The organism is Selenomonas sp. (assembly GCF_057272215.1).
Genome location: NZ_DBHIUY010000001.1, coordinates 207,944 through 265,614, shown reverse-complemented (window position 1 = coordinate 265,614; position 57,671 = coordinate 207,944). Strand labels below are relative to the sequence as shown.

Sequence of the window (57,671 nt, the reverse complement as noted above, 5' to 3'; positions counted from 1 at the left end):
CTGCAGGCGCGGCGCTTCGTCCTCTGCCGTTTCGTTGAGCGCTACGGGAGTGCCTGCCGCCTTTCTGACCTTCTTCTTCCATGCCGTATCGAACTTGAAGTTCGCGCCGAAGCGATAGATGCGCTCCTGTGTTGCACGGTCGTCGTCACGATGGTTGAAGAGGTTGTTGACGCCGAAGTAGATCATGGCGTCGGGCGAAAGCTGCTTCTGGATCATGATGTTCCAAATGCCAAAAGTCTTATTTTGATATGCGTGCTTCTGGTCGAGCGCCAATCCGCCCTTCAGATAGTCCGTCCAATAGTTTGCACCATTCGCAAGCGTATTGCTGTCGAGCATATCGATATAGTAATCGCCCCAGATCTGACCGCTCCAACCGTATTGCTTGTTTTCGTAGGCAAACGCGATGTCGATCTTATGTTTCGGGCGGTCAAGAAGCCGATCCGGCATCAAGGGATCCGTCTTATTGAGTGCATAGAGCCATGTATAGCCGAGCTTCACATTCCAGAAGGGGCTGAGCTTGTGGCTCACTTCTGCCTCAAGACCCGTGATCTCTGCCTGTCCGATGTTCTTGAAGCTGTAAATCAAATCCGGCGCACGCATCCATTTTTGATTTGGATCCTTGATATACGGTGCAAAATCAAGAATTTTTCCTGTGTAGTAAACAGACATGTAATCGCGGATGCGGTTGTGGAAAATGCCGACACGCGCATACGTATCCTTTGTTTCCCCCTCGATGCTCATGTCAATATTGAAAGATTTCTCAGGCTTGAGGTTGGGATTGCCTGCCCACCACCAGCCCATTTTCGCGTCACCGCCGCCAAAAAGTCCGGGAAGCGGTGTACTGGCATACATCTCCCAGTTATACCAAAGCTCGCCCATGCCCGGCTCCGTATAGCCCGTGCCGATGTTCGCCTTGAAGCGGCGATGCGGATTGCCCGCGATGTTGTGCGTGATGCCAAGGTTGCCCGAGATATTCGTGCCGAAGAGACTGCTGTAATCCAGACGCAGAATCGGTGAGAAGATCGTATTCTTCGACAACTGCCATGTATCGCCGACGAAGAAATTGTAGCGCTGGATCGAGCCGCTGCCCACCGTGATGCGCTGGTCACGCTCCCAATATTCTTCAAGGAACATTTTCCCGTTCAACGTGGGAGTACCTACCGCATTTTTATCGGCACGGTTAATGCCCTTCTGGAAGTATTCGCCAACAATGTTGCTTCCGGGATACGCCGCGCCATTATGTCGGCTCTTGTACTCATCCTTCAGTTTCGCTTCAAGTTCGTCATAGTCCGCTTTGAGATTCGACCGCGCAATATCCGTAATCTTACGCGTGCCTACATAGAGATCGTAGTACCAATCCTCCGTAAGCTTTCCGTCTTGGAGTCGATACTTTGTAAAGTCATTATAGGTAAGTTTCGGATTATAGCCGAGATTTTTTTCTTCATCGTAGTTGTAGTACTCAAGTTCTTCCAGCCATTTCGGATTCCCCGTATATTCTTTCGGAAACGCATAATCGTGAATATGCGACCAAATATAATTGGTCGTATCTTCGCCGCGCATCAGGCGATCCTTTTTGTCAACCAGCAGACTTTTATCATAATCCCACGGGTCGATGTGGCGCGTCGAGATGTTCGGTGAACTCTTGAGACGGCTGCCCTCTCCGGACTCCTTCGTATAGCCGAAACCGTAGCTGAGGAGATGCTTGTCATTGAGCTGCGTATTTGCCGATGCCTTGAGGTCAAACTGACTGTGATCGACGTTGTCAACGTAGCGCAGCTCGTTCTTTCCCTCATAAACCGACTTGCCCGCATAGTTGATCAGCGATACATCGTCTTCTTTGATCGTCGTATAATTGAACTCAACATTCCAATCGCTGATCTTGTTCATGCCGCGCCAGCCGAGGTTGTATGCGTCGCGTCCTGTCTTGCGTTTGAAATGCTGCTGCGGCTCAAGGTCGGAGTCCGTCCGCTTGATAACGCGGCTGAGATCTTCAGCATAGTGGTCAACGCGGAACTCAAAGGAGTTGTTCTTATTGGCATCGTAGGTGCCTACAAGACCGACCGTCGCCGTATCACCGTAGAAACGCAGCGCATTCGGCTCAAAGTCGAGATCAGAGCCGCTCAGACCAGTTTTCTTGCGCTCCCTGCTCGCGTACACAGGCATGACCTCGCGCTTGCTGCCTGAAAGGCCGATGCGGAACTTGCCCATGTCGCCCGAATCGGCGCGCAGGAAGAAGTTCGTATAGGGGATCTTGTGATCGTCGTCGGCGCGGCGCATACTCTCGACGTTGAACTGCACGCCCGGCTCATGCTGCGCCTTCTTCGTGATGATGTTGACGACGCCGCCGATGGCGTCCGAGCCGTACTTCGCGCTCGCTGCGCCTTGGATGATCTCGATGCGCTCGACGTTCTCCGTGCCGAGACGCATGACTTCGTCCGCCGCGCCCGAATATTTCGCAAGATCTCCCAAGACGGGCTGTCCGTCCACGAGGATCAGCGTGTGGCGCGGCTCTGCGCCGCGAATCGAGATGCCGACGCGCCCCATAGCGTCGACCGTGCGCGAGACGCCTGTCTCGGAGAAGATGATGTCTTCAACGGCTTTCGCCTGCTTCTTTTCGATGTCCTCCTTGGTGATGATCGTCTTCTGCTGCGACTCGTACTTCGCTTCTTCCTGCGCCGCCTGCGCTTCGACGTCAACGGCTTCCGTCTGGACGCGCTGTGTCTCCTGGGGGGGGGCATCTTCTGCGTGCGCCGCATTCAAAGGCGCCGCCAGCCAAAGCGCCACGCCCAGCGAGAGCAGCTTGTAGTCATGGAGACGGAACTTCTTCCTTGCCATTCTATTTCCTCCTTAGCGAATATGAATTGGATTGAATTGCAGGCTCAATTATAATCTAAACTGAAAATGAATACAAATACATTTTTAACCTAACGACGATTAAAAATCTATAATCTATCTCAAATAGAGGTATCCTCCGCTCTCACTTCATGACGCAAGCTCTGCTAAAATGAAGTCGTCCGAATTTGCACGGATGCGCTGCGTGCGGCCGGGGGGCTGAATTTATCAGCGCTTCCTTAACAATCCTCGTCTTTTCTGTTATAATAGGGTATCGTGACAAAAACAACCGTGCACGCTTTGGAATCTGTGCACGCGTTCAGAGAGGATGACACAATGACGATGCGACAGATCTCGCCGGCGCAGGAGCGTTGGGCGTTTCTCATCATGGCGATTCTTTTTGCGCTTGCCGCACCGTTTCTGCCGATCTTGGGCGTGTTCCTGCTTTTGGGCTGGACAGCGCCGCTGATCGTTTTGATCGTGCGCCACGGCTACGGTTACACCGTCCCCGGCGTGCTCGCTGCGGCGGGCTTTTACTATGCTGTGCTGGGCGCGATGGGAGCTATGCACACGATGCTTCTTGTCGTTCCGCTGGCTTTGCTCTTTGGCTTTGGACTGCGCCGCAAGTGGGCGGCTGTACGTCTTGTCAAATGGGGCTTGGCGGCGTCGCTCTCCGGCACGACCGTCTCTTTGTTAGCGGTGGCGCTCATCTTTGGCGTCGATCCTTTGGCGCCGTTTGTCGATGCCGTGCGCGAGTCGTACCAGGCTATCGGCTCCGCCGTGCAGTCGGGCGGCAGTCTCACACCGTCGGAAGCGCAGGCTTTTGAGAAGCAGGTGTCGTCGCTGATGGAGACGGTCTCCTTGCTTGCGCCGACAATTTTCCTCGTGGAGGCGGCGCTCGCGGTTCTGTTGAATTTTTTTGCCGCAGGGCTGCTGCTCTCGCGCGTTGGGGAGAAGATGCCGAAGCTGCCGCCGTTTTCCGAGTGGCGTTTTTCCGTCTATTTCCTCTTTCTCTTCGGTTTTTCCCTCGTCGGGCTTTATTGGGGCGGCACGCGCCGCATACCGCTTCTCTATGAAGCATCGCTCAACGGCGACATCATCGCGACGTTTGCCGGACTGATCCAAGGTTTTTCGCTCTTGTGGTATGCAGCGGATCATTGGCGCGTCGGTCGCTTTTGGCGTTGGGTTCTCGTCGCTTTTGCCGTCTTGAGCGCATTTTTAATGCAGCTCATCGCTTTCACGGGGCTTTTCGATATGTATTTCGACTATCGCCGCCGCTTCAGCCGTCGGCGGTAATGTGTCTCCGGAGAGGCGCATTCCAATTCCATAGGAGGTGGCTTTCTTGCCTCGAAATTTGTCGGCATGGGTGGACGCCTGCGTTCATCTCGCCGCTTTGCTGGCGCTCGTCCTGCTGCTGTCTTACTACAACGCTTACGTTGCGTCCATCGCTTTCGTCGTCTGGCTGCTCGTCGCGCTCTTTGCACGCGAGCGCTGCCGTGCGCGTCAGCGAGCTTTTGACGCATACTGCCGCGATGTCGTGCGCAATGTCAATGAGGTGACAAACTTTGCGATTGAGCGTCTGCCGCAGGCGGTCGTCATCGTCAATCCCGAGGGGCGTATCGCCTGGACGAATCATGTGACGCAAGAATACTTAGGAGAGCAGCCGGAGGCCGGTCTTGCGCTGAAAGATTACTGGCCCGGCATCATTTTGGAGCCGATCTGGGGTGCGTCGGGCGAGTATGTATTTTCCCATGAGTCGCGCTATTACAAGGTTCGCTACCGCCCCATCGTGACGTCGGACGACATCCAAGGGCTTATGGCTCTTTATGTGGAAGATTGGACGGAGTACGAGGAGATGCGGATTTTCTTCAAGAACAGCCGCGCCGTACTTTCTTACATCCAGATCGACAACTTCGATGAGGTCATGCAGGGGCTTTCGGAGGCGGAACGCACGGCGCTCCTCTTTGAGGCAAACCGTCGTCTTGACGAGTGGCTCAAGGGTCTCGGCGGCTTCATGCGGCGCGTGAGCGACGATCTCTATGTCGCCGTGCTTGAGCGAAAGGCTTTGGATCGCGCCATCGAGGAGCATTTCGACATCCTCGACCGCGTGCGCAACTTGCAGAGTACGAACCGCCTGCCGCTGACGCTTTCGATGGGTCTTGCCGTCGCTGAGGAGCAGTCGATGGAAGAGCTTGGCAGGGAAGCGCAGGCAGGTCTTGATCTTGCGCTCGGACGCGGCGGCGATCAGGTCGCTGTGCGCATGGGCGGCAAGAATCAATTCTTCGGCGGCAAGGCGAAGGCGGTGGAAAAGCATACGCGCGTCAAGGCGCGCGTCGTCGCCCATGCCGTGCGTGAAATCATGGAGAACGCCGACGAAGTCTTTATCATGGGACACCACAACGAGGACTTCGATTGCTTCGGCGCGGCGATCGGCGTCGCAAAGATGGCGCGGGATCTCAAAAAGCCTGTCCATATTGTCTTGAGCGATATGAACGAGGGCATTGATAAACTCATCGGGTTCTTGGGTGACGCCCCTGAATATGAGGGGCTGATCGTTCGCGCCGAGGATATGGAGAGCATTGATTCTTTGAATCCTGTCCTCTTTGTCGTCGATACGCACATCCCGCATCTCGTCGCCGCGCCCGTACTTTTAGAACGCATCGCACAGGTCATTGTCATCGACCATCATCGGCGCTCGGGCGACAGTTTCATCAAGTCGCCGCTGCTCGTCTACATCGAGCCGGCGTCCAGCTCGACGAGCGAGCTTGTCACGGAGCTTTTGATGTATTTCAGCGAAGATCTTGTGCTTTCGCGTCTCGCCGCGACGGCTCTCTATTCGGGCATCGTCGTCGATACGAAGAATTTTTCCGTGCAGACGGGCATCCGCACCTTCGAGGCGGCGGCATACCTTCGGCGAGGCGGCGCCGATCCCGTCGTCGTGCGCCACCTCTTTCGCGCCGATTTCGAGACGGAGCGGGCGCTTTCCGGCGCAAAGGCGGGCGCTCGCCTTTACCCCGGCGGGCTTATCACAGCGCGTTTCCCCGACGTCATCCCCAATGTGCAGGCGATCGCGGGACAGGTCGCCGACTCGCTCCTTCGCATCGAGGGTGTGCGCATGAGTCTCGTCTTTTTCCAGCTCGATACGGAGACGGTCGGCATCAGCGCACGCTCTACGGGCGAACTCAATATGCAGGTCATCATGGAGAGCTTCGGCGGCGGCGGACACCAAAACGTCGCCGGAGCGCAGGTCAAGGGCGAAGCGCTCGCCTCGATTGAGGAGCGCGCCGTCGCCATCAGTGAGAAACATATAGAGGAGAATGATCAAGATGAAAGTGATATTGCAGCAGGACGTCAAGAAGGTCGGAAATAAGGGCGCTGTCATCGAGGTTTCGGATGGGTACGGCAGGAACTTCCTGCTGCCGAAGAAGCTCGCCGTCGAAGCGACGGCGGCGAATCTCGAAACCGCGAAGCAGCAGGCGAACTCTGTCGCAAGGAAGAAGCAGCAGGCGACCGACGAAGCGCGTCTTTTGGCATCGCAGCTCGAAAAGGTCAGCGTCACGGTCGCCGTGCGCATCGGCGAAGGCGGCAAGCTCTTCGGCTCGGTCACGGGCAAGGACGTCGCCGATGCGCTGGCAAAAGACAACGGCATCGAGCTGGATCGTCGCAAGATCGCTTTGAAGAGCGAGGTCACAGGCCCGGGCGAATACGAAGCCGTCATCAAGGTGCATCCCGAGATTCAGAGCACAATCAAGGTTCTTGTCGTCGCTGAATGAGCAAGGAAGAGGTATCATGCTGAAATTTTTCAAGCGTCTGTTTTCCTCCGCGCCCAAGCCGGGAGAAGATGCGCCGCAGGGCAGCGGCGAGGAGCGCATAGACCGTGAGATCGATGCGCTCTATGCCATCCTTGCCGAAGAGGCAGGGTCGGACAGGCTCGTCATCAAGGCGGGCAAGATGGACGCCATGCGCCTCATGCGCTCGCCTGTTCGCGGCGAGCGCGTTCTTGCGCTTGAGCGCATCGTTTACGAGAACCCGACGATTGAGCGCGTGCCGCCGGAAGCGGAGATCCCCGCCGTCCTCGCCGATTTGTCCGAGCGCATCGCCGACATCATGGCGCGGCGCAGCATGGAGGACAAGATCGAGCAGAAGATTCAGGAAAAGCTCGAAGAGAACCATCAAGACTATGTGCAGGACATCCGTATGCAGGTCTTGAAGGATGAGAAAAGCGCCGTCGAGTCGCCGCAGGCGGCAAAGAAGCGCGAGGAGCTTGAAGCGCTCGAAAAAATCCATCTCACGCAGTCTGTCATGGAGCTTCTGCGCCCCAAGACGCTCGATGAGGTCGTCGGTCAAGAGCGCGCCGTCAAGGCGCTTGCGTCGAAGCTCGCTTCGCCCTATCCGCAGCATCTCCTGCTCTACGGGCCTCCGGGCGTCGGCAAGACGACAGCGGCGCGCATCGTCTTAGAAGCCGTCAAAAAGGAAGCGCACTCGCCCTTTGCCGAGAACGCGCCTTTCGTCGAGACGGACGGCACGACGCTTCGCTGGGACTCGCGCGACATGACGAACCCGCTCTTAGGCTCGGTGCATGACCCGATCTATCAGGGCGCACGCCGCGATCTCGCCGATGGCGGCATCCCCGAGCCGAAGCCCGGCATGGTCACAGAAGCGCACGGCGGCATCCTCTTCATCGACGAGATCGGCGAGATGGACGAAATGCTGCAAAACAAGCTCTTGAAGGTGCTTGAGGACAAGCGCGCTTATTTCGAGTCCGCCTACTACGACCATACGGACGAAAAGGTGCCGCCCTACATCCGAAAGCTCTTTGAGGAAGGCGCCCCCGCCGACTTCGTGCTGATCGGCGCGACGACGCGAGACGCTTCGCACGTCAATCCTGCGCTTCGCTCGCGCTGTGCGGAAATCTATTTCGAGCCGCTGACGCCCAAGCACATCGAGGAGATCGTGCAAAATGCGGCAAAGAAGCTCCATGTTGAGGTCGCCGACGAAGTCGTGCGCCTCATCAGCGAGTACACGACGGAAGGCAGAAAGGCGATCAACATCCTCGCCGATGCCTACAGTCTCGCGCTTTCGCGCACAAAGGACGGCGAGAGCGTCAAGATCGCCAAGAGCGACATCTACGAGGTCGCGCAGGTCAGCCGTCTCTATCAGTTCGTGACGAAGAAAGCGTCGAAGAAGCCCGAAATCGGTCACGTCTTCGGTCTCGGCGTCGCAGGCTTTTTAGGCTCCGTCATCGAGATCGAAGCTGTCGTCTTTCCCGCCGAGGAAAAGGGCAAGGGACAGGTGCGCTTCAACGAGACGGCGGGCAGCATGGCGAAGGACTCCGTCTTCAACGCGGCGTCCGTATTGCGGCATCTGACGGGCAAGAGCATCCACGACTATGACGTGCATATCAACGTCATCGGCGGCGGCAACATCGACGGTCCGAGCGCGGGCACGGCGATCCTCGCGGCGCTCGTCAGCGCCGTGACAGAGAAGCCGCTTCGTCAGGATGTCGCGGTCACGGGCGAAATCTCTCTCGCCGGCCGCGTGCGTCCCGTCGGCGGCGTCTTTGAAAAGGCGTACGGCGCGAAGCAGGCGGGCATCCGGACGCTCGTGATTCCGAAGGAGAACGACAAGGACATCCCCGAGGGACACTTGGGGCTTGACATCCATGCCGTCGAGACGGCGGAGGACGCCTTCGCCGTGCTGTTTGCTCCGGATAGAGACGGCGAACCGCTGCGCTGGCAGTTGAAAAAGCCCGAAAAAAAAGCGGTCGGCAGCGACAAAATTTCTGCCGATGAAGCATCCGGCGAAACGTCGAAGGAGGCGGTCTGATATGGAGCGTATGCCGCCCGCAAGCGTCGAAGCCGAGCAGGCCGTCCTCGGCGCGATGCTCTTAAAGCCCGATGCCGTGACGACCGCTGCCGAAGAGCTGACGGCGGACGACTTCTACCGTGAGACGCACCGCTTGATCTTCGAAGCCATGATGGATCTGAAGGAGCGCACGGAGCCGGTCGATCTCGTGACCTTGACCGAGCAGCTGAAAAAAGCGGACAAGCTCACAAAGATCGGCGGCATCCCCGCGCTCTCTCTGATTGCAAATTCCGTGCCGACGGCGGCAAACGTGCAGTACCACGCGCGTATCGTGCGCGAGAAAGCACAGCTTCGCTCGCTGATTCATGCGGCGACGGAGATCGCAGGCGCCGCCTATGAGGACGCCGAGGACGTCGAGGACATCATGGACAGCGCGGAAAAGCGCATCTTGGAAGTCGCCTCGGGCAAGCGCAGCAAGGACTTCGTGCCGCTGCAGGACATCCTTTTGAATACGCTTGAGCAGATCGAAGCGCGTTACAGCAACAAGGGCAGTATCACGGGACTGCCAACGGGCTTCACCGAGCTTGACCATTTGACGGCGGGTCTGCAAAAGTCCGACCTCATCCTCGTCGCTGCGCGCCCCTCGATGGGAAAGACGGCGTTCACCCTGAATATTGCGGCGCACGTCGTGCTGCGTGCGAAAGAGCCTGTCGCCTTTTTCTCCTTGGAGATGAGCAAGGAACAGCTCGTGCAGCGACTGATCTGCTCGGAAGGACGCATTGATTCGCAGCGCCTGCGCGTCGGCGAGCTTGAGGACAAGGAGTGGGGCGACCTCATCGACACGGCGAACCGCCTGTCCGCCGCGCCGCTCTACATCGATGATACGCCGGGCATCACTGTCATGGAACTGCGTTCAAAAGCGCGCCGCTTGAAGGCGGAGCAGGGACTTTCGCTCATCATCATCGACTATCTGCAGCTCATGCAGGGACGCACGAGCAAGAGCGGCGACAACCGCCAGCAGGAGATCTCGGAGATCTCTCGCTCCTTAAAAGCGCTCGCGCGAGAGCTGAACGTCCCCGTCGTCGCCCTCTCTCAGCTCTCAAGAAGCGTCGAATCGCGCCAGATCAAGCGCCCGATGCTCTCCGATCTCCGCGAATCCGGCTCCTTAGAGCAGGACGCCGACATCGTCATGTTTCTCTACCGCGAGGACTACTACGATCCCGAGACAGAGAACAAAAACATCACGGAAGTCATCATCGCCAAGCACAGGAACGGCCCCGTCGATACCGTCGAGCTTACGTTCCTCAAGCAGTTCACGAAGTTTGGCAATCTCTCTCGTATGCAATGAAAGTAGGATGATCTGATGGAATACGACAAGAAGGAACTTGACTCTCGTTTGAAGGACGAGCTGCACCATGCAGGTCACCGTTGGCGCAACCGCTTTCATCTTGAGCTGCCGTTCGGCTTCACGGGCAGTGTCAAAGGCCTCGTCTTCTTTCAAGGCGAGTACCATCTGTTTTGCCAATGGAATCCCTTTTCCACCAAGGATGAAAATAAAGGCTGGGTCGAATTCAAGACGCGCGACTTCGTCTACTGGACGGATCCAAAGCTCGTCTTATGGCCGACGGGCGACGACGACCGTGACGGCTGCGGCTCCGGCTCCGCTTTCATCAACGGCGGAAACCTGCGCGTCCTCTACACAGGCAAACGCGAAGAGAACGGCAAGCGTGCAAACCGCCAGATCCTCGGTACCATGACGAAGGACGGCGTCATTCAAAAGGATATGGTGCTCATCAAAAAGCAGCCCGACGGCTATACCGACCTCTTCCAAGGACCGTACTTTTTCGTGCGCAGCAGCCACGCCTATGCACTTCTCGGCGCACAGGCGCAGCCGACGGACGATGCTCGCGGCTGTATTCTGCTCTATCGTGAGGAGAAGGGGCTCTTCCGCTTTGCAGGCGAGCTTAAGACACAGCTCGGCTTCTTCGGCAAAGTCTGGGAATGCCCGTCGCTTCTTTCCTTCGGCAAACATGATGTACTCTTCTTTTCACCGCGAGGTCTCTCGGGACGCGCGTTCGATTGGCAGAACCTCTTCCAATCGGGCTATGTCACAGGACATCTGTCGCTCTCCGGGCGCGAGATGCTGCACGGCAAATTCCACGAACTCGATCGCGGCTTCGACTTCTTCGCACCGCATATAGGCGTGCACGAGGGTCGTGCCATCCTCTTCGGCTGGATGAGTATGCCGCATAACGACGCCGACTATCCGACGGGCGAGCACGGTTGGATGCACACTTTGACCATGCCGCGCATCCTATCGCTCAAGCAGGGCAAGCTCTATGCAAAGCCCGCCCCCGAGCTAAAATCTCTGCGCATAGCGAGCAGCGCACGCGAGCTTTCCGGCAGAGCCGTACCGTCCTTAAAAACGGAGCTTGCCGCCTACGGCTCGGAAATCCTTCTGAACATCGTCCTCGGCATCACCCAGCATCTCAAGATCGAACTTCGCTACGGCAGGGAAAAAGTGAAGATCCTCTACGACCGCGAAGCGGACACCATCGAGATCAGCCGCGAAGGCATGAAGCTCGGCGGCCGCGGCGTGCGCACCTTCAAGCTGTACACCTACCACTCACTCACCATGAACATCTTCATCGACCGCACCGCCATCGAGATCTTCTTCCAAAACGGCGAAGAAGTCGCTTCCTTCCTTGTATTCCCGGAAGAGGACGTCCCCCCCGTATTCTACCTCGAAGCCGATGCGCCCATAGAAAAGGTCATGGGTACAATCTGGGATCTCGACCGCCTGCGTTACGGAGAAAGCAAGCCGCAGAAACGCAAGTACAGGTTCTGAGACGATCTTTGCACCAAAGAAGCCGCAGGCAGCGCATATATGCGCTGCCTGCGGCTTCTTTTCTCGAAAGTCGATCCCCGCCGGTATACTCGGTTCATCCGGAGCCATGAAACCTTTGCCGTGCCGTCATGGAGAAGATCACGATGGCTTTTCTTCTTCGGCAATCAAGCGGTCTCGGCATCATGCGCCTTACAGCCGGCGCATTTTCCACTCGGACTTGGAATTTGTCGGAACAACTCTTCTTTTGCGTCAGCCTGTCCGATGCTTTCGGCATCGTTTCAGCGGACGCCGCGATGCACTACTCTTCGGACTCGTTGCATATCGACACCTGTGTCTTGCCTTACATCAGTTCCACAGGCACCCCTCAACCCTTCAAAATGTTTGTTCCGCTTCCTGCCGCCATGCTGCGGTCGGCTTGCCGCCCTTTGGATACTATCCGTGCGCTTGTTCATCTTGGCTACAAGGAACGCTCCCTTGCGCCTGCAAGCGTCCTCGCAAGGGTCGTCGACTTTCATCTACACGTTCATTATAGAACGCCATTCATAATTTGTCAATAATATTTTGAAAAATCTCATAGATATTTTTCGCCAGTTCTGCCAATAAAGAACAGCCCTTGCGGGCTGCTTTTATTCCACAATCTCTTTGAGCTTCTCCTGCGGAAGAAGCTGCATCAAACCTAAAATGGCAAGGATTTGACTGAATGCCGTACCGGGATCGTTCACGCTTTTTATCTTCACGACATGCGTGGCATTTTTCCAGTTGTCGAACTCGCTATTGTTCTCCGCATATTCCAAATGATACTTGATTTCATGATTCTTATGCCCCAAGCGAATCATACGTTCGACGAGCGTCACATAATCCGCCATGAGGAAGATCGTTTCAAGATTCTCTTTCAACAGGCGCGTGAGCTGCTTAATCCCATTCGATTCCAGCATCAGGAGACTGATCTTATGCTCCTGCAGCGCCGAGAGGACATCCTTTTTTAAGATGCCATAGTAATCTCCCTTATATGTGACATTTACGATATATTCCTGCTTGAAAAACTCCGCCTTGCTGACGAAACAGTAAAACCTTGCATCCGAATCGATTTTTCCCTGTACCCGCGTCGTATACAGCGGAATGTAATGAATTCCCAGCTGCATGAGCTTATCAATCAACACTGTTTTGCCCGAGGCATGCGGTCCAACCAGTGCATAAATTTTATTTGTCATAGTCCTCTCCCAAAAACAAAATGCGGCAGACGCCAAAGAAGAAGAAAAACGAGAGCGCATCTCTCGTTTCACAGCGTTTTAAGCCTTCTGTCACAACAATAAAAACCAAGGTCGTGCAGAATCCTCTCACATGCTATCATACATCATTTCACCCTCTTTGCCAACCATATTTCGCTTCGGAATTGCTTATCTTTTCTTGATTTTTCCTTAGAAATCATAACGAAGGTGTGTGAAAAGTTTCTGAAGGAAAAGGAAATGCGCTTGAAAAAGCGAATATTACCAGTAAAGAAAACTTTTCCTGCAAGGCGAAACATTGGATAGACTGCAATAAAGCCCCAAGAGATCACGCCCGAAGGGCGCAAAGCGATGGGTCAGGCTTCTGTAAGGACGTTTGTGCGTGTAGTTTACACGAAAGGCGGGATGCTCCATGTATTTTTACTGTGACAAGTGCAAGAAAAAATATCCGATCAGCTCGATGAACTATCGCTGCGAATGCGGCGGCATGTTTCATCTGAACAAATCGGCAAATGAAGAGACCGTGCATGATATCATGATCGGACACATGCACACCGATCTTCTGAGCATTGAAATTGACGGCATCGAATACCTCCTGAAAACGGAGAATCTGCTGCCGACCGGCTCTTTCAAGGATCGCGGCGCCTACACGCTGATCAACGAGATCCACCACGTCGGCGTCAGCAAGATCGCACTCGATTCGGCAGGCAACGCCGGCGCTTCCATCGCGGCGTATGCAGCGGCGGCAGGCATAGACTGCACGGTCTATGTGCCGAAGGAGACGTCGCCCGACAAACTGCGCCAGATCACAGCCTACGGCGCAAAGATCGTCAAAACCGAAGGCGGGCGCATGGGCGCATGTCAGACGGTCAAGGAGAATCTCGGCGACGCTTACTACGCCTCGCACGTTTACAATCCGCTGTTCTTCGAGGGCATGAAAGCGATGGCTTACGAGATTTACGAGCAGCTCGGCGAGAGCGTGCCCGAGTATATCTTCATGCCCGTCGGCAATGGCACGATGCTTTTGGGGCTTTACTACGGCTTCATCGAGATCGGCCGCCTGCCGCGACTCGTGCCCGTGCAGAGCAAAAACTGCGCGCCTCTTTACGAAGCGTTCAACAAGATCCCTGCAAGCCCCAAGAGGAATACGATCGCCGAGTCCATCCGCATCGAGACGCCCAAGCGGCTTAACGACATGCTTGCCGCTGTCACGAACAGCGGCGGCGACGTCCTCATCGTAGACGACGAGGACATCATCAAGTGCAAGGAGCTTCTCGGTCATCGCGGCATCTATGTAGAAACGACGAGCGCGGCGGCTCTTGCAGGCGCCATGCAGATCTTCGGCACGGCAAAGCCCGACAACTATCGCGTCGTCGTCCCGCTGACAGGCTCAGGTCTCAAGGGATAAACGACAAGCGTCACAAGGCGGCTCGAAGAGCCGCCTTGTGCTTTAGAAGCTAAACCAATGGGGGACAAGACATCATGGGCATTGAGATGCTGCTCTTTATCTGCGGCATGGGATTTTTGGCGGCGTTCATCGACGCCGTCGTCGGCGGCGGCGGGCTGATCTCGATTCCGGCACTGATGATGACGGGGCTGCCGCTCCTTGAAGTACTCGGCACGAACAAAGCGGCTGCCGTCATGGGCGCGTGTACAAGCTTCATCTCCTTCATCCGAAGCGGCAAGGTCGATCTGAAACTCATCCGTCTGCTCTTTCCGATCACGCTCGTAGGCTCCGCCGTCGGCGTGCTCGTCGTGCGGCAGGTGCCGCCCGACTTTTTGCGTCCGCTCGTCGTCGTCATGCTCGTGCTCGTGCTCCTCTACAGCATCTTTCGCCGCGACTGGGGACGCGAAAACAAGTACGGCGGCATGAGGCGGCGCATACTCCTTCTCTCTGCCGTCGTCGCTTTCACATTCGGTTTCTACGACGGCTTCTTCGGACCGGGCACAGGCTCCTTCATGCTCTTCGCTTTCTTACTCGTCGGCTTCGACTTCCTCGGCGCGGCGGCAAACGCGCGTGCGCTGAACTTTGCAAGCAACCTCGCCGCCGTCTTGCTCTTCGCGTACTTCGGGCTAGTCGATTTCACTTATGCCGTCCCTATGGGAGCCGCCATGATCGTCGGCGCATGGTGCGGCGCGCGCCTTGCGATCAAGAAGGGAACATCCTATGTGCGTCCGCTTTTCATCGCAGTGACGGCGGTACTCATCGGCAAGCAGCTCTTCGACCTCTTCAGCAAATAACGGAGGATATATGATACACGCAATCATCGACGTCAGCTCAAAGCACGGATAAATGCAGCGCTTCCCTAAAGATACGGAATTTGTAAGGAGAGGACACGGACGATGGCAAGAAAAAGCAAGGCGTCAGAGGATACCGAAAGCATCTTAGCGCGTCTTAGGCGCGAGAGCCTTTCGGACTATGATGCTCCGAAAGACATGCTGCAATCCGCGGATATAGGAGACGCAAAAAGCGCGTACGAAACGACAGCAGACGTCAGCGATACAAACGATATGGAAAGCGAAAAGGAGCCGCAGGATCCCGCATCCGCTTTAGGTGAAGAGCGTCCGCGCCAAAGCGCCGCCGAACTTCTGCAGGAACTGCTTGCAGATGAAGAGCGGCGCGGTGAAATAGCGGCATCCTTGGAAGAAAAAAAGGAACCGCCTGCACAGGGCGGCTTTTTGCAGGGCCTTTTTGAAAACTGGCTCTCGCCCGAAGGTCGCATGGGGCAGAAACTCTTCGTCTTTCACTTCATTGGCAGCATGATGAGCGCCGCCGGACTTACGGCGCTCATCATGGGCGCAGCCGCCGCTGTGCTGTCGTGGCTCGGCGCAGGACGCCCCATGCCATCGGAAAGTCTCTCGCTTGCCGCAGGATTCGCCGCGCTTCTGTGCGTCAGCGTGCCGCTCGCCCTGCTTCTGATCGTCTTTCTGCGCTCGGCGATGCGTCGCTGGCACGATCTCGGCTACGGCGACACGACGTGGCTCATCGCCGTCATCTGCCCGCTCACAGTCCTCGCACTCGCTGCCGAAGCACGCAGTCTGCTCCTCTATCTCAATCTGCCGCCGCTCTTGGGCGTCACAGCCGAGCATTTCCTCCTCCGCAGTCTTCTGCCCTATGGATGCACAGCGGGCGCTCTGCTGATCCTTTTGCACATTTTCTTACTTTTTGCCGAAGGCGAGCTTTCGAGCAATGCCTCCGGCTCCCCCGAAAGCGCCGAGCGTCTGCGCCCCCAGATCGCTGAACGACCGACGGAGAACTACCCGTTCTTCCTGCGCATGATACAGTTCAAAGGCAGAATGAACCGGAAACGCTTCCTGCTGCGACTGCTCTTCCTGCTCTTTTTCGTCTGTCTGCTGCTCTTCGTCATACTCGAAACAGCGGAGCGCCTGCCGCCGCCCCTAAGCGACGCGGTCGCACTCTACGGCACAGCAGCCGCCTGTGCGCTCGCCTCGATCCTGCCGACAGGCATCGTATTCCAACGCCTGCATGACATCGGCAGAAGCGGCTGGCTTGCGGGACTGCCGCTCATACTCACACTCGCCTTCATCGCCTGTCTTGCCTTCTTCGGCGGCGACTTGCGCATACTCGCACACGAGCCTTTCGGCATTGAGATCATCGCCGCCGCCTTCCTCCTTGAAGTCTACGAAGTGTTCCTGTTTGCTGCTCTCGTCTTTATCAAAGGATCGGTTCTCAGCAACGACTATGGAGAAGCGCCGCTCAAACGGCAGTAGAAAAAGAAGTGCAGAGCCATCCCCTTCAGGAAAAGCTCTGCGCTTCTTTTTTTGCCAGCATATCGCAAATCTCGTTGTACTTATGCCCCGCATGACCCTTGACCCAGCGAAAGATGATGCGCCGACCATCGATCAAGGAGTCGAGCGTCTGCCAAAGCTCCTGATTCAAGACAGGGCCGCCGTCCGCTTTCTTCCAGCCGCGTCGCTTCCAGCTGAAAATCCATTTCGTAATGCCGTTCTTCAAGTACTGACTGTCCGTCGAAAGCACGAGCGGCTCATGCTTTGGCAAATGCCGCAAAGCCTCGATCGCCGCCGTCATCTCCATGCGATTGTTCGTCGTCGAAGGATCGCCGCCGGAAAGCGTCTCAGCCACTTCGCCCCCACGCACGATGCAGACCGCCCAGCCGCCCGGACCATTCGGATTTCTAAGACAGGATCCGTCCGTATAGACATGACAAAGATCTGCATCATCCTCAAGCACTTCGCCTGTCTGCGCACCTCCTGCACGAAGAGGCGCACGACGCGCAGCAGGCGCTTTCTCCCCTGCAAAGAGCGCGGATAACGGCTGCGCCTCGCCAAGCCAAGCGTGCGCCTCTGCCTCCGTCAGAAAGCCCTTGTAGCGAGCGCCGCCAAATCCTTCCACCTGCGCACGGCAGTCATCCCATGTGCGAAATATCCCCGTCTTTCGCCCCACGCGTACAGCGTAAAATTTCTTCGTCAATAATATGAACCTCCATCTCATCCAAATTGTTGTGGATAAACGCCGCATAAATTTCTGGATTTTGAGGTTTATCCACATCTCAACAGGTTTTATCCACAGAAAAATGTGTATAACCATAAATTTTTTATGGTTTAGGGGTAGTCAACATCTAAAAAATCATGTATAATGGTTTCTATGTTCAACCCAATACTGCTCATGTAACTCAGTTGGTTAGAGTGTCACCCTCACATGGTGGAAGTCGGGGGTTCGAGTCCCTCCATGAGCACCAGCATTGTCAGGGCTGCTGCACGAGTTCTCCAAAACTCATGCGGCAGCCCTTTTTTGTCGTTCCTGCACCGCCTTGCAGAGCAAGAGCGCACACATCGCTTCGATCTGACCTTATTGGATGCCTCGCGCTCTGCCCCATTCGCTGATCTTCTTGTAGAGCGGCACCGGCACGCCATAGCGGTCGCCAAGCGCAACCATGCGATTCACCAAGCCGTCAAACTCGGACGCCCCGCCCTTCTCCACATCACGCTGCATACTCGTCTTTAGCCCCGGTTCAAAGGCGTCGATGAAAGCAACGCCCGTCTCCACCAAGTCTTTCTCAAAGACGACGCCCATCGCCTTGCCTACCGCTTCGACCTCACGAATCAGCCCGAGGTATGTGTCGCGCACCACCCCATCCTGCCAGAACGCCTCGCTCGTCACGCCATGATAAAGCCCCGCTGCGCCCATCGGTGAGACGAAGCCGAACTTCGTTAAGGCGTCGCGGCGGATGTCGAGACTATAATGCCCGCGAATATCCGCTTCCTGCAGGAGGTTTTCGAGCGCTTTCGCCTTTTCCTCCAAACGCTTGTCCTCGTCGGGACGGAAGCCGAAGATCACGCGCAAAATTTTCTGCGCCTGTTCTAAGACGCCGGGCGCCTTAATGCTGCCGAAGATGTAAATGCAGCCATCGAGTACGGTCAGCCCCGGCAGATCCTTCTGCATGACCTCGCCCGTACCAAAGACGTTCAAGATCGGAATGATGAGCGTATCGGGCGACGCCGCACGCTTTGCGAACGCGACGGCATCGGGCAGCCCGTAATATTTGCAGCAGACGAAGAGCACATCGGGCGTTTCTGCATAAGATTCCGCTGTCTGTGCTTTCACATTCTTGATATGGAGCGTCCCCCCGTGCGCCGACTCGATCGTCAAGCCGTCCTTCTGCAGCGCAGCAAGATGCCTGCCGCGCGCGATCAGCGTCACATCATGGCCGGCAAGCGCAAGATAGCCGCCGAGTACCCCGCCCGTGCCTCCCGCGCCAAACATCGTAAATTTCATCGTGAATGCCTCCCTTCGCATGTAGAAACCGCCCCTCTATTATATCATGAATCGTCCAAGAGAAAATCAAGAATATTCACATTGTGAATCCCATTGAAATCCTTAATATACGACCGATCCATCGTCAAAAGCGTTTTCTCATACTGATCCGGAATGGCAGCGAGCGCTCGCAGTTCGCGCTCCCGCGTCAACTCGTCCATAACGGTGGCAGCCACTTGAAAATATTGCTTCCGATCCGCCCGCTGCGCCACGAAATCCACCTCCATGCGCCCGATCTTGCCGACGCCAACCGTGTAGCCGCGCCGCAAAAGTTCCAGATAGACAATATTCTCCAAAATACGTCCATAGTCGCCGTCACGAAAGCCCAACAAAGCATTTCGGATGCCGTTGTCAACAATGTAATACTTCTCCTGCGTTTTCAGATACAACTTTCCCTTGATGTCGTAACGCGGCGCACGATAAAAGATGAATGCACTCTCCAAAGTATGCAGATAATTGTCGATGGTATACGCACTGACCTTTCTGCCACGGCTCGTCAAATAGCCGCTGATGCGGCTGCTTGAAACAGGATTGCCTATGTTGTCGGCAAGAAACCGCAGGATATGTGAAAGAAGCGCCGGATCGCGCACAGCGCTTCTCTCCACGACATCTTTCATCAAAACCGTATGGTAGACGCCCGACAAAAAAAGCGCAATCGTTTCATCCCTCTGCGGCAGCGCGGGAATCGCAGGCAAGCCCCCGTAGCGCAAATACTGTACGAAAGCGGCCTCTCGGTCTTTCCTGCATTCCGGCAAGAAATCCAGATACTCACGAAAGGACAGCGGCAGCATCCGAATCTCTACATAGCGTCCTGAAAGAAGTGTAGCTATTTCGGAAGAAAGCATTTTCGCATTCGATCCCGTAATGCAAATATCGGCGACGCCTTCCGCAAAGAGCGAATTGATCGCCTTTTCCCAATGCGTTACCTGCTGCACTTCATCGAGCAGCAAATATACCTGCTTTTGCCCGCCGATTTTTTCCTGCACTCGCGCATAAAGCTGCCGATAGTCGGAAATGTCATCGAACATCATGGACTCAAAGTTCATGCGGATCACCTGCTCCTCTCGCACACCGTCCTCAAGCAGACGCTCGGCAAGCATCGCAAGCAGCGTTGACTTTCCTGCTCGGCGCATACCCGTGATCACCTTGATGACAGGTTGATGGATAAAGGATAACAGACGATCCAAATATAATTTACGAACGATCATATTTCATCACCTTTTTTCATTATACAAGAAAAACTTTTAAATTCCAACGATTTTATCAATATGATGAAAACCGCAGCACACCGCCCCTGTCGATAAGAAACACGGATACATGCAGCCGTATTTCTTATATTTTTCCTTTCCCACTCTTGGGAAAACCGTATTCTTATGTTATAATAAGAAAGAATGAATAACACACAGAAGGAGCGTGCTTTTGTCATGGGTGAGATGCCGCAGGCGGCTTGGGTCGTCATATCGATCATTGGCTTTTTCGTCGGGCAGTACGCCGTCATGGCGGTTCTGCACCACTTCGGATATTCTGTACGAGTGCTTTCTTCAGGAAAGATGAAGAATCTGTTCGTGCTGGGCTTCGCCTTTACGATGCTCGCCGCTTGGATGCCCGTCGCCGTGCTTTGGATCTTGGGGCCTCGCTTCGTCGAAGCGACAGGCTACCCGCATTCCTTCATCGCGATCACGGCGACGGCGCTGACGATCACGATCCTTTACATCGCCTGCCGCCGCACAGAAGGAGCCGTTGAGATGACTGACGAAGCGGAAATCGCCGCTTTCAAGGCACGCGCGGTCGCACGCGCACGCGAAGAGCAGATGAAACGCGATGCCATGCTCGCACGCGTTCGGGCGTTGCAGCGCTGATTGAAACGATCGCACAAAAATACGGCAAAGGCACAAAAGTCTTTGCCGTATTTTTTTCGTTAGAGCGCCTTGAACGCCTGCTCCAAGTCGTAGAGGATATCGTCAATGTGCTCCGTGCCGATGGAAAGTCGAATCGTGCCGGGCGCGATGCCGCTCTTTTTCAGCTCTTCTTCGTTCATCTGCGAGTGCGTCGTGCTCGCCGGATGGATGACGAGCGACTTTACGTCGGCGACATTGGCGAGCAGGCTGAATACCTTGAGATGGTCGATGAACTTCTGCGCCGCTTCGCCGCCGCCCTTAACCTCGAAGGTGAAGATGGATATGCCGCCCTGCGGGAAGTAGCGCTCATAGAGCGCATGATCGGGATGCGAGGCGAGCGAGGGATGGTTGACCTTCAAGACTTGCGGATGTTTCGCGAGATAATCGACGACCTTCAAGGCGTTCTCCACATGGCGCTCGACGCGCAAGGAAAGCGTCTCGACGCCCTGCAGCAGCAGGAACGCATTGAACGGCGAAATCGCCGCGCCCGTGTCGCGCAGCAGGAGCACACGCAGATAAACCGCGAAAGCGGCGGCGCCGATGTCTTTCGCAAACGACAAGCCGTGGTAGCTCTCGTTCGGTTCGACGAACCACGGGAAGCGTCCCGACGCCGCCCAGTCGAACTTGCCGCTGTCGACGACGATGCCGCCGAGCGTCGTGCCGTGACCGCCGATGAACTTCGTCGCCGAGTGAATGACGATGTCCGCGCCGTGCTCGATGGGGCGCAGCTGATACGGCGTAGCAAAGGTTGAATCGACGACGAGCGGAATGCCGTGCTTGTGCGCGACAGCGGCGACTGCCTCGATGTCCACGAGGTCGGCGTTCGGATTGCCGATCGTCTCAATGTAGATGACCTGCGTATTGTCTCGAATCGCTGCCGCAAAAGCCTCCGCGCCCTTCGCCGGATCGACGAACGTCGTCTCGATTCCGAAGTCGGGGAAGGTATGCGCCAAAAGATTGTAGGTGCCGCCGTAGATCGTCGTCTCCGCAACGATGTGCTGCCCCGCATGAACCAGCCCCTGCAGCGCCGTCGTCACCGCTGCCGCTCCCGAAGCGAAGGCGAGCGCCGCCACGCCGCCTTCAAGCGCTACGATGCGCTTTTCGAGCACGTCCTGCGTCGGATTCATGAGCCTGCCGTAGACATTGCCCGCCTCCTTCAGACTGAAGAGGTCCGCCGCGTGCTCTGAATTGCGGAACACATACGACGTCGTCTGGTAGATCGGCACGGTGCGCGAACCCGTCGCAGAGTCGGCTGACTCCTGCCCGACATGCAACTGCAGCGTCTCAAACTTGTACTTTCTCTCGTCGCTCATCAAAATCTCCTCTTTCCTCGGGCTTACCCGCAATACATAAAACATACTTGATTGATATGACAATGCCATTGTATCACAATATCATACTTTGTCAATAGGTTTTATAAAACCAATATACCCCTATCACAGAAGCAAAGAACCTATTTCGTTAAAAACAAATTATCTTTCAAGCATGGGAAGGATTCCACATCTTTCTGTCGAAAAATATTTTATACAGAAGGTACGGAAGTCTGTATTTTGCGTGCGCTTCGGGTCTTTCGGTTGGTTAACGAAAGCTCTTTTCCGCTCACGTATGGACAGACTTGGTGCTTTACGGCACCCACGGAAGGATTGCGCGTGATTCAGGAGGGATACGCCATGTTTAGTCTTAGTTCTCTGTCGCTGCGCGTGAAGTTCATCGCCCTGATGGTCGGAACTTCTCTCATCAGCGTCATCTGTATCAGCTTGCTCTGGGTGCAGACCCTGCGCACAGAGTCACAGACGCAGATGGAAAACTATCGAGCACAGCTTTTGCAGGATGTCGATATATCCTTGAAAAACAATACGGAAATCGTCGTCAGCCTGCTTGAAAAAATCTACCAAAGGCAGCAAGCCGGAGAGCTGACCGAACCGCAGGCGAAGAAGCTCGCCGCCGACGCCGTGCGCGATCTGCGATACGACGACGGCAAAGGGTATTTTTGGGTCGATACAGTGGACGGTGTCAACGTCGTTCTCTTAGGACGTGACGTTGAAGGAAAATCCCGCATCGATCTCGTCGATCCCAACGGCGTACATTTCATTCAGGAAATGCTGAAGAACGGCCAGCAGCCGGGCGGCGGCTACACAAACCTGAGCTTCGCCAAGCCCGGCGAGACGAAGCCTCTCCCCAAGCGCAACTACACGGTGACATTCGCGCCTTATCAATGGGTCTTGGGCACGGGCGTCTGGATCGATCAAATCGACGAACTTATCGCGGCGCAGCAAAAGATCACGGATGCAGAATTCTATAACAGCCTGCGCATGACGGCGCTCATCTCGCTCTTGATCGAAGCCCTTTGCATCGTCGTGGCGATTTTCCTCAGCAACAAGCTCGCAGGTCCCATCACACAGGTGACGAAGCGTCTTACAACGCTCTCGGAAGGCGACTTCCGCCACAATGCCGCGCTTGAGGTCGCCGTCACGAGTGAGGACGAGCTCGGCAAGATGAGCCATGCGCTCGACGCCTTGCAGCACAATGTACGCAAGATGATGAAGCAAGCGATCGAATCGTCGGAAAAGATCACGCTCGCCGTCGAGCAGCTCAACACGAGCGCCGATCAATCCGCCATCGTCAGCGAACAGGTCGCACAGTCTATGGGCAAGGTCGCCTCGTCGTGCAACGCGCAGTTCGCCGAAATGGATCGCGCCAAGACGCAGGTCGGCTCACTTGAAGAGCACATGAGCGCGTTCGCCGGCAACTTAGAGCAGACGGTCGGCGCTGTCGAAGGCACGAATCGCGCGGCAGCTGAAGGCGCCACAAGGGTTGATGAGGCGGTTCTCCAAATGAAGCGCATCGAAGAATCCGTCTCGCACTCCGCTGAGGTCATCTCCGTACTCGGAGAAGAATCGAACAAGATCGGCACGATCGTCGACGCCATCTCCGCCATCGCCGAACAGACGAACCTCCTCGCCTTGAACGCCGCCATCGAAGCGGCGCGCGCAGGCGAACACGGCCGCGGCTTCGCCGTCGTTGCCGAGGAAGTGCGAAAACTCGCCGAGCAATCGAGCATATCGGCGGGCGAAATCACCGAGCTTATCACCTCGATTCAGGAAAAGGCGCAAAACGCCGTCGAAGTCATGCAGGCGGGCGTCGCACAGGTGCAGGGCGGCACGGACGCCGTAGACGCCGCCGGACATACGTTCAAGGAAATCGCCGCTATGGTCGAACGCGTCGCTTCTGAATCGCGCGATATGGGCAAGCGCGTCCACAGTCTTGAGCAAAATACGCACGCTATCCGCGACTCTGCCGACACGATAAACCAGATGAGCCGCAACGTCGCTGCCGAATCACAGACCGTATCCGCTGCGACGCAGCAGCAGACGGCAGCTGTGCAGCAGATCGCCGGAGCAAGCCGCACGCTGCACGATATGTCAAAAGCGATGCATGCAGCTATCAGCCGCTTCAAGGTATAAAAAGCATAAACCGCACGAAAAAACCGCTGTCCTCATGGACGGCGGTTTTTCGATCTTAGAAGCAAACACTTATGGACGCGCTGATAAAATGACGTTTCTCAAATTTACAAATACACTGCATCTTTTGTCCGTCACTGCCTCACCAGCGCCGCATATTTCGTGCGCTCATCCGCCGGAATCTGCAGTATGTCCATCGCCTTTTCTACCGAAACTCCCAAACTTTTCATCATATTGCTGATAGAGAATGCTACGCCCTCAGTTTTTCCTTCAGCTTTTCCCTCAGCTTTTCCTTCAGCAAGCCCATTTGTAAAGCCTTGGCGCTCTCCCTCACGGAAGCCTTCTTTGCGCTCTTCCATCATCTTCATCGCAAAAGTCATATAACTCACCCTTTCTTCGTTCTCTCGCTTGATCCTCCGAATCCTCTCATCTATTTCCCGCACAAGCGGATCTTCACCCACGATGCCGTTCACATAGTCGAGAAATGCTTTGACACTTTCATCTACATCCGCCATCGTGCCTTTTGTATTCAAGAAGATTTTTGTCGTGCCGTCCTGTAATTTGCATTTCATATCTTCCAAACAGATATTTTCAAACGTATAGATGTGCCTTCCTTCACCAAAGGGATCGAACGGGCAGATGAAAATGATGATGGTCTTGTTCAAGTCATCATAGTCTGCACCCGCCGCCAGAAGGTCCGCATCGATCATGGACTGATAGTATCGCGTGCGCTTAAAAAGGCTTGTTCCTTCGAGCATACGAACCTGCATTTCGATGTTATAAACGGTCGCGGCGTCATCACGCACATAGACGTCCATGCGGATGCCCTTGCCTTGGTAGCGTGCGTCCATAGATTTTTCCGTTTCGAGGTAATGTATGTCTTTGATTTCCATGCGCAGGATGCCTTGGAGCAATTTCAGACATATAGGCTTGATGTTCATGATGAGCTTGAACATATAGTCGTCTTGGATCGTTAGATCTTCCCACGGTTTAATGCAGTACATACGATTCACCTCTTTCTTTTATTCTACGTTTTTTCTTTGTTTCTTGCAAGAAAAACCTGCCGCACATCGGCTTTGTGCGGCAGGTCTTCATCTGCAATTTTTCTGCACAACATCCGCAGATCAGAGATGTTCGGCGGGCGTCGTCGGCAGATTGTCCATCGGGAATGCACCGCGTGTGGCGGCGTTTGCCGCTTCGATCGCCTGGTGTGCAAGGTCGATGGATAGTCCGAGCGTTCTCATACATTGGTCGGGGTTGTGGAAACCAACGCCATTTTCTGCTTCGACATAGTCCCAGTACCACTGCGCTTCTCTGATCAACTCACGCGCGGGAGCGAGCTGCTCATCGGTCGCGCCGGCTTCTGCCGCCGCCTTGATGGCGAGGTGCGCCTTAGCACAAGTGATGCCCGCTGTCCTCTGCAATTTGAAGGTGTTGTCGTGAATCGTCTTGACGCGTGCGATCAGCACTTCCTTGCTTTCATCGTGGCACTTGAGGCACGCCGCTTCGATATACTTCAGCGGACTGGAGATGTAATGCGACGTATACTTCTGCCCGTCTTTCCGCATGTACGGCATGTGGCAGTCGATGCAGGTGACGCCCGCATCCGCATGGACGCTCGTCTTCCAAACATCGTAGTCGGGATGCTGCGCCTTGAGCATCATCGCGCCCGAGTCGGGATGCTTCCAGTCGCCCTTAAAGCCGCCCGGCAGATCGGTGCGCTTGTAGTACTCGTACATCTGTTCCGCCGTATAGCCGTTGTCCCGCGGGAATACGACGCGCCCCTTCTTGCCCTGCTCAAAGTAATACTCCGTATGGCACTGTCCGCAGACGAGGGCGCGTTTATCGTTGTCACTGATCTCATCCCACGTTTTGCCCCAGTTGCGCTCAAGATCTTCGATCTGTGCGGGATTCATGATACGCAGCTTCATCGTCTTGACGTCGTGACAAGTGGCGCAGGCGATCGACGCATCGTTCGGCACTTGCTCGGCAAGTTCCTTGAAGCTCTTCAAGGTGTAGTCCCAACCCATCGTGTCATAAAAGACATCCTTCGTATAGGCAGTCTTACAGGTGATACATGCGCCGGACTGATTGACCTTGTTCGTGCGCAGCGTGTTCTTGACATCCTGCAAAGCATAGACGTGACCGCGATCGTCGTCGTACTGCAGGGAAAAAGCATAGCCCTTCCAGTTTTCGATCATTTCCGGCTCGTCCATGAGTCTTGAGTGGATGCCCGAGCTTCCGTAGCCCGTCGGCGTCGGCGAGTCGCTCGCCGTCATCTGATACGATTCATACTCAAGCGGATAGGCTTCTTTGAACGCCTCCATGCCGAGATGCGCGTTGTTTTCCGTCGGTATTTCGGCAAGCTTCAGCGAAGTCGATGGCTGAGCGATGCCGATGCGCACGATGACAAAGCCGAAGAACGCGATACAGACGGCAATGACGCCCAGCAAATACTTTTGCAGCTTATTCAACTTTAATCCCTCCTTCCAGGTGATTGGAGCCATGCGCTACGCTCCGATGGCACTTCAGGCAATCGGTATTGGCGTCCATCGGACCTGCGTGAACGACCGACATCGTCGCACTGTGACAGCGCAGGCAGTTGCCGTTCACGATTTTTTCCCCATGCTCCGAGATGCGGATGCGCGCGGGATAGTCGCGCTTGAGCTCATGATAGACATCAATCATGCCGCTCCGCCCTTTCTCGATGAAGTACGCCGTCATGCTGTCGTGCGGCAAATGGCAGTCCACGCACTCGCGCTCTCGGTGCGACGATTCCATGAAGGTCGCCTTTTCCATCTTCATCGCATGACATTGCCCGCAAAACGCAGGGGATCCGGAAAACGACAGCCCTGCCGAAGTGCATACGGAAAAGGCGACGCCTGCCGCAAAACCGCCGAGGATACACTTCAGCGTGTTTTTCTGGAAAAATTCCTTTGCATCCAATCTCCTTCCCTCCTTTCTCTAAGAAACGACGCATACATTCCCCTCTGAGCAGCTTCATCACGCAAAGCGCTGCGTCTGCCCTCATCTCACGCAATCTTGCCTAGCCTCGCCTCCTCACAGCGCACGATGTGCCGATGAATGTCGCTATAGCACCGAGCCAGAGGAGCCAGAGAAGCGGTTTTTCACTGACGGAAGCCGTCAGCGGCAGGCGCGCCTCCTCCTCAATGGGGGGTAATATCTGAAGCATGATGCTCTTTCTGTCCTCCGTGACGCCAATGACGCGAAGCCGCCGCTTGCCGTCTAAGACGGAGACGGCTTCGGTCGAAGCGCGTGCGCCCGTCGCCGCGAGGCTGGCTTCGGCTAAATCGACGGTTTTGCCGTCGGTCACGGCGATGGCGGCGACAAAGACGATGCGGTCGGCATCCGTGCTGTCGCGCTCTTCCGCGACGCGTTCCAAACGATAGGCGAGATCGCCGTCCAATACGGCCTTGCCGCGCTGCAGCACGATCTCATGCCCGACAGCCGCCGGCGCCGGCGCGATGTAGACGTCGCCCGCCGCGCGGTGTGCGATCGCAGGCTCACGCGCCGCATCCTCACCGCCCGCGCTGAGCTTCGTCAAAGCGCGCACTTCCGCGCCGTCGATACGGAACACATACGCTTTTTCACGACGGCTCTCAGAAAGCTCCATGCCCTCGTAAACGACCGAAGTCCCGAGAAAGTCCTGCATCTCGTCGGGTGCAAAGGAAAGCGTCGTACTCACGCCCGCCGATGCGATCGCCATCGTAAAGAGCGCCGCCGCCGTGCCGCCGTGTGCGAGCGCAGCGCCACGGCGAAGCGCACGGCTTTTCCAAGCGAGGACTGCCGCGGCGAAAGCTGCCGCCGCCGCACCCGCGAGGACGAGCGATGCGATCTCACGCACGCCGAGAAGCCCCGCCGCCGCCGCACCTGCAAAGAGCGCAGGGATCGCCGCCCGCTGCAGCGCCGAGCGGCTCTCGCCATAGCGCAGCAGGGATGCGGGAATCATGGCGAGCAGCAAAAAGATCGCCAAGGGCATTCCCGTCTTCGTGTAGAAGCCCGTATCAACGGCGGCAGCCTCGCCGCCAGCCCCCGTCAAAAGCGGCATCGACATGCCGATGAATACGATGATCGCAAGGAACGTCAGCGAGAGACAGCCGAGCAGCAGCCAAAACTCACGGCTCGCATGAGCCGCATACTGCGCCCCCTTCGGAAAGCCGTCCGCACGCCAGACGAGGAGCAGCAGTCCCGCGATAAGAACAAGCGCATCGACAGCGACGAGCCAAAGTCCGACGCTCGTGCCGCTGAACGAGTGCACAGAAAAGTCGCCTAAAAGACCGCTTCGCGCGAGAAACGTGCCGTAAAGCGCCAGTGCGTAGGCGAAGATTGCCGAAAGGTGCGCGAGCGCCAGATTCGTCGGACGCGCGCGCGCCGCCGAAAGCAGGTGGACAAGCACACCCGCCGCGAGCCACGGCACAAGCGAAGAGTTCTCGACGGGATCCCAGCCCCACCAGCCGCCCCAGCCAAGCACCTTGTAAGCCCAAAACGCGCCGACGAAGATGCCTGCGCCAAGAAGCGCCCATGCCGCGAGCGCCCAACGCCGCGCAAGCGCCAGCCACTCGACGCCGCCCGCTTTTTCCGACAGAAGCGCGCCGAGAGAGGCAGCGTACGGCACAGCAAGCAGCGCGTAGCCGAGGAACACGAGCGGCGGATGCACCGCCATCCACGGATCCTGCAAGAGCGGATTCATGCCCGCACCATCTGCAGGCGCGTAACCCTCCGTCACAAAAAACGGGCTGTACAGCAAGACGAGCGCGGCAAGAAGCGCCTGCAGGAAGAAGAATACCGCCTGTCCAAAGGCGCCGAGCCGTCCGCGCCAAGCGAGCGCCGCGCCCGCCGCCGCATGAAAAAAGAGCCACAAAAGAAACGAACCTTGCTGCCCCGCCCAAAAGACGGAAATCTTATAGACGAGCGGCAAGTCAAGCGACGAATAGCTCCACACATAGTCGATGTCGAAGCGATCATTCAAGATCAGCCAAAAAAGCCATGCACTCGCCAACGCCGCCGCAGAGAACGAAGCGAGCGCGAACATCCTGCCCGCCGCCTTCCCACGGCGCTGCAAAAGAGCCGCCGCCAGTGCAAAAACGAGAGACAGCGCAAGAAAAGCCGTGCCAAATATCATGCTGCGCCGCCTTTCATCTTTTCATACTTCGACGGACACTTGATGAGCAGCCGCTCCGCTTCAAACACGCCGTTCTTACAACTGCCGACGGCAACGATGTGATGCGCCGTGCGGAACTGATCCGGCTCCGTGCCGTGATAACGCACTTCGAGCTTTTCGCCCGTCTCATCGACGAGCCAAAAAACGAAATCCTTCCCGTCCTGCTGCGGTGCAGGCATATCCTCTGCCAGCAGACCTTTGACCTGCACGGAGCCGCGTGACGTACGCGCCTCGGCGATATCGACATAGGGCGTGATGCTGTCGGCAAACGCCCAGCCCGCATAGACGATGAAGAGGGCGACAAGCCCCATGAGCACATACGATTTTTTCATCGGTCAGCCCTCCTTGACGCCGCGAAAAAGCAGCGCGAAATAGAGCAGCGTCGCATCGACCAGCCCGAGCACGAGCACGCCGAGCATGACGGGCTCCATCGCCACATGACCGCCGCTGTTCAAAAGCGGCTCGGGATGCAGCGAGAAGTAGAGACGCGGCAGTAAAAACACGAGAAACGGCACGGTCAGAAAGGAAAAGAGCGAGTAAACCGCCGAGACGAGCGCACGCCCGCGGCTTTCCGGCACCGCCGAACGCAGCGTGAGGTACGCACCGTAGATGAGAATAAGGACAAAGATCGTCGTCTGGCGCGGATCCCAGTTCCACCATGCGCCCCACGAGAGCCGACTGAAAAGCGCCCCCGTCGCCGTAGCGAAAAGTACGAAGACAAAACCAAGCTTCGCCGAGCGTGCGCTCAAGGCGTCAAAGCGACCGTCGCGCGATCGCAAAAAGCGATATGCCCACCACGCGCTGAGGAAAAAAGCGAGCACCGAGATCCAAGCCGCAGGCACATGGAAAAACACGAGCCGCACATAATTGCCAAGCCCCTCGGCAGGCGGCACAAGGAAGAATACGGCGGCGAAAAGCGCCGCTGTCAAACAGACGATGAGGACGCGAAGCATATATTCACTCCTAAAACTAAACTTCCTGCCAGACGAAATCGAAAAGCCACGATGCGCCAAGCGTCAGGATGAGATCATAAAGCGCCATCGCACCAAGCAGGGAAAAAGACGGCAAGCGCTGCGTGAAAAGCTCCCCCGTAAGATTGAGCGCGGGCAGGAACACAGGCAGCACGACGGGCAGCAGCAAGACGGAAAAGAGTCCGCTCTTCGCACCCGCGCCGACCGTCAGCGCCGAGATGATGACGCCCGCCGCCGCCAAGCCCCATACCCCGAGGAATACGACGAGAAAGAAGAGCAGCATGGCAAAAGCATCTGCAAGGGAAAAGCCGAGGAATATCTGAAAGAGCGCCACGTCAAAAGCGGCGAGCGCGGCGAGCATGAAAAGCGCGTAGAAGAACTTGCCGAAGAACACCGCCTGCGCCGCTGCATAGATGCGAAGCGCGAGCAGCGTGCCGCTCGCCGCCTCCTCGTAAAATGCACGGCCAACGCCCGCCTCCGCCGAGAAAAACAGCACGACCCATAAAAGCCCCGCCGCGACCTGCGGCTCGGGCGGCGCACCGCGAAGCGCAAAAGACAATGCCGCGATCGCCGTCAAGGAGAACATGAGCATCGCCGTCCACGCAGATCGGCTGCGCAGAGCCGTCGTAAGCTCCCTACGAAAGATGCGCTTCGCCCCCGCAGATCCGGAGCGTTGCATCGAGCGCCACCTCCTCTTCTTGCGCGTTCGTCGCCCAGAGCACGAGCCGCCCTCCTGCCGCCGCCTCGCGCGCCAAGGAAGCGATGAGCGTACGCCCCGCATCGTCGAGATTCGCTCCCGGCTCATCAAGCAGCCACAAGGGCGCATCCACGCCAAGCAGCACGGCGAGCTTCAGCCGCTGACGCATCCCCGTTGAAAAACTCGACGTCGGCTGCTGCCACGCTTCAGCGCCCGCAAGACCCACGCGTACAAAAAGCGTGCGCCGCTCCTCAGCAGAAAGCGCGACGCCGCGAAGCCCCAAGAAGAAGTCGAGATTCTCCGCCGCTGTCAACAGCGGATAGAGCGAAAGCTCCGGCGAAAAGTACGCGATGCGCTCCTGCCAAGCGCCGCCTTCCGCTGCACCGTCCGCTCCATGAAGCGCGACGCGCCCTTCCGTCGGCCGCAAGAGTCCCGCCGCGAGACGCAGGAGCGTCGATTTGCCGCTGCCGTTCGCCCCGCGCACGATGACGACCGCGCCCGAGCAAAGCGTAAAGGTCAGCCCGCGAAGAACGGTACGCCCTGCAAAAGAAATGCCCGCGCCTTCAAAAGAAAGCGTCAGAGAATCATCCAAGCACAGCACACTCCTTCAAGTCTTAGCAAGAAATATTATCATCTTATTTATGATATGATATATGAATATTATACCATAAATATTTCCATGCGCCAGAACTTTTTTATTCTTTTCTCATGTTTTGAAAAGAATCGATGCCATGAGAACTGGACTTAATTGCGTTTCACGCTTATAATAAAACCTAAGTGGATTACATATCGATTAGAAATGAGGAATATTTATGGAAAAGAACTTTTTCTGCGCGGAGCGGGAGACAGATCTCACGGAGAAGCGGCGGCTTGATCGACAGGGACAGATACTCTCATGGCTGCGGCTTTTGAGTTTCTTCCTCAGCCTCCTTGCACTCGCTGCGGCTTGGGATACGGGAGCCGTCTGGCTCTATCTGAGCGCCGTCGCGCTCGCTGCCTGCTTCACCGCACTCCTGCACCGTCACAGCAAACTGTTTGAAAAACGTCTGCTGCTGGAGAGCCACATCTCCGCACTTTCCGGCTTTCTCGCGCGATTTTCGGGCGAGTGGCATGATTTTTGTGTGACGGGCGCGGCATATCTCAAAGAAGACATCCCTCAAGCGCAGGACTTGCATCTCTTCGGGGCGGATTCCATCTACCAATATATCTGCGCTGCACGCACGAAAGCAGGCCGCGACCGCCTTGCCGCCGCCCTCGCTCCCTTTCCTGCGGACTGCGCACGGGCAAAAAGGCGCCAAGATGCGGTCAAAGAACTGATCGCGCGTCCTAAACTCGTCCTCGATCTCATGGCGTCCGCCGATCTTTTGCCCGACGGGCACGACACGGAGCCGCTTCTTTCCGCGCTGCAAAAGAATACGCAAGCGCCGTACACAGGCACGGCTTTCATCGCCTGGGTTCTGCCCGCCGCCCTCGCCCTCGCCGTCGGCGGCGCGGCGCTCTCGCTCATCGGATGGAGTGCGCCCGCGCTGCTCATACTGCTGCAGATCCTCATCGCCTTCGGGCTGGGAAGCCGCACGGCAAAGGCACAAAAGCCGCTCGCAGCCATGCACCGCGAACTGCGCCTTTACGAGCATCTCTTCGAGCGCTTGGAGAACTCGACCTTCCAAAGCCCGCACCTCGCCGCACTCCAATCGCAGCTCAAAGACGGCTCTGCCGCGCGCTCCCTGCACCATCTCAGCGTCCTCGCCGAACACGCCCGCACACGCCACAACCTCATCTTCCTGCTACTAGCCAACGCGCTCTATCTCAGCGACCTTCACTTTGCATACCGCATCGCACGCTGGCAGGAGAAAGCTGCCGATCGTCTCGGCGACTGGCTCAGTGTCTGGGCAGAAGTCGAAGTGCTGCTCTCTTTTTCGACCATCGGTCTCACGCGCAGAGCATACACCTTCCCCGAACTGCTTACGGACGATGCGCCGCACATCGACGGCAAAGGTCTCACCCACCTTCTGATCCCCGAAGAACACGCCGTACCGAACGACATCGAAACGACGGCAGGCACACGCATCATCACCGGCTCGAATATGTCCGGCAAGACGACGTACCTCAGAACCATTGCGAGTTCCTGCGTCCTCGCCTACGCCGGCGCACCCGTGCCGGGCGAACACCTGCGTCTCTCACCGCTTCACATCTTCACCTCGATCCGCGTGACCGATGACGTCGCACAGGGTCTTTCCACGTTCTACGCCGAGATCCTGCGCATCAAGAGCATGATGGAGTTCAAGAAGAAAAATCTGCCCATGCTCATCGTCATCGACGAAATCTTCAAAGGCACAAACAGCGCCGACCGTCTGATCGGCGCAAGAGAAGCCATCACACGCCTGACGGGAGAAAACTTCATCACACTCGTCTCCACACACGACTTCGAGCTATGCTCGATAGAGACGAGCGCCGCTCCCGTCACAAACTGGCACTTCGAAGAAAGCTACGAAAACGACAAGCTCCTCTTCGACTACAAAATAAAAGAAGGGCGCTGCACCACGCGCAACGCCCAATATTTGCTCAAGATGGCAGGGATTATGGAATAAAAGTTTTCTCTTGCACTTTGATTAGATACAAGGATACAGGGAGTTATAGTCATGCGTAATTGGAAAGATCGGAAAAAAGAAATCAAATCCTTAACGGGGGCGGAAAAGCAAGAGCTTTCTCTCGCTGCGGATTTGGTCGCGCAAATTGTTGAAACTCGCGAAAAAAATGGGTGGACACAGCGAGATTTAGCGCAGAAATCCGGTATCGCGCAATCTTCCATCGCACGTTTTGAAAAATGCGGCGCGATGCCTAGGCTTGATACCTTTGCCAAGATTTCCAACTGCATGGGACTGCGGCTTGCTTTGGTGAAAAATTAGATTCGATTCATTGTAAGAGGGGCTGTCCATAAGCCAAAATCGGCTTATGGACAGCCCCTCTTTATTCTTATTCGCTGCGCCTTGAATTCCTATCCCACGACAAACCGCGCCCGACTGCCGTCTTCCCCCTTTTCCACTTCAAGCCGCACATCGATGCGGCTTTTCAGTTCTTCGACATGGGAGATGATGCCGACGAGGCGGCCGCCTTTTTGGAGATCCATCAAGGTTTTGATCGCAAGGTCGAGGGTTTCGGCGTCGAGAGTGCCGAAGCCTTCGTCGATGAAGATGGTATCGAGACGAATGCCGCCGGCGTAGCTGGTGACGACGTCAGCAAGCCCCAAGGCGAGGGCGAGGGCGGCGAGGAAGGATTCGCCGCCCGAGAGCGTCGCCATTGGGCGTGCGCAGCCGGTATTCTCATCGAAAACTTCGAGATCCAGTCCTGCGCTCTGCCTTTTATCGGCGACGCCTTCTTTGCGCTCCAAGCGATACTGCCCATGCGTCATGCGCAAAAGACGCTGATTCGCCGCATCGGTCACGTCGGCGAGAATCGAGCGAAGCACATACGTCTGGAAGTGCATACGATGAGCGTTCTGCCCAGCGGCGACTTCCGAGAGTCTGCCCGTCGTGCGATAGGCTCTATCCATAGACGCCGCTTCTGCGGCGAGCTTTTGCAAAGTGGTTTCCCGCCCCTTGCGCTCTTTGATCTCCTGCGCCAAGGCGGCGGCTTCGCGCGTACTCTTGCTCCATGCGAGCGCCGCTTCTTCCCTCGCCGCTTTGAGCTTGGCAAGATCCGGCGCCAAAAGCCCCGCAGCTTCTGCGGCGGCTTTTTTTTCCGCCTCGGAGAACGCCGTCTGCGCGTCCTCGTAGGCGCGGATGCGCTCCGCCACCTTCTTTCGCCCATCGGCGGTCGCAAAAGCCCCCGTAAGCACGGCGCGAAACGCAGCTTCATCGGCAAAGCCCGCGCCTGCTAATCGCTCGGCGAGGAGCGCGGCGCTCTTTTTTTCTTCTTCTTCTGCAAGCGCCTGCGCCTGTTCTGCCGCCTTGGCAGCGGCGCAGGCGGCGGCAAGCGATTTTTCTGCCTGTGTCAGAGCATCCTGCGCCGCCGCCCGCGCTCTCTCCCGCAAGGCGATGTCACGCTCCGCTGACGCAAGCATCTTGGCCAACGCTTTCGGCTCACGGTATGCTTCGGGCAGAGACGCACACTTTTCCCGCAGCACGCCCGCCGCCTGCGCCGCTTCGCTCTTGGCGGCCTCTTCGCTCTTCGCCGCTTCTTTTTCCGCGGCTTCGGCCTGCGTCAGCTTGACGGCAAGCGTTTCACGTTCGCGGGCGGCTTCTTTCTGCGCCTGCCCAGCCGCTCCTGCCGCTTGGACTTCCGCCTGCAAAGAGGCGATGGCGGCGGCAAGACTTTCCGCGTCCCCACGCATCTGCGGCAGCGACTTCTTCGCCGCTACAAGCTCGCCGCAGACAGCGGCTAGGTCGGCTTCCGCCGCCGCCTGCGCCTTTTCCGCCGCCGCACGCACTTGCTCCGCTTTTTCTGCCGCCGTACGCGCACGCTCGACTTCCGACTTTTCCGGTACGACGGCTTCGCTGAACGCCGGCTGCGGATGCAGCGTCGAACCGCAGACGGGGCAGGCTGCCCCCTCTTTCAGATCTCGCGCAAGAAGCGCCGCCTGCCCTTCCATATAGACGAGCTCCAAAGCACGCTGGCTCTTTCGCTTCGCTTCTGTCTCCTGCATCGCCTGCGCCGCCTTTTCGCGTGCGCTCTCGGCAGTCTTTTCCGCCTGCGCTGCGCGCTTCTCCAAGACAGCGAGGTTTTGCCGCAGCTCGCGCTCTTTTTCCTTCTGCGCGAGCGCCAGAGAAAGCCCCTCGGCTTTCGCCGCTTGTTCTGCCAGTTCCTTCTCACGCGCACTGAGCGCAAGGAGCGCGGCAGCGGTCTCTTCCCGCGCCGTTTTTGCCTTCGCTGCCTTTGCCGCGGCTTGCCGGGCTGCATCCTCGCAGATCTTCAACCGCTCTGCCGCCTGTGAAAGCTCCTGCGCGAGCACGCCGTACTCGGTGAGCTTACGCACCTTTTCCTTCTGTGCAGCCAGCTCCGGCTCACGCTCTTTCTCCCGCGCTGCCGCTTCTTCGGCGCACTGCTTCTCAGCTGCCGCCTTTATTCTGCTCTTTTCTGCGGCTTCACGCTCGATTTCACGCGCTTTTCGCTTCTCGCGATCATGCGCCGCGCTGTTCGCTGCATCTTCGAGCTGCGCTGCACGCTCCGCCTCACCGAGCTGTACGCGAAAGCGCTCGACATCGCCGCGCTTCTTCTCATGGTCAGCGAGCGCCGTACGCGCCTTTTCCCAGCGCATCAGAAGTTCCGCTTCACGGATGCCCTTTTGCTCTGCTTTCTGCGCCGCTTCGTGCGTTTCTCGCCGCGTCTTTGCCTCTTTTTCCAGCGCAGCGAGCGATTTTCTTTTCTCCGCGCTTACCGCGATGTGTGCCTCAAGCGTCTCTTCCCCGCTGCCTGCGAGAAGCGCCGCCTCTTGTGCGGCGATTTCCCTGCGGCGCGTTTCCATCGCCTTGGCGCGCGCCTTCAAAAGCTCTTCCAGTCGGCGATAGCGCTCCGTCTTGAAGAGCATCGCCAGAAGCGCTTCCCGCTCGTCTACCTTCGCCGTCAAAAGATCGCGGAACGCGCCCTGCGGCAGCAGAACGACCTGCCGAAACTCCGCGGGGCCGAAGCCCAGAAGTTCCGTCATCTTCTGCGTCACGGCGGACGGACGCTGCGCGAGTACGCGCTCTTCGTCCTCTGCGACCTGCCAGAGCATCGCCGAAGCCTGCACCGGGGTCATCCCCGAGCCGTCTTTCTTCATGCGCTCATAGGATGGCGTGCGGCATATATGATACGTCCGCGTCCCCAAGGCGAAGAGGAAATCAACGCTTGTCTGCGCTTCGCGCGGCGCTTCGTCCGTGCGCATCATCGTCCCCGTACGCCCCGCCATGCTCGCCTCGCCATAAAAGGCGAAGCAGATCGCATCGAGCAGCGTCGTCTTGCCCGAACCTGTGCGCCCATGAATGAGAAAGAAGCTGCGCCCGGAAAGCTCTGTAAAATCGACGACGGTCTTTTTCTCATACGAGCCGAACGCTTCCAAGGTCAATCGCAGCGGCTTCATGCTTTCGCCTCCCTTTCCTCACGCAAAAGCGCTTCGAGTACATCAGAAAGCTCCTTCTTCTGCGCCTCGTCGAGCGCTTCGCCCGTCATGTCGGCGAAAAACTCACCGAAAAGCACATCGTCGGGGCGGTCGAGCTTCTTCCTTCCCTGCTCGCGCACCGTACCCGCCTGCTCCATGAGTCCGGGGCGCATGACTTGCAGGACGTTCGGATAGATCGTACGGAGCTTGCCGTGCGCGTCGAGCACAGGCCCCTTGTCCATAAGCTCAACAGCGGTGTAGTCCTCGCTCTTCGGGAAGCGAGCGCGGTCTCGAAGAATTTCCTCAAGCGTGCCGCGCACGACGCGAAGATCGTGCGGTGCGGCGAGCGCGACTTCCTCGATGGTCACGGATCCGTCGGCGGCGAGATCGACGACCGTCGCGCCCTTTCGCTGCGCCGCCTCGCTGAACGAATACTTCATGAGCGAGCCGGCATAGCGGATGTTTGGAGCGCCCGCCTGCTGCGGCGCATGAAGATGCCCGAGCGCCGTATAGGAAAAGGGCGCGAAGCACGTCGGATGCACGGAGTCGGAGCCGCCGACCGAGAGCGGGCGCTCCGACTCGGACGATGCGCCGCCCGCGATGAACGCATGGGCGACGGCGACGCTGCGGCAGCCCGTCGGCACACACGCCGCCGCGCGCACGACGGCGAACGAAGTCGCCTCGTCAAAGCCCGCGAGGTCTTCCGCTTCCTCGCCGTAGGCAAAGCGCACCGTCGCCGGCTCCATATAGGGCAGAAGCGAAAACGCGACCTTGCCGCAGGCATCGTCCAAAACGACAGGCGGCGCGTCCGCATAGAGCTGCCCCGCGACAAAAACACCGCCCCCTGCAAGGAGGCGGCTGCCGAAGCCAAGACGCGCCGCGCTGTCATGGTTGCCCGCGATATAGAGCACCTTGCACCTTTCTTCGAGCAAAAGCCGCGAAAGCACGTCGTCGAAAAGCTCGACCGCTTCGACGGGCGGCACGGCGCGGTCGTAGACGTCGCCCGCGATGACGACGGCTTCGGCGCGTGTGTCTTTGGCGAGATGCACAAGCTCGTCGAGGACGCGCGCCTGATCGTCCGTCAGATGGCGGCCGAAGAAGAGCCGTCCGAGATGCCAATCAGCGGTATGAATGAAGCGCATGGGAAATTTTCCTTTCTACTTCTCACTTTCGTCGGGAAAGAACACGCGAAGACGCTCGGCGGCGGTCGGCTTGCCCATGTATGCACCGAGCAGGAAAAAGACAAGCGACGATGAAAGCCCCAGCACGATGGGGTGCAGACCGAACACATGGATCTTCATCGCCTGCGCCGCGCAATAGACGATCGTGCCGCCCGCCATCGAAAGCAGCGCGCCCATACAGTTCGCACGCCGCCAGTAAAGACCGAAGAGCATGACCCAGAGAAACGCCGTCTCAAGGCCGCCGAAAGCGAACATGTTGATGAGCCAGATGAGGTTCGGCGGCGAAGCGGCGAGGAGAAAGACGAGTGCGCCGATAAGGACGGTCGACGCCATCGACAAAACGCGCAGGCTGCGCATCGAGGGCACACGCCCTTTTTTCATCTTCTCGTGCATATAGACGTCCTTGATGATCGCCGACGAGGCGACGATCAAAAGCCCCGAAATCGTCGAGATCGAAGCCGCCAGGGGCCCGATGATGGCAATGCTCGCGAGAGCAGGCGGCATTGCGTGCGCAATCGCCTGCGGGATGATGTTGTCCACCGTGCCGTAGTCTGTCACAGGACCCGTCAAAACGCCGTGCGCGAGGATGCCCGTGAAGTTGACGCCGATGTTCATAAAGCCGATGACGAAAGTGCCGATGAACATCGCCTGATGCAGCCCGCGCGTGTCGCGGTAGCTGATGCCGCGCACGACGGACTGCGGCAGCGCGATCGTACATATCCCGACGAGCAGCCATTGCGTGAAATAGAGACCGAGCGGCATATCTCCCGCCGCCAAAGGCGCAAGCATCGCCGGATGGTCACGCTCAATCGTCTCCAAGATCGCCCAATAGCCGCCGCCCGCATCGAGCACGAAGTAGAGGAGCAGCACGATGCCGATCATCATCATGACGGCACACAGCGTATCGGTCAGGGCGACGGCGCGGAAGCCGCCGATCGCCGTGTAAAGGACGACGACTGCACCGAAGAGCACAAGCCCCGTAAAATAGCTGTAGCCCGTGACCGCCTCGAAGAGCTTCGCGCCGCCGACGAACTGCGCCGTCATCGTGCCGAGGAAGAAGAGTACAATGACGAATGCGGAAAGGTTCGCGAGCATATCCGAGCCGAAACGCGCACGAATGATATCGACGATGGTCACGGCGTCGAGCCGGCGCGAGAGCAGCGCGACGCGCTTGCCGAAGATGCCGAGCACGAGGAAAATTGCCGTGACCTGCACAACTGCCATATAGATCCAGCCGAAACCGACCTTCCACGCCATGCCGGGACCGCCGACGAAGGAGCTGACAGAACTGTACGTCGCGACCGTCGTCATGGCGAGCACGAAGCCGCCGATCGCACGGTTGCCGATGAAGTACTGCGAGACGAATCCTGCGCCGCCGTTTTCGCGGCGCACGCGCACGGCGAAACTGACAGCGAGCATCAGCCCCATGAAAGCGAGGAGCGGCACAAGAACGCCGAGCTTTTCCATCATGCGCCGCCCCCGTTCTCATCCGCATCATCGAGCGGCATATCGCGAAAGACGAAGCGCAGCAAAAGCACAACGATGACGAGCGCCATCGCCCATGTGCCGAACGTGCCCAAGACGACCCATAGCGGCAGACCCGCGATGCGAGTGCTGCCGTCGAGGAAATACGCCGTGCCGAAGCCGGCGAAGAGCCAATAGACGATGAGCGCGGCGAGTGCCAGTCCTGTGGCTATGGCCTCGCGCCTTACCTGGCGGTACTTTTCTTTTCTTGTCATCTCCAAATTTCCTTTCTTTCGGGGAAGAGCCCCCATGTATCCGCGGGAAGTCCCGTCGGATCGTTAAGGACACACGGATAAACTCGGTCTCGTCATCCGGCAGATTTTTCCGCCCGCTCTGCGGCGGCAAATCCTCCGCAGAGCGCAGATGTCTGCATCCGGCGACCGAATGAGCGGCGGTTTCTGAAACCGCTGCCCCGAAAATAAAAACAAGAGCCGCCTGCTCTGCAAATCTCCGCAGCATACAGCCGTCTCTTGTTACTTCTTCATTCGTATGATATTCTCCTGCCGGCTCAATGCACAGATACACTTTCCGCGCATTTCGTCGCTTCCAGACTGACCGCCAAACTGCCCGGCTCCTCGACTTTCACGCCGTTGCGTCCCTCCATCTTAGCGGCATAGAGCGCATCGTCCGCACGCTTCAAAAGCGCCGCAGACGTATCCTTATCCGCGCCGTGCCAGCTTGCGACGCCGACGCTGCAATGAATCTCACGATAGTGGCACAAAGAAGCCTGCGCCACCCGCGCACGCAGTTTTTCGGCGAACTCGCCCGCCTCGCGCAAATCGTAATGCAGGCACAGAATGATGAATTCCTCGCCGCCCCAACGAATCAGCAAATGGCGGCGATCTAAGGCGCTGCGCACCTCGTTGGCGAAAGAGCGCAGTACATGATCGCCCTCATCATGTCCATAGGCGTCGTTGACGCTCTTGAAAAAGTCGATGTCGAGCATGATGACAGCCAAGTTGCCGTCCGTGTTCTCCGCCACCCGCACCCACTCCGCGAATGTCGTCGAGAACTTGTAGCGGTTGAAGCATCCCGTCAGCGGATCAATCTGCGCCTTTTCCTGCGCCGCCATGACCTCATGTTGCAGAGAATCCCGCGCCGCTTCGTTGCGCAGCTCTTCGCGGATGCGCATACGTATCGTACTGAGGAGCAGAAATACGAGGGACAGCAGTCCAAACGGCGTGATATACATACCCCAGTCAATGAGGCGATAATAGAACCACAGGCTGTCAAACATCGAAAGCGGAACGATGACGATCAGCGGCACGAGCGCTATGCGGCAGTAGCCGTTGCCCCGCCGCCCCTCCAGCCAGAGGACGTATCCGACCCACGGCGAAAGAACGAGCATCAGCGGGAAAAACAGCCCCAGGCAGCCGAACATCATGCCGCGCGCAATGAAAATCTCGCCGAGGATCGAAAGGAGCAGCAAGAAGATATGCGGTACGACCAAAAGCCGCATCGTGCGGCACTTTTCCTCGGGCAGAAGCTCTGCGAAAAAGAGGATGGCAAAAATCGCGAAGCCGTACGTCGTCGGCAGCTGCACGTACCACCAAAACGCCGGCCAGTCGAGCAGGAAATACTTCGCGTTCATCACGCTGACCATCCACAGCGCATAATCTGCCAGAAAGCACAAAAGATACCGATAGGCGCGCTGCTTTCCTTGCAGCGTGATACAATAAAGCGTCACGATGGCGCTCATCATAAAAACAAGCGACAGTCCGAAGACGAGCGGCAGATCGGCAAAAAACATCTCCGCCACACTCGCACGCATATCGCGCAGACAAAGATGCTCAAAGTTGCCGAGATCACGCGCATGAAACGAGTGCATACCAAATACGAGACAACGCCCCGCATAGTGCGCAGGCAGCGGCACGAGATGCCATCGCGTACCGTACTCGTAAGACTTTTCTTCCATAGAGCCGTACTCGTAGATCACCTTGCCGTCAAGCCAGACGCATACCGACTGATTCGTCGTCTTGAAAAAGAGCGCCATCGAGCCGTACTCTTCCTCGGGCAGACGCACCGTCATCCAGATATAGCGTGCGTCGCGTGAAAGGAGCGGCGCGCCGGGATAGTCGATGCGATTCCAGCCGTCGGCGCCCTTTTGCGCGGAAGCCAGCAAAGCTTCCTGCCGGCGCTGATCGAGCGGCTCGGCGCTCTGCCAATAAAAAAGCTCATCCGGCGCTGCCTCTTCAACAGCAGACTGCTGCGCCGAAAAAACTGCCATCTCATCAAAGTCCGGCATAAGCGCATGGGCATCTGCGGACAACGCAGACTTGGGCAAAAGAACGGCAGGCGCCAAGGACGTCCCGACGAACACCAGTGCGAGAAAGATCGAAACAGCAAGCGCCGCAAGCCAGTCCTTTTTCAAAAACACGCTCGTACGCCGCCTTTCCTGCACTGTCCTAAACTACAGGCGCCAATGTCGCTTCATAGACATTGTACGCCGCCCCTACAGAAGTCCAGTCAATCGAGAATAAAACTCTGACCTTTCTGCCATAATATATCATAAGGCAGTACCAAAGTCTAGATATGCAGAAATATTTATTTTCCTTCCGATCGCACACATACATCCCGCTGCACGCGATAGACAGCGACGTACATGACGGGCAGTACGAGCAGCGTCAGCACCGTCGCCACGAAAAGACCGCTCGCGATCGCGACCGCCATCGGTCCCCAAAACGCACTTGTCATCAGCGGAATCATACCGAGGATCGCAGCGGCAGCCGTCAGCATGATGGGACGAAAGCGCAGCACGGCGGAGTCGATGACCGCCTGCCACGGCGCCTCACCCGCTTCGATATGCTTCTGGATCTGGTCGATGAGGATGACGGAATTTCGTATAATCATGCCCGAGAGCGCGAGTATGCCGAGGTCGGCGACGAAGCCGATCGGCTCGCCCGTGAGGAACATGCCGCAGGCGACGCCGATGATGCCGAGAGGAGCCGTCAAGAGTGTGATGACCATAGCACGCCCCTCGCGCACCTGAAAGATCAGAAGCGTCATGATGATGAAGATCATCGCTGGCACAGGCACGAGCAGATACGCCATCGAGTCCTGACTGTTGGCAAGCGTGCCGTCCGGCTCAATGGCATAGCCTTGGGGCAGCCCCGCCCGCAGTTCCTTCGTCGCCTCGTACGCTTTCTTCGCCGCATCCGTCGCTGTCCCCGCGAAGATATTGGCGCGCACGGTCACGGCAGGCTGCAAGTTGCGCCGCCATATAACGCCGTTTTCCGCGCCGTAAGAGATCTTCGCGACCTGCGCGAGCGGCACATAGCCTGCCTGCGGCAAATAGATCGGCATCTCCCCAAGGCGGGAGAGATCGCTCCTGTCCTCTTCTTTGAGCCGCAGCACGATGTCCACCATGCGGTCGCCCTCGTAGAGTTCTGCCGCTTTCACTCCCGTAAGCTCCGTGTAAAGCATCTGCTGCACCATTTGCGTCGAAAGTCCGAGCGCCTTGAGCTTGTCCTGATCGAGCGCAAGGTGCATGACCTTGCTCTTCTCCTGCCAGTCAAGATTTATGTCGTATGTGTTCGCATCGCCTGCCACAATGTCGGCGACATCATTGGCGAGCGCCATGACCTTCTCTTTGTCGGGGCCTTCGACGCGCAGCATGATCGGGTACGCCGCAGGCGGTCCCGTCTGGATGAACTTGAGATTCGAGCGCACATTCGGGAAGTTTTCTGCAAGCTCCGCACGAATCTTTGCCGTCAGTTCCTCACGCGACTCCTTGTCATTCGCGACGATAATGAACTGCGCGTAGTTTTCTGCCGCCAGAACCGGCTCGAAAGCCAAGACGAAGCGCGGCGCACCCTCGCCCACATAGGCGGAATAGTTCCTATACTCCCCCTTCAGTCCATCGAGAAAGGCGGCGAAACGACTTGCTTGCTCCTCTGTATTTTTCATGGACGAGCCTTCGGGAAGGCGCATCTCAACGATGATTTCCGGGCGTAGCGACGGCGGAAAGAAGTCCTGCCGACAAGCGCCGAGGAGCGCGATGGACGCGGCAAAGACAAGCGCCGTCGCGATCAGCACAGAGCGTCGATGCGCGAGGAACGCTTCAAGCACACGTCGAAACGTACGATAAAACCATCCTTGGTAGAGTACCGTCTCGCCCTCTTTATCGCGCTTCGGCTTGATGCGGATGAGATGATAGCCGAGAAGCGGCGCGACCATGACGGAGACGATCCACGACAAGAGAAGCGCCGCCGCAATGACGGGAAAAAGCGAGGCGCAGAACTCCGCTGACATGCCCTTCGAAAAAGCGACGGGGATGAAACCCGCGCAGGTGATGAGCGTGCCCGTCAGCATGGGCAGCGCCGTCGCACGAAACGCATGTGCCGCCGCAGAAAAGCGGTCATGCCCCTCTTCGAGCTTGACACTCATCATCTCGACGGCAATGATCTCGTCATCGACCAGCAGCCCGAGCGAGATGATGAGCGCACCCAAGGACACCTTCTGCAAGTCGATGCCCGCGCCGTACATGAAGAGGAACACGCCCGTCAGGACGAGCGGGATGCAGCAGGCGACGACGAACCCCGTGCGAAGCCCGAGCGTCAGGAAGCTCACAGCGAGTACGATGACGACGGCTTCTCTGAGCGTGTCGACGAAATCGTCGATGGACTCGGCGACGACCTGCGGCTGATCGGAGACTTGATGGATCTCCAAGCCAAGCGGCAGATCATCCTTGAGCGCGGCGATCTTCTTCTCCAGATCATCGCCGAGCGTCAGGATGTTGCCGCCCGGACGCATAGAAACAGCGACGCCTACAGCAGGCGCACCGTCAAAATACATCTTCGGCGCGGCGGGCTCGGCATAGCGGCGCGTGACACTCGCGACGTCGCCGAGGCGGAAGGTGCGCCCGCCGGCTCTGATCGGCAGCGCACGGATCGCCTCCATGTCATCGAAAGCGCCCGAGACGCGCACATAGACGTTGTCCGTCTGCGTCTCAATCATCCCCGCAGGCGTCATCTCCTCCTGCGTGCGTATGGCGGCGAGGATGGCGTCCGGCGGTATGCCAAGCTCTGCGAGACGCTCACGCGCCGCTTCGACGTAAATCTTCTCCGGCTGCACGCCGATCAATTCGACCTTCTGCACATTTTTAACGGTGAGCAAGGCGCGGCGCGTCTTTTCCGCCTGCTCGCGCATCTCCTCGTAAGACCAGCCGTCGCCCGTCACGGCGTAGACCGAGCCAAAGACATCGTCAAAACGGTCGTTGTAGTAAGGGCCGTAGACGCCGACGGGCAAACTGCGCTTTTCATCCTCGCAGAGATTTCGCACATCGCGCCACGTCGGACGGATATTCGCCTTTGGCACGTCGTCGTTAAGCGTCACATATATGACCGCCTGACCTTCGCGCGAGTAACTCGTGATCCGCTTGAGACCCGGCACATCCTGCAGCTTCCTCTCGATCTTGTCCGTGACCTGCTCTTCCATCTGCTGCGCCGTCGCACCCGGCCAAGCCGCTGAGACGACCATCTGCCGAATCGTGAAGTCGGGATCCTCCATCCTGCCGAGCTTTTCATAAGAAAACATGCCGCCGAAAAATACGATGATGATGAAGTACCAGACCAGCCCCTTATGCTTTAAGGAAAGTTCCGTCAGATTCTTCATGGCGCATCCCCCGTCCGCACCTCATCTCCCTCGCGCAGCTTATGAACGCCTGCCGTCACGACGAGCGCACCGTCGGGGACGCCTCGAACGAGCGCATCGTTGCCATCATAGCCGTCCACTGCAATCGCCTGCAAAGTCACCTTGTTATCTTGACCGACAAGCCAAACGCAGGGCGAATCGCCCGTTTGATAGACGGCGGAAAGCGGCAGATGCACAACCGACGGCGACACTCTTCCAACAGCCACATTCGCCGTCATGCCGAGCGCCAGTCCCGCGGGCGGCGCAGGCAGAGCGACGCGCACGCGGTAGGTACGCGAAACAGCGTCCGCCACCGGCGCGACCTCTCGCACCGTACCGGAAACGGACGAAGCGCCGAGCGCCCAGAAGGAGACGGAGACCTCCCACCCCGGCGGCACATCGGCGAGACGATCTTCGGGCACAGCGATCTCGACTTCAAGATCGCCCGACTCGACGAGCGTCACGACCGTCTGCCCCGCCGCAACCACCTGCCCTGCCTCCGCCAAAAGAGCCGAAACCACGCCTGCGGAATCGGCAGTAAGCTCCGTGTAGGAGACGGCATTGTGCCCTTCCGCCGCCTGTGCGAGCGCCTGCCGATAGCTCGCCGCCGCCGCTTCATAGCCCGTCTCATACTGATCGAGCAAAGCGGCAGGCACTGCCTGCGCCGCATAAAGCTCACGGTAGCGTGCGACATTGACCTCTGCGAGATCGAGCTGCGCCTTTGCCGCATCGACCTGCGCATCCGCCTGTCTCGACTTCTGCACGATGTCGGAAGCATCGATGCGCAGGAGAGACGCCCCCGCCTCCACGCGGTCGCCCACGTTGACCGAGCGCGCGATGATACGTCCGCCGACCTGAAACGCCAGATGCTTCTCGTAGCGGCCGCGCACACTGCCCGCATAGTTCACCGTGCGCGCCGCCTCATTCGCCGCGACGCGCTGCGTGCGCACCAGAGGAGCCTGCGCATCCTTCGGCGGCGCATCGCCGCAGCCTGCCGCGAGAAAGATCGCCGCTGACAAAAGAAAAGCAGCCGCTTCTCGTCCCCCATATCTCACATCGTTTCCTCCTCTCGTCTCCCTCCGAAATCTCAGCGCATCGTCTTACCGATGATCTCCTGAAAATCTGCCTCCGATGATCGCTGCGCCAACACCTGAAAGTTGCGCGCCACACTGTCAACATCCTGCGGCGACAACGTGTCAATCAAATAATTGACCCAACAGTTCATGACGGACATCAAAAACGTATGCTGCATACGACCATACTCCGTCAAGCGAATGCGCTTGATTCGCCGATCCTCCGCATCCTTCTCGCGACAGATAAAGCCTTTCTGCTCAAGGAGCTTCAGCGTTCGCGCCACAGCGGACTTATCCGTATGAAGCACACGCGACAAATCCTCCTGACTGACCCCTTCGCAGTCGAAAAGACGCAGCAAAACAACATACTCCGAATAAGTAATCTTCAACGGACGACATGCCTCCAACACATAGCTGCGCGAACGCCCGTCCAAAACAGAAAAACATCGCGCCACCTGCAAATTCTCCATAGAAATTCCTCCATCGCATCCTTGCTCTCCTCGTGCAGACGGCGAGCGTCATTTCCATTCAGCAACAAAAACCTTTTTGTTGATTATATCAACATTTTCCTTATATTTCAACAAAACGGCGCTCTCTGCTCATTTCTGTGCGGCAGATGCATGACCCGTCGGAAACGCATCATGCTGTTCCCCCTCCGCCGGATCCGCCGTCTCTATCCAACCATTGTCATCCACCAGCGCATCCCATACCTCATGCAGAGCGTCCAAATCCTCATAGAAATCATCATGGGCGCATTCCAATGCATCAGGAGCGTCGTACTTATACAGATAGATTCCGCCTTTTGTCGTATGAAGCATGATCTTATAAATGATTTCCCCGTCATTACAGCGAACCGGCTCCTTGAGCACTGCGTATTTTCTCATCTTTGCACCTCCTTGAATGCCATATCGCCGGCACGAATCTCCCGATTCCTTACCGCGCTGCAAGTTCCACCATGCCGCGGCAGGAAATGAGCACCTCGCCTTCGAGAAAAAGCCGAGCGCCGCGCTCGACAAAAAGCGTGCCGCCCGGCTGCTCGACGGCGATGCGCTTGTCTGCGCTCCCTTCGGCAAGCGCGAGCGCGAGACTGCCTGAGCCGCAGGCACGCTCGAATACACGACTCTTCGCACTCGGCACAGCGACGTAAGGGCGAATGCGAAAGCGATCGCATCCCATGCGCTCAAACGGCACAATTCCGTAAGCATCGGCTTTTGCCTCGCGCATTAGGAATGCAAGCAGCGCGTCGTAATCCGCCGGCGAAAGGTCTGCGGCTTCGACGACGAGATGCGTGATGCCCGATAAGGCGACGCATGTCGCCGCACCGCCTAAAGCAGCTGCTCCAAGGGATTCCCGCTCAAGCGAAAGCCTCCGCAGCTCATGCGCCTGCGGCATCTCGACCCGCGCCAGCCAGCGTCCCGCGCCGAAATGCCGCGCCTCTGCATGAAGCGGCGCAGCCGCGCCCGAGCACTCGACGAAGAACGGCGACGCCGCCCCCTCAGCTGCCGCCAGAGCCGCCGCCGAAAGCGTCGCATTGCCGCAGAACTCGCCGCCCGCCATCTCGACGCGAAGAAGCGCCTCCCCCGTGTGCGGCGCGACGAGAAAACCCGCCTGCTCCGCCGCCAGATGATCGTAGTCCATCGCCTCGCACAAGAGCGCGGCGTGCGCATCCCGCGCAGCTTCGCCACGCAAAAATACCGTCGTATTTCCCAGCGGACTCAGCTTGATGAAATCCAGTTCCATGATCCGTCTCCCAAAACCTCAAGATACAGCAAGGCTGTGCGCCAGCCCCAAGCTCGCGCACAGCCTCCAAAACAGCTAAAACATTGCAGGAATCACTGATAAATTCAGCCACCCATCTTCACACATCTGCGCTGTCCTCTCGTCGTCGACAAATCCTCGACGTAGCACCGCTACGCCTGTGGTTTGTCGCCACGATAGATACAGCGCATCTGTGCAAATCTGGGCGACCTCATTTTATCAGCGTTTCCTACAGCTTCGTGATATCCTTGCCAAACCACTTCTCTGAGATCTTCGCCATCGTGCCGTCGGTGCGCATCTCGTCGATAACCTTCTGCATCTTCTCCTTGAGCGCCGTATCATCCTTGCGGTAAGCAACGCCGAACTGCGTCACGGGACCGACATGACCGTCGAGCGCGGCGATCTTGTCGGGATGCTTCGACATATAGAAACGGCCGATGATCTCGTCGCAGACAATCGCATCGACGCGACCGTTCTCCAGATCCATAAATGCTGACAAGTAGTCTGCATACTTCTTGACATCCTTATACCCCGTCGCATCTTTGTGACCATCCACATAATCCTCCGCCGTTCCTGAGGCGCTCTGCGTCGCGACGATCTTACCCTTGAGGTCGTCCTCCTTCACGATCGAAGCATCGTCCGCACGCTTGAAGATCACCTGCTGATCGTTCATGTACGGCTCAGAAAAAAGCAGGTTCTTCTTGCGCTCCTCCGTGATCTCCAAACCGTTCCACAGCGCATCGATACGTCCGCTCTGAATCTCCGCCTCCTTGCTCGCCCAGTCGATCGCCTTGAACTCAACTTCTGTGCCAAGGCGCTTCGCCGCTTCCTTCGCAAGATCCACATCAAAGCCTGTAATCTCATTTTGCTCATTCAGAAAACCCATAGGCGGGAAATTGTCATCCAGACCAATGACGATCTTCTTCGGCGCATCGCCTGCCGACTTCTCCTTCGCACCGCCGCAGCCAGCCACAAGACCTGCCGCCAGCATGAGCGACAGACAGATGAATAAAACTTTCTTCAAAATCACGCACTCCTTTTCTTCGTTAAAGTGTTATCACGGTGATATTATACAATATTCCGCAGACTTTGCCAAGCAGAAAAAAGCCCTGCGGCGCCGAATCTCTTCCGGCGCCGCAGGGCGGCAAATCTGCAAGACAATCACATCTTTTTGGAAAGCTCCTCGATGCTGCTCGACATCGCCTTTGCTTCTTCCACGGCTGCGCTGATCTCCTTCATATTTGCGGCTTGACTTTCGAGAAGGCCGTTGATCGACTTGATCTTCTCGCTGATGTTGCTCGACGCCTTTTCCATCGAGCCGAGCGCTTCGACGATCCTGCCTACCGCCTCTTGACTGCTGTCCGCGAGCTTTCGCACCTCTTCGGCGACGACGGAGAAACCTCGTCCTGCATCGCCTGCACGCGCCGCCTCAATGGATGCGTTGAGCGCAAGAAGGTTCGTCTGCTTCGAAATGTTCATGATGAGCTCCGTCATCTTCAGCGTATTCTCTGTCTGCTCGCGCGTATCCTCCGCAGCGGTCGTGATCTCTTCCTGTACGCCCGAAATTTCCGCCGTCCGCGCCGTCGTCTCGCTGACGCTCTTCGTGATGTCCTCAATCGAAGCGTACAGGGCATCCATCATCGTGCCAAGTTCTTTGTAGAACTCTTCCTTGCTGTTCTTCAACAGCGTGATGTCCTCGATGGCTCCCGCGACCAAGACAGGCGTGCCGTCGGGCTTGCGGATCGTCTTGCCCACGGCATGAAACCAGCGATATTCGCCTGTTTTCGTTTTCAAGCGATACTCCAGATCGAACGGCGTCCTGCCGCTGTAGTCCATGATGTGCGACTGGAATGCCTGCAGGGTACGCGCCTTGTCCTCTTCATGCAGGCGATCCGACCACGAATTCAATTTATTCGGGAAATCGGTCGTATCGGAAAAACCCAAGAGATGACGGAAGCGATCCGACCACCAAAACTCGTTGTTCGGATTCGTCGGATCGTCCCCGATCACGCGCATATTCCACGAGCCTTCCGACAAGATGCTGTCGATCGCCTCGTAGCGTTTCAGCGTGTAGTCGAGATATTCCTTATTTTTGATTTCCTCGTCGATATCGACAAATACGCCGATGATTTCTTCGGGATGACCGCTCTGGTTTCTGACCACGTTGCCCGAAGCATGGAACCACTTGTAACTGCCGTCATACACTTTCATGCGGTAGTTTACATCGTAGGGCGTATTGCCGCTCAAATCCTTGATGCACTGCGTAAAGGCTGTAAGCGTACCGTCCGTATCGTCCGGATGCAGGCGCGAACTCCAAGCCTCGACCGTATTCGGAAAGTCGTTTTCATCATGAAAACCGATCATGCGCCGAAATTCATCCGACCAGATCGCATAGGCGATGCTGAAATCCGCATTGATCTTCATATACCAAACGCCCGAATGGACCGCCGCATTGATCGTATGGATGCGGAACTTCTGGTAGTCGATCTCTTCATTCACCCGGTCGATCAGCTCATTGACCGCGACCGCCCAAGGTTCACTCCCGTTCACCTTCGCAAAAAATTGATTCTTCTCGTGCTTCTGTGCAATCGCGCGAATTGCAGCCGCCAAGTTTTGGCCACCGTTCGGGGCGGCCACAGCCTTTTTCATGCCAAACATTAAAATCTCCTTCCAACATACAAACACGCACACCCATCTTAGAAAGCGAGTAGTCCGTACGTCTCAGCCAAGTGCATCTTCTTTCTCATCCTACTTATAGGATATACCGCATAACTTCCATTGTCAATTCTTTATTGAAAGTATCTTTCATCCCTCAATCTGCACAAATCCAAACAACTTCCTTTCATCAGCTTCTCTTAAAGGAACTCATCCGCCGCCAAAATGAGCGCAAAAGCTCCTACAGGACTGTCGAGATGCAGACGCAGGAACTTGCTCGGACTTGCTTTCGGATTCAGGGCGCACGCCGTCTTGGGAATCTCCAAGTCAAGCTCAAGACTGCGTTCGCCGAGGCGCACCGCAAAGAAGCCGTCCAAGACATTCAAAAACTCCGCGATGCTGTCGAGCGCGAGAGCATCCGGCACAGAAAAATCTTCGTGACTGTAACGCCGTGCAAGCTCCAAGAACACATCGTCAGGCATCTCAAGACCCGCGACAATGGATACGCCGCCCGTGACCGCCTGCGAAACAACACAGCGCGACACAGACGCCGCAAAAGGCTCTGCCTGCGGGTCGATCACACAGGCGATCTTCATGAAGCGCTTGAAAGCAAGCATGGCGACGCCGACATATTCCGTATAAAGCGGCAGCTCTTCCGCGAGCGCACCGCCGGCTGCACGCTCGACCGCTTCCGCCAGCGGATGCTCGCCCGCACGCATGAAGCCGCGAAAAAGACGCTCGATCTCACCATAGTCGAGCCGCCCGGCATCCAAGAGCGCCTGCGCAAAAAGGCATCCCTCGCCCGAGAGCGCCTCGCCAAGATTATACAGCTGGGATGCCGTCAAGATGCCCTCTTTTTCCGCAGACTCGCGAAACGCCGCCCCCGAAAGCGTGCCGAGCGAGGTCAGCTCTGCCGCCGTCGCCACGCCATGAAAAAGCGCCTGTACAGGCACATCGACTTTCGAATGGAGCATCTTTTTGAGAAAGCCCCTCACCTCCGCCGCATCCAAGACACCGCGATTTAAGAGAAATTGTGGGAAAAGCAGATCATTGCTCATCCAGCCCCGCCTTTTTCCGAATACGCAAGATCGCATTCTTAATCTGCTCGGGCGTATATGGCTTCTGAATGAAGTCCAGCGCCCCGAGCTTCAAAGTCTCCATAAGCTTTTCCGGCGTACCTGCCGAGGACAGCATGATGACGGGAATCGTATCATCGACTTCCTTAATGACGCGAAGCGCCTCGATCCCATTGACCTCGGGCATTACGATATCCAAAATGACGCCATCGGGCCGATCTCCCAAGCTCTCGGCAATCGCTTCCTTGCCATTCTCCGTCTCTATGACCTCACAATCAAGCGCCTCCAACTCCTCACGCAGCTGCTTGCGCAGGAGCTTGGAATCATCTGAAATGAGGATCTTGCACTTTCTTGCCAATAAAAACGCCTCCTAACAAAGCGCCGCCGCACCCTTGGGCACGGAAAGCATTTCTCTACGATACCGTTCTCAATATCATTATAACATACTCTTCTCTTCTATGAGAACATTCGACGGCGAAGTTCTTGCGAAGTTTCTTCGTATCGTCGATTATCGGGATGCAGGCGCACAGGAATCCTATGCGGCTGTTCTCTGACGAATCCATCCTCCATCATACAGAAAAAACGCCTCGAAACCAACGATTTCGAGGCGTTCGGGTTCTATGTGCGCAAGACGTAAAGGGGTACATGCCGTGAAGCTTATCGCCATGAAGCGATCCTTCGCGTGCGGCGTTCAGCCTTCGGCAATCTCACGCCAGAAGCTCCGCCCTCGCGTCACAAGCTCCACGCCGAAGATCTCGGCGATCGTCGCGCCGACGTCGGCGAATGCGGAGCGCGTGCCGAGGTCGACGCCCGCGCGTACCGCCGCGCCATAAGCCAGAAGCGGCACATATTCGCGCGTGTGGTCAGTGCCGGGCGCACCGGGATCGCAGCCGTGATCAGCCGTGATCATGAGCGCGTCCGTCTCCTTCATCGCCGCGAGAAACTCGCCGAGCCATGCGTCGAATTCCATGACGGCGCGTGCATATCCTGCCGTATCACGACGATGACCGAAGACCATATCGAAGTCGACGAGATTGACGAAGGCAAGACCCGTGAAGTCCTCGCCGAGGAGCGATCTCGTCTTTTTCATGCCGTCGGCGTTGTCCTCGTTCGTGCCAAGGCTCTTCGTCAGACCTTTTCCTGCAAAGATGTCGGAGATCTTGCCGACGCCGATGGAGGCGAATCCTGCGTCCTTCAATGCGTCGAGCACGGTCGCCGGCGGCTCAAGCGAGAAGTCGTGCCGTCCCGCCGTGCGCTCATAGTTCGGATACTCGCCGACGAAGGGACGCGCGATGACTCTGCCGACGCCGTGCTTGCCGCACATAATGGCACGCGCCTTGCGGCACGCCTCGTAAAGTTCCTCACGCGGCACGACGCCCTCGTGCGCCGCGAGCTGCAGCACACTGTCCGCCGAGGTGTAGACGATGAGCGCGCCCGTCTCGATGTGCTCGCGCCCGTAGTCATGAATGACCTGCGTGCCCGAATACGGCTTGTTGCAGATGAGCTTCCTGCCGATGCTCGCCTCAAGCGCGGCGATGATCTCGGGCGGGAAGCCCGCAGGGTACGTCGGCATCGGATGCTCGCCGACGATGCCCGCCAGCTCCCAATGCCCCGTCGTCGTGTCCTTGCCGCGCGAGCTTTCCCGCAGCCGCGCAAAAGCGCCGCGCGGCGCAGGCACGCGAAGCGCGGCTGCCTCTGCCGCGTCCTTGATGCCGTCGACGGAGAAAAGCCCGAGTGAGGCGAGGTGCGGCGCGGCGAAGCCGTCTGTGCGCACGAGGCTCAGCAGCGTATTGCACGCGCCGTCGCCGAAGTCGGCGGCATCGGGCGCCGCGCCGACGCCGAAACTGTCGAGCACGATGAGGAACACGCGCTTGATCTTTTTCAAAGTTCATCGCCCCTTTCCTTGCGTGCGAAGTATTCGCGGTCGAGAATGCCGAGAATTACGAGATTTTCATAAACGCCGTCCGTCAGAATCGTCTCGCGGATCAGCCCCTCGCGCACGAGACCTTCCGACTCGTAGACATGCAGCGCGCGCGCGTTGTAATCCTTGCAGTCGAGCCAAGCGCGGTGGAACTTGAGATCGTCGAACGCCCACGACTTCAGGAGCTTGAGCGTTTCGTGCCCATAGCCCTCGCCCTTCTTGTCGAGGATGATGCGCGTCCACTCGATCTCCTTCGACGGATTGTTGAGCCCTGCGATCATCAGGAATCCGACCGGCTCCAAGGTGTCTATGCACTCGATGACAAGATGAATCGCTCCCTCGGTGTTGAGCGTCTGGCTATGCACCTCGCGCTCCCACGGAATGACGAATTTGCCGTTCTCGGGGCGAAATTCGACTTCGAGGATGTAGTCGAGATCCCTCTCCTCCGCCTGTCGAAACTGCAGGCGCGGACCCTTTTTCACAATGCCCTGCATACGATGCTCCTTTCTATCGCGTCAAAGCAGGCTGTGCATACGACCAAGCTCCTGAATGCGCTCCACCGACATTTTCGACACCCGCGCGATGGTTTCCAGCGGCAGCTTCTCTCTCAGCATACCGAGAATGAACGCCGATGTCTCTTCCTCACGAACCTCCTCACGAACAGCTTCTTCAAAATCCTTTTGGTTCCACTCGAAATTGACCATGTCGATGACCTCGCTTTCATGTAACTCCAGAAAGTTTTTCATGATGTCGTTCTCACGGCAATAGCGCACGGCAGTTCGGATGGCGATCGCCCGTTCCACCCCTTGAGCGATATTTTTCTTGACACAGGCAACGAAAAAACTGTAATCGTGCAATGCCTGGCTTTTTTGCAGCAGCTTCTTCCCGCTATCATAGGCAATATTATGACAGAGAACCGTCAGCTCCAAAAAACCTTTCCCATTTTCTATCATATAAGCATCAGAAAGATTCAGTAAATGACTCTCCCGCACATCGTTTTCATCCAAGTAAAACACATGAAACTCTGGCGCAGGAAGCTTAATCTTCACATTCTGATAGAGCTTTTTCGCTTCCACCAGCGTGCGGAATTGTTCACAGATATAATATAAGCAACGAAGTGCCATGTTTGGATTCCAAGTGCTTTGATGCTCCAAAAGAATCAGATAGCAGCCCTCGATCAAAAAGGATATATCGTTTTTCAACTGCGAAAGGAACGTGCCTTCGAGGGTCATAATCTGAATCTTTTCATTCGCTGCGTATGTCCTTCCATGAAGCGCCCCTGCGACATCTCTCAGACGGTCGACGTCATTCATATATGCGCGGAACACCGTATCTTGATATTGGCGGCCTTTTGCCATGCGTGTGCTCCTTTCGCTGTGCTTCCTTTAGGAAACGCTGATAAATTCAGCCACCCATCTTCACACATCTGCGCTGTCCTCTCGTCGTCGACAAATCCTCGACGTAGCACCGCTACGCCTGTGGTTTGTCTCCTTGCTGAGCCGTCCAAGAGCCAAGTCCGAAGGACGCAGGCGATTGGGCAACGGCTCGTATGCGAAAACGTCCCAAGAATGCAAGCGCGAAGTGCGCCGCATGATTGGCTGACGTTGACCGCGATAGATACAGCGCATCTGTGCAAATCTGGGCGACCTCATTTTATCAGTGTTTCCTCTATTATACCACAAGAAGCCGCTTCTTTCAGTCAAGCTCCTGCAAGATCTCGCCGAGCAGCCATTCGGCGAATACGCCGCAGCCTTCGTGCCGTCGGATGTGCGCGGCGTCTTCCATCGTGAGCGTCTTGGCGGCGAAGGCGCGGTCAGCTGCGGCGAGGAGCGGCGCGTCAATCGCCGTGTCGCCGGCGGCGTAGACCCAGCGCGGCAAAAAGCGGCGGCGCAGCTCCCGGAGCGCCGCGCCCTTTGTGAGCTTCGGCGGAAAGAAGTAGATCTTCCTGCCCGACGGCTCGACGCGAAGGCTCGTCTCTCTTTGGCACTTTTCCGCCATCGACCGCACGTCCACGCCGTCGGCGCAGTAAACGAAGAGATAGGCATCGTCGACGATGCGGCAGCGGATGAACGCGGGATCGCCCAGATAGAGCGCGTGACAGCGTGCGATCTCCTCTCGTGCAGGGGCGATCAAAGCGTCATGCGCCTCGCGCCACGCGGCATCGACCTCGCTGCCGTGCAGGAGCACCGCGCCGTTCGTCGTCACGGCGTATTCGGGCGCTGTGCCTTCCGGCCACTCGATGCGCCGATACTGCTCGATGGAGCGCGTCGTCACGGGAATCAGCTGCACTTTTTGCGAGACTTCGCGCAGACGCTCGACAGCGAGCGGCGTCATGAAGCCGTGCGCCCTGCCCTCGATATGCTCGACGCAAATATCGCCCTCGCGCTTGTGACTGCGCGAGTAGAGCAGCGTGTTGTCGAGATCGGAAGCGAATACGATGTCTTTCATGTCAGTTGTCGGCGAGCGATCGTATGAGTCCACATGCGAGATAATTCTCCAGCGGATACTCTACGACCTCGACGCCTTTCTCCTTTGCCAGTTGATAGAGATGACCGAGCCGCGCTTCGTCCGTGCGGCTCTTGACGAGAAGTTTCCACGGCAGGCGGCGCAGAAGGACGCGCGTCGCCTCGCCGATGCCGGGCTTCACGAGGTTGATGTCGCGAATGCCGAAATCGCCCGCGATGCGCTCGACCTCGGCGAGCCCCGACCGATGCGCCGCGCCCTCCTCGCGCACGGGCGGCGCTTCCTCGGGGAAGCGCCTTTCCACCGCCCCGATAAAGTCATACGTCAGATCCTTTTCGCGCAGTCCTTCGTAAAAGGCCGCGCCGTGAAAGTCCGCCGCGCCGATCAAATCATCACGCAGCACCGTGCGGCTCAGAAGCCCCGACACCGTCGAGTTCAGGCACGAACTCGCGATGAGAAAGTCCTCGTGCGTGCCGCACTTCTCCGCCACATAGGCTGGATCGGACAGGACGGCAAGCCCCGCGCTCACGCCGCGAAACTCTGCCGCATCGTTTGCAAGCTCGCGCGCAATCGCGCCCTTGCCCGTCCAGCCGTCGACGAACTGCAGAGCCTCGGGCGCATGACGCGCAAGGATGTACGTCATGGCGTTCTTGTCGATGCCCCTGCCGCGAATGATGGAAATCGTGTAGTGCGCGACGTCCGCGCCAAAGCGCCTCTTGATATAGCGCTTGAGCAAGATGCCGATGGGCGTGCCCGCGCGGGCGAGCGAGACGAGCGCGGCGGATGCGCCCTTCTCCTCATAAATCTTCTCGGCGAGACTCGCCGTCGCATGGGCTGTGATCTCAGCGTAGCGCGAGAGCGCGTCGAAGTACGCCTTCAGGTACTTTTCCGACGGCTCATATTCCAAGGGCAGCATCTCTGAGTAATGCCTGCCCGACTGAATGAGCTTTTCCCTCTCTGCCGTCGGCAGAGGGTCGAGCTTTCCCGTGATGTCTTTCAAAAGGATCGTCACGTCGTCCTTGTGGTATGTGCTGAACATCGTCCGCTCCTTCCTCGTCATTCGTCGCGGCTCATCAGACAGACGATGTCCATGCAGCCGCTCTCGCGCAGGGCGCGGGCGATACTCTCGACCGCCTCATGCGCTTCGTGCGCCGTGTCCGAGACGATGACGGCATGATGGTACGAACGCAGATTGTAGATGTACGTCGCGCGTGCCGCATCGTAGAAGCTTTGCACCTGCCAGCCCGCTTCGATGGGATAGCCCTCCTCGTCCGAGATGCCGATGGGGCTTCTCGTCGTCGCGTGGAAGAATACGTTCTCCCAGCCCTTCGTCTCCAAGACCTTGCCGACCATGAGCCCCGGCATCATGCATTCCTCCGTGCCGAGCACAAGGATCGATTCGTGCTTCGCCCAAGCGATGCGCTCAGCGAGGATGAGCCCCGCGCCCTGCCAGAGGAGCATATAGTCGCCGATCGCGACGCCCGTGCGCGGCGTCGCGTGCTCGCCGAGCGCAAGCGTGCGGTAGGGGTAGCGGCGGGACGGCTCGCGGCAGTCCGCCGCCCCGCGCGTTTGAAACGCCGCCGCGCGTGTCTCGTAGTC

48 protein-coding genes and 1 tRNA gene (2 of these 49 running past the window's edge) are annotated in these 57,671 nt (G+C 57.4%); 15 read left to right on the top strand and 34 right to left on the bottom strand.

Annotated features, from left to right (window positions below; all coding sequences use genetic code 11):
• Positions 1–2,835 carry the 5' portion of a TonB-dependent receptor plug domain-containing protein gene (locus ACO5Z0_RS01135; protein ID WP_485648863.1) on the bottom strand. Its footprint begins 2,163 nt before the window's first position, so the window shows 2,835 of its 4,998 coding nt (coding positions 1–2,835); the start codon lies at positions 2,833–2,835; its stop codon lies beyond the left edge, outside the window.
• Positions 2,836–3,168: 333 nt separating this feature from the next.
• On the opposite strand from ACO5Z0_RS01135, the gene ACO5Z0_RS01130 reads away from it, so the two are divergent.
• The 7 genes from ACO5Z0_RS01130 to ACO5Z0_RS01100 all read left to right on the top strand — a co-directional run bounded on the left by ACO5Z0_RS01130 (position 3,169) and on the right by ACO5Z0_RS01100 (position 12,042).
• Entirely contained in the window at positions 3,169–4,128 is a 960-nt protein-coding gene (locus ACO5Z0_RS01130) for a YybS family protein (protein WP_442676331.1), read from the top strand.
• Between the two features lie 46 nt (positions 4,129–4,174).
• Positions 4,175–6,202: a DHH family phosphoesterase gene (locus tag ACO5Z0_RS01125; protein WP_485648862.1), complete on the top strand. Its 2,028-nt coding sequence runs from the start codon at positions 4,175–4,177 to the stop codon at positions 6,200–6,202.
• Complete coding sequence (rplI, locus tag ACO5Z0_RS01120) at positions 6,159–6,605, top strand: 50S ribosomal protein L9 (RefSeq protein WP_485648861.1); 447 nt, start codon at positions 6,159–6,161, stop codon at positions 6,603–6,605. The genes ACO5Z0_RS01125 and rplI overlap by 44 nt, the downstream gene beginning before the upstream one ends.
• Positions 6,606–6,621: 16 nt before the next feature.
• Positions 6,622–8,658, top strand: a complete 2,037-nt coding sequence (gene lonC / locus ACO5Z0_RS01115; RefSeq protein ID WP_485648859.1) for a Lon family ATP-dependent protease — start codon at positions 6,622–6,624, stop codon at positions 8,656–8,658.
• Position 8,659: 1 nt separating this feature from the next.
• On the top strand, positions 8,660–9,985 hold the full coding sequence (gene dnaB / locus ACO5Z0_RS01110; protein WP_485648858.1) for a replicative DNA helicase: 1,326 nt from the start codon (positions 8,660–8,662) through the stop codon (positions 9,983–9,985).
• A 15-nt stretch (positions 9,986–10,000) separates the two neighbouring features.
• Positions 10,001–11,485 carry a GH32 C-terminal domain-containing protein gene (locus tag ACO5Z0_RS01105; protein ID WP_485648857.1) on the top strand — a complete coding sequence of 495 codons (1,485 nt, stop codon included), beginning with the start codon at positions 10,001–10,003 and terminating at the stop codon, positions 11,483–11,485.
• A gap of 128 nt (positions 11,486–11,613) precedes the next feature.
• Positions 11,614–12,042 (top strand): hypothetical protein, encoded by a 429-nt coding sequence (locus ACO5Z0_RS01100; RefSeq protein WP_485648856.1) that lies wholly within the window; start codon positions 11,614–11,616, stop codon positions 12,040–12,042.
• A gap of 69 nt (positions 12,043–12,111) precedes the next feature.
• On the opposite strand, the gene ACO5Z0_RS01095 is transcribed toward ACO5Z0_RS01100, so the two are convergent.
• Positions 12,112–12,696 (bottom strand): guanylate kinase, encoded by a 585-nt coding sequence (locus ACO5Z0_RS01095; RefSeq protein ID WP_442672958.1) that lies wholly within the window; start codon positions 12,694–12,696, stop codon positions 12,112–12,114.
• 427 nt (positions 12,697–13,123) lie between these two features.
• Between ACO5Z0_RS01095 and ACO5Z0_RS01090 the strand changes: the two genes are divergently transcribed.
• The 3 genes from ACO5Z0_RS01090 to ACO5Z0_RS01080 all read left to right on the top strand — a co-directional run bounded on the left by ACO5Z0_RS01090 (position 13,124) and on the right by ACO5Z0_RS01080 (position 16,443).
• The gene (locus ACO5Z0_RS01090) at positions 13,124–14,119 is read left to right on the top strand and encodes a pyridoxal-phosphate dependent enzyme (RefSeq protein WP_485648855.1); all 996 of its coding nucleotides are present in this window, start codon (positions 13,124–13,126) and stop codon (positions 14,117–14,119) included.
• 74 nt (positions 14,120–14,193) lie between these two features.
• Positions 14,194–14,952 (top strand): TSUP family transporter, encoded by a 759-nt coding sequence (locus ACO5Z0_RS01085; RefSeq protein ID WP_485648853.1) that lies wholly within the window; start codon positions 14,194–14,196, stop codon positions 14,950–14,952.
• A gap of 102 nt (positions 14,953–15,054) precedes the next feature.
• Positions 15,055–16,443 carry a DUF805 domain-containing protein gene (locus ACO5Z0_RS01080; protein WP_485648852.1) on the top strand — a complete coding sequence of 463 codons (1,389 nt, stop codon included), beginning with the start codon at positions 15,055–15,057 and terminating at the stop codon, positions 16,441–16,443.
• Between the two features lie 25 nt (positions 16,444–16,468).
• Here the strand turns inward: ACO5Z0_RS01080 and rnhA are convergent, their stop codons facing one another.
• Positions 16,469–17,164 (bottom strand): ribonuclease HI, encoded by a 696-nt coding sequence (gene rnhA, locus ACO5Z0_RS01075; RefSeq protein WP_485648851.1) that lies wholly within the window; start codon positions 17,162–17,164, stop codon positions 16,469–16,471.
• A gap of 191 nt (positions 17,165–17,355) precedes the next feature.
• On the opposite strand from rnhA, the gene ACO5Z0_RS01070 reads away from it, so the two are divergent.
• Positions 17,356–17,432 (top strand) — tRNA-Val (locus ACO5Z0_RS01070).
• A 110-nt stretch (positions 17,433–17,542) separates the two neighbouring features.
• Here ACO5Z0_RS01070 and ACO5Z0_RS01065 read toward each other — a convergent pair.
• Entirely contained in the window at positions 17,543–18,469 is a 927-nt protein-coding gene (locus ACO5Z0_RS01065) for a ketopantoate reductase family protein (RefSeq protein WP_485648850.1), read from the bottom strand.
• A gap of 44 nt (positions 18,470–18,513) precedes the next feature.
• A complete protein-coding gene (locus ACO5Z0_RS01060; RefSeq protein WP_485648849.1) occupies positions 18,514–19,695 on the bottom strand; it encodes an ATP-binding protein in 1,182 nt (393 codons plus the stop codon).
• A 204-nt stretch (positions 19,696–19,899) separates the two neighbouring features.
• Between ACO5Z0_RS01060 and ACO5Z0_RS01055 the strand changes: the two genes are divergently transcribed.
• Positions 19,900–20,367, top strand: coding sequence for a hypothetical protein (locus ACO5Z0_RS01055; RefSeq protein ID WP_442672466.1), 468 nt, complete (start codon positions 19,900–19,902; stop codon positions 20,365–20,367).
• A 59-nt stretch (positions 20,368–20,426) separates the two neighbouring features.
• Here ACO5Z0_RS01055 and ACO5Z0_RS01050 read toward each other — a convergent pair whose 3' ends face one another.
• A complete protein-coding gene (locus ACO5Z0_RS01050; RefSeq protein ID WP_485648848.1) occupies positions 20,427–21,719 on the bottom strand; it encodes an O-acetylhomoserine aminocarboxypropyltransferase/cysteine synthase family protein in 1,293 nt (430 codons plus the stop codon).
• Between the two features lie 357 nt (positions 21,720–22,076).
• Here ACO5Z0_RS01050 and ACO5Z0_RS01045 point away from each other — a divergent pair, with 357 nt between their 5' ends.
• Positions 22,077–23,870, top strand: a complete 1,794-nt coding sequence (locus ACO5Z0_RS01045; protein ID WP_485648847.1) for a methyl-accepting chemotaxis protein — start codon at positions 22,077–22,079, stop codon at positions 23,868–23,870.
• A gap of 131 nt (positions 23,871–24,001) precedes the next feature.
• Here the strand turns inward: ACO5Z0_RS01045 and ACO5Z0_RS01040 are convergent, their stop codons facing one another.
• From ACO5Z0_RS01040 to ccmA, 8 genes are all read right to left on the bottom strand, one after another.
• Complete coding sequence (locus tag ACO5Z0_RS01040; protein WP_485648846.1) at positions 24,002–24,871, bottom strand: Rpn family recombination-promoting nuclease/putative transposase; 870 nt, start codon at positions 24,869–24,871, stop codon at positions 24,002–24,004.
• A gap of 120 nt (positions 24,872–24,991) precedes the next feature.
• Positions 24,992–26,341 (bottom strand): ammonia-forming cytochrome c nitrite reductase subunit c552, encoded by a 1,350-nt coding sequence (locus ACO5Z0_RS01035; RefSeq protein WP_485648845.1) that lies wholly within the window; start codon positions 26,339–26,341, stop codon positions 24,992–24,994.
• A complete protein-coding gene (locus tag ACO5Z0_RS01030; RefSeq protein ID WP_442672471.1) occupies positions 26,334–26,813 on the bottom strand; it encodes a cytochrome c3 family protein in 480 nt (159 codons plus the stop codon). The genes ACO5Z0_RS01035 and ACO5Z0_RS01030 overlap by 8 nt, the downstream gene beginning before the upstream one ends.
• A gap of 100 nt (positions 26,814–26,913) precedes the next feature.
• Positions 26,914–29,010 (bottom strand): cytochrome c biogenesis protein CcsA, encoded by a 2,097-nt coding sequence (gene ccsA / locus ACO5Z0_RS01025; RefSeq protein WP_485648844.1) that lies wholly within the window; start codon positions 29,008–29,010, stop codon positions 26,914–26,916.
• The gene (locus tag ACO5Z0_RS01020) at positions 29,007–29,381 is read right to left on the bottom strand and encodes a cytochrome c maturation protein CcmE domain-containing protein (RefSeq protein WP_485648843.1); all 375 of its coding nucleotides are present in this window, start codon (positions 29,379–29,381) and stop codon (positions 29,007–29,009) included. The genes ccsA (ACO5Z0_RS01025) and ACO5Z0_RS01020 overlap by 4 nt, the downstream gene beginning before the upstream one ends.
• 3 nt (positions 29,382–29,384) lie before the next feature.
• Complete coding sequence (gene ccsA, locus ACO5Z0_RS01015; RefSeq protein ID WP_485648842.1) at positions 29,385–30,002, bottom strand: cytochrome c biogenesis protein CcsA; 618 nt, start codon at positions 30,000–30,002, stop codon at positions 29,385–29,387.
• Positions 30,003–30,018: 16 nt separating this feature from the next.
• Entirely contained in the window at positions 30,019–30,699 is a 681-nt protein-coding gene (locus ACO5Z0_RS01010) for a heme exporter protein CcmB (RefSeq protein ID WP_442676723.1), read from the bottom strand.
• A complete protein-coding gene (ccmA, locus tag ACO5Z0_RS01005) occupies positions 30,656–31,318 on the bottom strand; it encodes a heme ABC exporter ATP-binding protein CcmA (RefSeq protein WP_485648841.1) in 663 nt (220 codons plus the stop codon). Before ccmA ends, ACO5Z0_RS01010 begins: the two co-directional genes overlap by 44 nt.
• A gap of 211 nt (positions 31,319–31,529) precedes the next feature.
• Between ccmA and ACO5Z0_RS01000 the strand changes: the two genes are divergently transcribed.
• Entirely contained in the window at positions 31,530–33,305 is a 1,776-nt protein-coding gene (locus tag ACO5Z0_RS01000; RefSeq protein ID WP_485648840.1) for a MutS family DNA mismatch repair protein, read from the top strand.
• Positions 33,306–33,356: 51 nt separating this feature from the next.
• Positions 33,357–33,623 (top strand): helix-turn-helix domain-containing protein, encoded by a 267-nt coding sequence (locus ACO5Z0_RS00995; RefSeq protein WP_485648839.1) that lies wholly within the window; start codon positions 33,357–33,359, stop codon positions 33,621–33,623.
• A gap of 89 nt (positions 33,624–33,712) precedes the next feature.
• Here the strand turns inward: ACO5Z0_RS00995 and ACO5Z0_RS00990 are convergent, their stop codons facing one another.
• The 20 genes from ACO5Z0_RS00990 to ACO5Z0_RS00895 form a co-directional block, all read right to left on the bottom strand.
• A complete protein-coding gene (locus ACO5Z0_RS00990) occupies positions 33,713–36,772 on the bottom strand; it encodes an AAA family ATPase (RefSeq protein WP_485648838.1) in 3,060 nt (1,019 codons plus the stop codon).
• Entirely contained in the window at positions 36,769–37,932 is a 1,164-nt protein-coding gene (locus ACO5Z0_RS00985) for an exonuclease SbcCD subunit D (RefSeq protein ID WP_485648837.1), read from the bottom strand. The genes ACO5Z0_RS00990 and ACO5Z0_RS00985 overlap by 4 nt, the downstream gene beginning before the upstream one ends.
• 15 nt (positions 37,933–37,947) lie before the next feature.
• Complete coding sequence (gene panF / locus ACO5Z0_RS00980) at positions 37,948–39,441, bottom strand: sodium/pantothenate symporter (RefSeq protein WP_485648836.1); 1,494 nt, start codon at positions 39,439–39,441, stop codon at positions 37,948–37,950.
• Positions 39,438–39,710: a YhdT family protein gene (locus ACO5Z0_RS00975; protein ID WP_485648835.1), complete on the bottom strand. Its 273-nt coding sequence runs from the start codon at positions 39,708–39,710 to the stop codon at positions 39,438–39,440. Before ACO5Z0_RS00975 ends, panF begins: the two co-directional genes overlap by 4 nt.
• Positions 39,711–40,003: 293 nt before the next feature.
• Positions 40,004–41,872: a GGDEF domain-containing protein gene (locus tag ACO5Z0_RS00970; protein WP_485648833.1), complete on the bottom strand. Its 1,869-nt coding sequence runs from the start codon at positions 41,870–41,872 to the stop codon at positions 40,004–40,006.
• 167 nt (positions 41,873–42,039) lie between these two features.
• Positions 42,040–45,108 (bottom strand): efflux RND transporter permease subunit, encoded by a 3,069-nt coding sequence (locus ACO5Z0_RS00965; RefSeq protein WP_485648832.1) that lies wholly within the window; start codon positions 45,106–45,108, stop codon positions 42,040–42,042.
• The gene (locus ACO5Z0_RS00960) at positions 45,105–46,181 is read right to left on the bottom strand and encodes an efflux RND transporter periplasmic adaptor subunit (protein WP_485648831.1); all 1,077 of its coding nucleotides are present in this window, start codon (positions 46,179–46,181) and stop codon (positions 45,105–45,107) included. The genes ACO5Z0_RS00965 and ACO5Z0_RS00960 overlap by 4 nt, the downstream gene beginning before the upstream one ends.
• Before the next feature lie 32 nt (positions 46,182–46,213).
• Complete coding sequence (locus tag ACO5Z0_RS00955; protein ID WP_442672485.1) at positions 46,214–46,669, bottom strand: MarR family winged helix-turn-helix transcriptional regulator; 456 nt, start codon at positions 46,667–46,669, stop codon at positions 46,214–46,216.
• 129 nt (positions 46,670–46,798) lie between these two features.
• Complete coding sequence (locus ACO5Z0_RS00950; protein ID WP_485648830.1) at positions 46,799–47,083, bottom strand: hypothetical protein; 285 nt, start codon at positions 47,081–47,083, stop codon at positions 46,799–46,801.
• Positions 47,084–47,132: 49 nt separating this feature from the next.
• Entirely contained in the window at positions 47,133–47,939 is an 807-nt protein-coding gene (locus tag ACO5Z0_RS00945; protein WP_485648829.1) for a histidine racemase CntK family protein, read from the bottom strand.
• A 247-nt stretch (positions 47,940–48,186) separates the two neighbouring features.
• Entirely contained in the window at positions 48,187–48,981 is a 795-nt protein-coding gene (locus ACO5Z0_RS00940; RefSeq protein ID WP_485648828.1) for an amino acid ABC transporter substrate-binding protein, read from the bottom strand.
• Between the two features lie 137 nt (positions 48,982–49,118).
• Entirely contained in the window at positions 49,119–50,606 is a 1,488-nt protein-coding gene (locus ACO5Z0_RS00935) for a methyl-accepting chemotaxis protein (RefSeq protein ID WP_485648827.1), read from the bottom strand.
• Between the two features lie 206 nt (positions 50,607–50,812).
• Positions 50,813–51,670 carry a hypothetical protein gene (locus ACO5Z0_RS00930; RefSeq protein WP_442676845.1) on the bottom strand — a complete coding sequence of 286 codons (858 nt, stop codon included), beginning with the start codon at positions 51,668–51,670 and terminating at the stop codon, positions 50,813–50,815.
• On the bottom strand, positions 51,660–52,046 hold the full coding sequence (locus ACO5Z0_RS00925; protein WP_442673711.1) for a response regulator: 387 nt from the start codon (positions 52,044–52,046) through the stop codon (positions 51,660–51,662). Before ACO5Z0_RS00925 ends, ACO5Z0_RS00930 begins: the two co-directional genes overlap by 11 nt.
• A gap of 333 nt (positions 52,047–52,379) precedes the next feature.
• Positions 52,380–53,573, bottom strand: a complete 1,194-nt coding sequence (locus ACO5Z0_RS00920; RefSeq protein WP_485648826.1) for a phosphopentomutase — start codon at positions 53,571–53,573, stop codon at positions 52,380–52,382.
• A complete protein-coding gene (locus tag ACO5Z0_RS00915; protein ID WP_485648825.1) occupies positions 53,570–54,103 on the bottom strand; it encodes a GNAT family N-acetyltransferase in 534 nt (177 codons plus the stop codon). The genes ACO5Z0_RS00920 and ACO5Z0_RS00915 overlap by 4 nt, the downstream gene beginning before the upstream one ends.
• A gap of 21 nt (positions 54,104–54,124) precedes the next feature.
• Positions 54,125–54,967 (bottom strand): transposase, encoded by an 843-nt coding sequence (locus tag ACO5Z0_RS00910; protein WP_485648824.1) that lies wholly within the window; start codon positions 54,965–54,967, stop codon positions 54,125–54,127.
• A gap of 337 nt (positions 54,968–55,304) precedes the next feature.
• Positions 55,305–56,057: a haloacid dehalogenase gene (locus ACO5Z0_RS00905; RefSeq protein WP_485648823.1), complete on the bottom strand. Its 753-nt coding sequence runs from the start codon at positions 56,055–56,057 to the stop codon at positions 55,305–55,307.
• A 1-nt stretch (position 56,058) separates the two neighbouring features.
• A complete protein-coding gene (locus ACO5Z0_RS00900) occupies positions 56,059–57,132 on the bottom strand; it encodes a cysteine protease StiP family protein (RefSeq protein WP_485648822.1) in 1,074 nt (357 codons plus the stop codon).
• Positions 57,129–57,671: the 3' end of a phosphoribosyltransferase domain-containing protein gene (locus ACO5Z0_RS00895; protein ID WP_485648821.1), read on the bottom strand. 582 nt of this gene lie beyond the right edge of the window; only the last 543 of its 1,125 coding nucleotides appear in the window; its start codon lies beyond the right edge, outside the window; its stop codon occupies positions 57,129–57,131. The genes ACO5Z0_RS00900 and ACO5Z0_RS00895 overlap by 4 nt, the downstream gene beginning before the upstream one ends.

Coding starts and splice junctions, on each gene's coding strand:
- ACO5Z0_RS01130 (WP_442676331.1), top strand. CDS start 3,169: ATGACGATGCGACAGATCTCGCCGGCGCAGGAGCGTTGGGCGTTTCTC.
- rplI (WP_485648861.1), top strand. CDS start 6,159: ATGAAAGTGATATTGCAGCAGGACGTCAAGAAGGTCGGAAATAAGGGC.
- lonC (WP_485648859.1), top strand. CDS start 6,622: ATGCTGAAATTTTTCAAGCGTCTGTTTTCCTCCGCGCCCAAGCCGGGA.
- dnaB (WP_485648858.1), top strand. CDS start 8,660: ATGGAGCGTATGCCGCCCGCAAGCGTCGAAGCCGAGCAGGCCGTCCTC.
- ACO5Z0_RS01105 (WP_485648857.1), top strand. CDS start 10,001: ATGGAATACGACAAGAAGGAACTTGACTCTCGTTTGAAGGACGAGCTG.
- ACO5Z0_RS01100 (WP_485648856.1), top strand. CDS start 11,614: ATGGAGAAGATCACGATGGCTTTTCTTCTTCGGCAATCAAGCGGTCTC.
- ACO5Z0_RS01095 (WP_442672958.1), bottom strand. CDS start 12,696: ATGACAAATAAAATTTATGCACTGGTTGGACCGCATGCCTCGGGCAAA.
- ACO5Z0_RS01090 (WP_485648855.1), top strand. CDS start 13,124: ATGTATTTTTACTGTGACAAGTGCAAGAAAAAATATCCGATCAGCTCG.
- ACO5Z0_RS01085 (WP_485648853.1), top strand. CDS start 14,194: ATGGGCATTGAGATGCTGCTCTTTATCTGCGGCATGGGATTTTTGGCG.
- ACO5Z0_RS01080 (WP_485648852.1), top strand. CDS start 15,055: ATGGCAAGAAAAAGCAAGGCGTCAGAGGATACCGAAAGCATCTTAGCG.
- ACO5Z0_RS01065 (WP_485648850.1), bottom strand. CDS start 18,469: ATGAAATTTACGATGTTTGGCGCGGGAGGCACGGGCGGGGTACTCGGC.
- ACO5Z0_RS01055 (WP_442672466.1), top strand. CDS start 19,900: ATGAATAACACACAGAAGGAGCGTGCTTTTGTCATGGGTGAGATGCCG.
- ACO5Z0_RS01050 (WP_485648848.1), bottom strand. CDS start 21,719: ATGAGCGACGAGAGAAAGTACAAGTTTGAGACGCTGCAGTTGCATGTC.
- ACO5Z0_RS01045 (WP_485648847.1), top strand. CDS start 22,077: ATGTTTAGTCTTAGTTCTCTGTCGCTGCGCGTGAAGTTCATCGCCCTG.
- ACO5Z0_RS01040 (WP_485648846.1), bottom strand. CDS start 24,871: ATGTACTGCATTAAACCGTGGGAAGATCTAACGATCCAAGACGACTAT.
- ccsA (WP_485648844.1), bottom strand. CDS start 29,010: ATGATATTTGGCACGGCTTTTCTTGCGCTGTCTCTCGTTTTTGCACTG.
- ACO5Z0_RS01020 (WP_485648843.1), bottom strand. CDS start 29,381: ATGAAAAAATCGTATGTGCTCATGGGGCTTGTCGCCCTCTTCATCGTC.
- ccsA (WP_485648842.1), bottom strand. CDS start 30,002: ATGCTTCGCGTCCTCATCGTCTGTTTGACAGCGGCGCTTTTCGCCGCC.
- ACO5Z0_RS01010 (WP_442676723.1), bottom strand. CDS start 30,699: ATGCAACGCTCCGGATCTGCGGGGGCGAAGCGCATCTTTCGTAGGGAG.
- ACO5Z0_RS01000 (WP_485648840.1), top strand. CDS start 31,530: ATGGAAAAGAACTTTTTCTGCGCGGAGCGGGAGACAGATCTCACGGAG.
- ACO5Z0_RS00995 (WP_485648839.1), top strand. CDS start 33,357: ATGCGTAATTGGAAAGATCGGAAAAAAGAAATCAAATCCTTAACGGGG.
- ACO5Z0_RS00990 (WP_485648838.1), bottom strand. CDS start 36,772: ATGAAGCCGCTGCGATTGACCTTGGAAGCGTTCGGCTCGTATGAGAAA.
- ACO5Z0_RS00985 (WP_485648837.1), bottom strand. CDS start 37,932: ATGCGCTTCATTCATACCGCTGATTGGCATCTCGGACGGCTCTTCTTC.
- panF (WP_485648836.1), bottom strand. CDS start 39,441: ATGATGGAAAAGCTCGGCGTTCTTGTGCCGCTCCTCGCTTTCATGGGG.
- ACO5Z0_RS00975 (WP_485648835.1), bottom strand. CDS start 39,710: ATGACAAGAAAAGAAAAGTACCGCCAGGTAAGGCGCGAGGCCATAGCC.
- ACO5Z0_RS00965 (WP_485648832.1), bottom strand. CDS start 45,108: ATGAAGAATCTGACGGAACTTTCCTTAAAGCATAAGGGGCTGGTCTGG.
- ACO5Z0_RS00955 (WP_442672485.1), bottom strand. CDS start 46,669: ATGGAGAATTTGCAGGTGGCGCGATGTTTTTCTGTTTTGGACGGGCGT.
- ACO5Z0_RS00950 (WP_485648830.1), bottom strand. CDS start 47,083: ATGAGAAAATACGCAGTGCTCAAGGAGCCGGTTCGCTGTAATGACGGG.
- ACO5Z0_RS00945 (WP_485648829.1), bottom strand. CDS start 47,939: ATGGAACTGGATTTCATCAAGCTGAGTCCGCTGGGAAATACGACGGTA.
- ACO5Z0_RS00935 (WP_485648827.1), bottom strand. CDS start 50,606: ATGAAAAAGGCTGTGGCCGCCCCGAACGGTGGCCAAAACTTGGCGGCT.
- ACO5Z0_RS00930 (WP_442676845.1), bottom strand. CDS start 51,670: ATGAGCAATGATCTGCTTTTCCCACAATTTCTCTTAAATCGCGGTGTC.
- ACO5Z0_RS00915 (WP_485648825.1), bottom strand. CDS start 54,103: ATGCAGGGCATTGTGAAAAAGGGTCCGCGCCTGCAGTTTCGACAGGCG.
- ACO5Z0_RS00910 (WP_485648824.1), bottom strand. CDS start 54,967: ATGGCAAAAGGCCGCCAATATCAAGATACGGTGTTCCGCGCATATATG.
- ACO5Z0_RS00905 (WP_485648823.1), bottom strand. CDS start 56,057: ATGAAAGACATCGTATTCGCTTCCGATCTCGACAACACGCTGCTCTAC.
- ACO5Z0_RS00900 (WP_485648822.1), bottom strand. CDS start 57,132: ATGACGAGGAAGGAGCGGACGATGTTCAGCACATACCACAAGGACGAC.